Origin of the sequence: Halomonas daqiaonensis (genome assembly GCF_900109725.1) — a bacterium.
Classification (GTDB): domain Bacteria; phylum Pseudomonadota; class Gammaproteobacteria; order Pseudomonadales; family Halomonadaceae; genus Halomonas; species Halomonas daqiaonensis.
In genome coordinates, this window is record NZ_FOBC01000014.1 from 1 (window position 1) to 56,379 (window position 56,379).

The window sequence follows — 56,379 nt, forward strand, 5'->3', positions numbered from 1 at the left end:
GTAGCGGAAGGCCACGGAGTCATAGGTGGCGCGCTCGATCTTGCGGCTGGAATACACCCCGGTGGCATAGCCGTAGACCAGCAGGCTCAGCAGTACACCCGGGTGATGCGCCTTGTGCCCCCGGCCGGCGTAGCGACGCGTCAGTGCCGAGAGATCCAGTTGCTCGACCACCTCCACGACGAAGCGCGCCAGGTGGTCATCGGGCAGCCACTCATCCACGGAAGGCGGCAGAAGATAGTCGGTCTGGCGGTCAACAGGGATGAAGCGGCTCATGGCGTCGTTCCGGTGATGGCGGCATGATGCGAGTATCGCACGACGTTATCGAAAACCCGACAGCCTGCTAGGGCGTTGGTCGTGCCCCTCAGCTGCCGCGGTAGGTGGAATAGCTATAGGGCGAGAGCAGCAACGGCACGTGGTAGTGCTGTCCGGCATCGGCCACCCCGAAGCGCAGCGGGATAACGTCGAGAAAGCGTGGCTCCTCGGCCTCGACGCCCCGGCCGCGCAGGTAGTCGCCGGCATGAAAAACCAGCTCGTACTCGCCGGCCATGAAGTCGTTACCCTCCAGGAGAGGTGCATCGCAACGCCCGTCATCGTTGGTGACGGCATCCTTGAGTCGGGTGCGGGTCTCGCCCTCGAGACGGAAGACCTCAATGCGGATGCCCTGGCCGGGGCGGCCCTGGGCGGTATCCAGCACATGAGTGGTCAGGTATCCCATGGGTGCCTCCTTTGCGGGTCGGAACATGCCTGATGCTGCCACGCTGAGCGTGGCAGCATAATGAAGGCAGTTTTATCTTTTATCAGGGTACATTTCAAATATTTTTTGTATACACTTTACGGAAAAACACCGATATCCCTCGATCACCTTGCCACGACCAGCCTGCCGTTGCGTGCGCCGCCAGGCCGCAAGACCCAGCAGAGGAGCCCCCAGGATGACCGACAAGATCCTCACCCCGCGCCCCAGCCAGCTTGACCAGCAGGCCTTCGTGGCCCACTACGGCGATATCTATGAGCACTCCCCCTGGATCGCCGAGCTTGCCTGGCAGCGCGGCCTATCCCCTGCGGAGGACACCCCGCAAGGGCTCGTCGACGTGATGGGTGCCGTGCTCCGCGAGGCCAGTCCCGAACGCCAGCTCGAGGTGATCCGTGCCCACCCGGACCTCGCCGGCAAGGCGGCCGTCGCCGGCGAGCTGACCGATGACTCCACCCGCGAGCAATCCGGCGCCGGCCTCGACCAGTGCACGCCCGAGGAGCTGGCCCGCTTCGAGCGCCTCAACGCCGACTACAAGGCGAGATTCGACTTCCCCTTCGTAATGGCCGTCAAGGGCAGCGACCGCCACGCCATCCTTGCCGCTTTCGAGGCACGCCTGCCCAACGATCCGGCCAAGGAGCGCCGAACCGCCATCGAGCAGATCAACCGCATCGCCCGCTTCCGTTTGGAAGCCCGTGTCGGCTGAGTGAGGAAGTTGTCCGGCACGGACGACACCTTTGGCGGACGAGCGTTTCGACGGGAGACGTGTCGACCTACACTAGGAATGAACATTTCGCGTCAGGAGCACCATTATGTTCCGTGATCGCCTCGATGCCGCCGAGCGCATCGCCCAGCGACTCTCCCATCTGAAGGGGCATGATCCCTTGATCCTGGCCATCCCACGAGGTGCAGTGCCCATGGGTCGGCTGATCGCCGATGCCCTTGAGGGCGACCTGGACGTGGTGCTAGTGCGCAAGCTGGGGGCACCGGGCAATCCCGAATATGCCATCGGCGCGGTCAGCGAGGATGGCAACGTAGCGCTGGAAGAGATAGCGCGGCATCACTTTCGCGAGGAAGCGGTGAATCGCGAGACGGAGCGACAACGAGCTTTGCTCGAGGAGCGCCGCCGTCGCTATACCCCGGTGCGGGCCCCCATCGACCCTGAGGGACGCACCGTCGTGGTGGTGGATGACGGCAGTGCTACCGGCGCTACCATGGCAGCGGCTCTGAGCACCCTGAGATCGCGGGGTCCACAGACGCTGATTGCCGCCATGGGAGCGGCGCCACCCGATACCGTGGCACGGCTCGAGACACTGGCCGACGAAGTGGTCTGCCTGGAAGTGTCCAGCAACTTTCAGGCGGTAGGGCAGTTCTTCGCCGACTTCGCGCAGGTGGAGGATGAGGAGGTCATCAAGCTGCTGGGCAGCGAACACGGCTGAGGGCCCAAGGGGGCCCACAAAAAAGAACACGGGCGCCACCCGAGGGAGACGACCCGTGAAAGCCGGCCGAGGCCGGCGCTTGCCATGCTCGATAGCCCAGGACCTTATTTGGCTGCCGTAGTGGCGGCCTTGACGCCGTCTTCGGCCAGCTTCTGGCTCTTCTGGACATACTCCTGGCTCAGGCTCATGACCTTCTCGGCGTCGCCGCGCAGGCGCTCGCCCATGTCCTGACCGACCTTCTGCTGGGACTCCACGACCGCCTTCAGGCTGTCGGCATCACGGACATCCAGCCAGCCGCGAGCCTGGGCCATGCCCATGTCGGCCAGGGCACGGATCGCGTCGAACTGGGCGGCGACCAGCTTCTCGGTGTAATCGAGGTTGAGGGCGCCGAAGCTGCGTGCGGGTGCCACGAACATGGACTCGAACTGTTCGGTAGCCTGTTGGGTAGTTGCCTTGCTCATGAAACACCTCCGTCTGTGGTGGGACACTGAGCCTGTCGCCCTGCGTTGCATTGCAACATAGCAGGCCTTTTTGTGCAGCGCAACATCCCGAGTGAAGATATCAGGCGCCCCTATCAAGAGGTAAACCCAAGAGGTACACCCTATGAATCCTGCGCGACGCCGTCGGCCATGAACGACGACGCCCGGCCGGAGCCGGGCGTCGCAAGGAGCAGGCGAGGGCTTATCGCCTCAACGATAGGCCCCCTCGATGTCGGTGATGCGCAGGGCCTGGCGTCCCAGGCCCCCATGCTGGTCGAGCATGCGCTCGATCCAGGCGTGAACCGGGTCGGCGTTGGAAACCAGGTCCGCGCTGGAGACGCAACGTGCCCACATGAAGCTGCCGAAGACCAGGTAGTCGGCACCGGCCGGGGCCTCGCCGTCGAGGAAGTCAGCGTTCTTGAGCTGGCCGCGCAGCGGCTCAAGGGCGGCATCCAGTTGGGCCAGCCCCTTGGCCGGTGAGTGGAACTCCTCGAGTGCCCGCCCAAAGCGCTTCTCGCGAGTCTCGCGGAAGTAGGCCCGGTCGTCGGGATGGATAGCATTGAGCAGGTCCATGATGATGGTGCGCATCATCGCCGGGGCCAGCGAGCGCTCGGTATAGTGCTTGAAAAAGTGCCCACGCGTCTCGGCCAGCCCTTCGCCCAACAGCGGCGCCTCGGGATAGGTGCGGTCGAGATAGCGCAGGATCTCGTAACTCTCGACCACTACCGTATCGCCATCGACCAGCACCGGCACCTTGTCATGGTCGGCGAAGGCCAGGGCCTGCTTCTCGGTGAAGCGCCAGGGCCGCGTCTCCACCTCCAGCCCCTTGTGGGCCAGGGCATAGCGTACTCGCCAGCAGTAGGGCGAGAAGCGCAGTTCCTCATCGATGCCGCAAAGATCGTAAAGCACCCGTGTCATGCCGCCTCCTGGTATCCGGTCATGGGTCTGCCTCGATAGTGCCAGCCTTTGTCGGACACCGCCAACGCCATCGCAGGCGACGACGACGTCCTGTCTTTTAGTCTAATGTCTCGCGCGAACCCGAAAGCGCCCCACATACGGGAAAGTCACAAAAGCATTTGATTTATCGACCCTTATCGGGAAAACCCGAAGCACTTTCGTTATCTTATTATTGGTAATACCAATTTACCATAAGTGGTCAACGCCGGCGATTGCGCTTATGTTGCGCCACTCTTTCTAGGTCTCGGAACACGCTTCCCGGGTCTCGAAAGAAAAACAGTTCCGTGACCCACCGTTCCAACTCGAAAGGAACCCATTCATGAACGAAACGACACTCGCGCTGCTCGCCTTCGTACCCCTTGTGCTGGCCGGGGTCCTGCTGATCGGCTTCCGCTTACCCGCCAGAACCGCCATGCCGGTGGTCTTCGTGGTCTCGGCATTGATTGCCCTGCTCGCCTGGCAGATGAGCTTTACCCGCGTCCTTGCCTCCACCATCCAGGGCCTGATCCTGACTGTCGCCATCCTCTGGATCATCTTCGGTGCCATCCTGCTGCTCAACACCCTGAAACACTCGGGGGGCATCAAGGCGATCCGCAACGGCTTCTCGGGCATCAGTCCCGACCGCCGCGTCCAGGCCCTCATCGTGGCCTGGCTCTTCGGCTGTTTCATCGAGGGGGCATCCGGCTTCGGCACCCCCGCGGCCGTTGCGGCACCCCTGATGGTGGCGCTCGGCTTCCCTGCTCTGGCGGCCGTGGTAGTAGGCATGATGATCCAGTCCACTCCGGTTTCCTTCGGCGCCGCAGGCACCCCCATCGTGGTCGGTGTCACCGGTGGGGTCGACCGTATCGGCATCACCGAACTGCTCGAGGCCGGCGGCGCGACCTGGCAGGACTATTACCATCTGATCGGAGCCGAGGTGGCGGTGGTACACGGCATCGTCGGCGTCTTCATGCCGTTGATCATGGTGGTGATCATGGTGCGGTTCTTCGGCGCCAACAAATCCTGGAAGGAAGGCCTGGAGATCACCCCCTTTGCCCTCTTCACCGGCGTGGCCTTCGTGGTGCCCTACATGCTGGCCGGGGTGCTGCTCGGACCGGAGTTCCCGTCGCTGATCGGGGCCGGTGTCGGCCTTGCCATCGTGGTTCCAGCCGCTCGCCGGGGCTTCCTGCTGCCCAAGAAGAACTGGGATTTCCCGGAGAAATCGGCCTGGCCCGATAACTGGATCGGCTCCCTGGAGATCAAGCTGGACGACGTCGTCGGCAAGGCTCCGATCTCCACCTTCATGGGCTGGGTACCCTACGGCCTGCTGGCACTCTTCCTGGTGGCCTCCCGTGTCTTCGACCCGCTCAAGCAGGCCCTGACATCCTTCAGCTTCGGCTGGAGCAACATCCTCGGTGAAGCCGGCGTCTCCGGCAGCATCCAACCGCTCTACCTGCCCGGCGGCATCCTGCTGCTGGTGGTGCTGATCACCGCCGTCATGCATCGCATGCGTCTTGGCGAGCTCAAGGCCGCCTTCGGCGAATCCACGAGGACACTGCTGGGGGCTGGCTTCGTGCTGATCTTCACCATTCCCATGGTGCGGATCCTGATCAACTCCGGCGTCAATGCCGCCGACCTAGTCTCGATGCCGGTAGCCATGGCACGGCTGGTCGCCGACAGCGTGGGTGACATCTACCCCCTCTTTGCCCCTGCCGTGGGTGCGCTGGGCGCCTTCATCGCCGGCTCCAACACGGTGTCGAACCTGATGCTCTCGGACTTCCAGTTCAACGTGGCACAGCAACTCGGCGTCTCCACCGCCATGATGGTCGCACTGCAGGCCGTGGGGGCGGCGGCGGGCAACATGATCGCCATTCACAACGTGGTCGCGGCCTCCGCTACCGTGGGGCTACTTGGCAGGGAAGGTATCACCATCCGCAAGACGATCCTGCCGACGATCTACTACGTGACCTTCGCCGGTATCATCGGCCTGCTGGCCTTCTATGTCTTCGACATCTCGGATCCGCTGCTCGCTCTCGGCTGATCGCCGCCGGACGCACCGACACAGCCCCCATGGCCTGGCCATGGGGGCTGTGTCCTTGTCCTCGGAGGAATATCGTACTGCGGTGCGAGGGTATATTCTGGAAATCTTTTCCATTAACATGCCCACAGCTGGTCTTACCAGAAACCCAGGGTCTGGACACATCCGCCAAGAAAGCCCAGATTGGAGACCACCATCGGTCATCTTCCCGGCCCACGCGGATAATGGGCCATCCAGCGAGGAAGCCTTATGAACATCCTTTATGACGAGCGGCTCGACGGCGAGCTGCCGGCAATCGACAAGGCCGAGGTGCTAGCCGACCTGCAAGAGGCCGCGCCCGGACTGACCCTGCTGCACCGTGAGGAGGACCTGCGCCCCTTCGAATGTGACGGCCTGGCCGCCTACCGCGTGCTGCCCATGCTGGTCGCCCTGCCCCAGACCCTCGAGCAGGTCGAGACGCTGATGAAGCGCTGCCGCGCCCTGGGCGTGCCGGTGGTGACCCGCGGCGCCGGCACCGGGCTCTCCGGCGGCGCGCTGCCCCTGGAGAAGGGCGTGCTGCTGGTGATGTCGCGCTTCAATCGCATCCTCGACGTTGACCCGGATGCCCGCATCGCCCGTCTGCAGCCCGGGGTACGTAATCTGGCCATCTCCGAGGCAGCGGCGCCCTATGGTCTCTACTACGCGCCGGACCCCTCCTCGCAGATCGCCTGCTCCATCGGCGGCAACGTCGCCGAGAATGCCGGCGGCGTGCACTGCCTGAAGTACGGGCTGACCGTGCACAACGTCATGAAGGTAGAGGTGATCACCATCGAGGGCGAGCGCATGACCCTGGGCAGTGAGGCGCTGGACGCCCCGGGACTCGACCTGCTCGCCCTGTTCAACGGCTCAGAGGGCATGCTCGGCGTGGTCACCGAGATCACCGTCAAGCTGCTGCCCAAGCCCGAGACCGCCAAGGTGCTCATGGCCAGCTTCGATGACGTCGCGAAGGCAGGCGGCGCAGTGGGCGACATCATCGCCGCAGGCATCATCCCCGGCGGGCTCGAGATGATGGACAAGCTCGCCATCCGTGCCGCCGAGGACTTCGTCAAGGCCGGTTACCCGGTGGAAGCCGAGGCCATCCTGCTCTGCGAGTTGGATGGGGTGGAAGCCGACGTCGACGACGACTGCGCCACCGTGCGCGCGGTGCTCGAGAAGGCCGGAGCCACCGGCATCCAGCAGGCCCGCGACGAGGCCGAGCGCGCCACTTTCTGGGCCGGGCGCAAGAATGCCTTCCCGGCAGTGGGCCGCATGTCGCCGGACTACTACTGCATGGACGGCACCATCCCGCGACGCGAGCTGCCGCGGGTGCTGAAGGGCATCTCCGACTTCTCCGAGGAATATGGCCTGCCGGTCGCCAACGTCTTCCACGCCGGCGACGGCAACATGCACCCGCTGATCCTCTTCGATGCCAACCGCCCCGGCGAACTGGAGCAGGCCGAGGAACTCGGCGGCAAGATCCTCGAGCTATGTGTCGAGGTCGGTGGCTCGATCACCGGCGAGCACGGCGTGGGCCGCGAGAAGATCAACCAGATGTGTGCCCAGTTCAACCCGGGGGAACTGACCACCTTCCATGCGGTGAAGGCGGCCTTCGACCCCGATCGCCTGCTCAACCCGGGCAAGAACATCCCCACCCTCGTCCGCTGCGCCGAGTTCGGTGCCATGCACGTGCACAACAATGAACTCCCGCACCCCGAGCTGCCCCGATTCTGAGGATTTCCCATGGCGGAGACACGACCCCAATCGACCGACCAGGACATCAGCGAGGCGCTCGGCGAACGCGTTCGCCGAGCCACCGACGAGGGCAGCCCGCTGCGCATCGTCGGGAGCGATACCAAGGCCTTCTACGGCCGCCCTGTCGACGGCGAGCCACTCTCCACCCGCGAGCATCGCGGCATCACCACCTACGATCCGGTGGAGCTGATCGTCTCGGTGCGCAGCGGAACGCCGCTGGCCGAACTGGAAGCTGCACTGGCCGACAACGGCCAGATGCTTGCCTGCGAGCCGCCCCACTTCGGAACGGACGCCACAGTGGGCGGCATGGTCGCCACCGGCCTCTCTGGCCCACGCCGGCCCTGGGCCGGCAGCGTGCGCGACTTCGTGCTGGGCACTAGGGTCATCACCCACGAGGGACACCAGCAACGCTTCGGCGGTGAGGTGATGAAGAACGTCGCCGGGTACGACCTGTCGCGGCTGATGGTCGGCGCCCAGGGGACCCTGGGGCTGATCACCGAGGTCTCGCTCAAGGTGCTGCCCCGGCCCGGGGCCTGCCACAGCCTGCGCCTCGAGATGCCGCTTCCAGATGCCCAGGCGAAGCTTGCCGAGTGGGGGCGCCAGCCACTGCCCATTACCGCCGCCGCCTGGCACGCCGGCGCCCTGCATCTGCGCCTGGAGGGTGGGCCCAGCTCGGTCGCCGCCACCCGCGAGCGCCTGGGTGGCGAAGAGCTGGACTCGGATTTCTGGACGGCACTTCGCGAGCAGACACTGGCGTTCTTCTCCCGCGATGATGCCCGCGCCCTGTGGCGCCTGTCGCTGCCCCACAACACGCCTCCCCTGGCGCTTGCCGGCGTCGCGGAAGAAGACGTGCTCCACGACTGGGCCGGCACCCAGCGCTGGCTGCGCAGCGACCTGGCCGCCGACACCATTCGCGAGGCCTGCGCCCGTGCCGGCGGCCACGCCACCTGCCTGGGGTCCCGCGAGGGATCGGGCCAGCCCGATCCCTTCATGCCGCTGGAACCGGTGGTGGCGAAGTACCATCGAAACCTGAAGGCCCAGCTGGACCCGAAGGGCATCTTCAACCCGGGCCGACTCTACGCGGAGCTCTGAGATGCAGACGAATTTTACCGAGGAAGACCTCCAGAAACCGCATATCCGCGAGGCCGATCGGGTGCTGCGCACCTGCGTGCACTGCGGCTTCTGCAATGCCACCTGCCCCACCTACCAGCTGCTGGGCGACGAGCGTGACGGCCCGCGCGGGCGCATCTACCTGATGAAGGAGATGCTAGAGAGCCCGGAAGACGACACCCAGGTCACCGAGGAGACCCGGCTGCACCTCGATCGCTGCCTCACCTGCCGCAACTGCGAGACCACCTGCCCTTCCGGGGTGGAATACCACAAGTTGCTCGACATCGGCCGTGCCGAGATCGAGCGGCGGGTGCCTCGCAAGCCAGCCGACCGCGCCCTCCGTTACGGACTGCGCAAGGCGCTGGTGGAGCCCGGGCGCTTCAAGGCGTTGCTCAAGCTGGGCCAGACCTTCCGTCCGCTGGTGCCCGGGTCACTCCGGGACAAGATGCCCCCGGCCCCGGTGGATGCGGGCACCCGCCCCAAGGGCAAGCGCCATGCGCGACAGATGTTGATCCTCGAGGGCTGCGTACAGCCCGGGCTATCGCCCAACACCAACGCCGCCACCGCGCGGGTGCTGGATCAACTGGGGATCGGCCTGACCCCGGCCCCAGAAGCTGGCTGCTGCGGCGCCATCGACTTCCACCTCAACGCCCAGGACGATGGCCGCGCCCGCATCCGCGCCAACATCGACGCCTGGTGGCCGCATATCGAGAAAGAGGGCAAGAAAGAGGGCGAGGCCGGCATCGAAGCGATCGTCCAGACCGCCAGCGGCTGCGGCGCCTTCGTCAAGGAGTATGGCGAGATGCTCGCCGACGACCCCGACTACGCGCACAAGGCCGAGCGCATCAGCGAGCTGGCCAAGGATCTGGTGGAAGTGCTTCGGGACGAGGATCTCGACGTCCTCGCAGTGAAGGAGCGCCGCCGCCTCGCCTTTCAGTGTCCCTGCACCCTACAGCACGCCCAGAAACTGGGCGGCGCCGTGGAGAAGGTGCTCGGCCGGCTCGGCTTCGCGCTTACTCCAGTGCAGGACGCCCACCTCTGCTGCGGCTCGGCGGGCACCTATTCCATCACCCAGCCGGAGCTTGCTACCCAATTGCGCAACAACAAGCTCGACAACCTCGAGGCCGGCAATCCGGAAGTGATCGTCACCGCCAATATCGGCTGCCAGACCCACCTGGCCGGCGCCAACCGCACCCCGGTGCGACACTGGATCGAAATCGTCGATGAGGCACTGGCATGATGCTTACCTCGAACTGATAGCGAGGGGCGTCGTTGGCAAGCCGAAGGGGAGGTCCTACGCCATGGATGGCGTCGGTAGCGTACAAGGATGTATTCACAGCGCCTCCCTGCAGGCTTGCCGACGAGGCAGCCCCGAGTCTTGCTATCCGTTATAGCTTCACTCAAATAAAGGAATCCTACTGATGAACACCAAGTCCGTACTGACCCTGGATGACGTCAATGCCATCCTCGATGCCGCCCAGCAGGAAGCCCAGGCCAATAGCTGGGCCGTGACCGTGGCCGTGGCCGACGACGGCGGCCACCTGCTCGGCCTGCGCCGCCTCGATGGCGCCCCGCCCTTCAGCGCCGAGGTCGCCACAGAGAAGGCACGCAATGCCGCCATCGGGCGCAAGGAGACCCAGGTCTTCGAGGACATGATCAACAACGGCCGGACCGCCTTCGTGACGGCACCCTTGAAGGCCCTGCTGGCCGGCGGGGTACCGGTACTCGTCAACGGGCAAGTCGCCGGCAGCGTCGGCATTTCCGGTGTCAAGCCGGACCAGGATGTCCAGGTCGCCAAGGCCGGCGTCGCCGCCATCGGCTGAGGCAACTGCCTCCTAAAAGACAGGCCCCACTTGGGGGCCTGTTTCGCCACGATGACACGCGCGACGTTTATCAATCGTGCAGGCGATACAGCTCGCCATTCAGCGCCGTGACGATGGAGTAACACATCAGCAGCATCACGATGGAGAACGGAATAGCCGTCGCAGTCACCCCCGCCTGAAGCGCCGACAGACCACCACCGATCAGCAGCACGATGGCGATCAAGCCCTCCACCGATGCCCAGAACATCCGCTGGGTCCGGGGTGCATCAACCTTGCCGCCAGCGGTGATGGTATCGATCACCAGCGACCCCGAATCCGACGAGGTAACGAAGAAAATCAGCGCTAGGACGATCCCGAGGGTGGACATCAGCCCCGTCAGCGGCAACTCGTTGAGCATGCCGAACAACGACAGCTCGGGGCTGTAGTTGTCGATCACGTACTCCTTGACCAGGCTGCTGGCGGGATCGGCGTAAAGCTGATCGAGGGCGGTGGCACCGAAGACGCCCATCCAGACGAAAATGAACAGGCTGGGAATCACCAGCACGCAGGTCACGAACTCGCGGACCGTGCGGCCGCGCGAGACCCGGGCGATGAACATGCCGACGAACGGCGCCCAACTGATCCACCAGGCCCAGTAGAAGATCGTCCACGCCTGACGGTAGGCGTCGTCGTCACGCCCGAAGGGTGCCGACAGCGCGGCGAACTCCGTCACGTAGGTCGTAAGCCCCGTCCAGAAGCCGCTCAGTGCGACCAGGGTCGGGCCGGCGAACAGCACGAAGAAGAAGAACAGCACGGCCAGGAACATGTTGATCTCGGAGAGCTTCTTCACACCACCTTCGAGTCCTCGCCACACCGATACAAGGGCTACCGCCGTGACCAGGACAATGATGATGACCTGAGTGGCGGTACTCACTTCCAGGCCGAACACGAAGTTCATCCCCGCATTGGCCTGCTGTGCCCCCAGGCCCAATGAGGTTGCCAGTCCGAACAGGGTGGAAAATACCGCGAGGATGTCGATCGCATGTCCCCACCAGCCCCAGACACGATCGCCAAGGATCGGAAAGAACGCCGAACGAATGGAAAAGGGCAGGCCCTTGTTGTACGTGAAGATGCTCAGCGCCAGGGCCATCACCACATAGACGGCCCAGCCGTGGATACCCCAGTGGAGGTAGGTGCCGGCAATACCCAGGTTGGTTGCTTCGGCGATGGCCTCCGGGTTCAGCTCTCCGTCGGATCCGAAAGGTGAGGGAATCCCCAGTGGCAGGGAAACGTTGGCGTGATAGACCGGCTCCAGCACACCGAAAAACAGGAGGCCGATGCCTATCCCGGCAGCGAACAGCATAGAGAACCAGGATAGATAACCATATTCCGGTCGAGCATCGGGGCCACCCAGCCGGATCTTCCCATGAGGCAACACGACGAGTGCCAGGCAGAACAGGATGAAGAAATCCACCACGATCATGAAATACCAGTCCAGCGTACCTGTAGAGAAGGCGACGATGGACTGGAACATGTTCCCGGCTCGCTCAGGGAACAGCAGGGTGAGCACGATGAAGATGACCGAGGCAATCGCCGATACAATAAACACCCGGTTGTGAATATCGAAGCCGAAGGGACCCAACTGCCCCTCGATATTATCCTGGCCAACGACATAGTCCGTATCCATGTCGCTGTTCGCTGCGTGCGATGACTGATCACTTGGATCTTTCGGATCCTTGGGATCGTTCATGGCAGACTTCCTCTGACGATGGGGTGTGGGGGATCATGAGCTTACCATGCAGACTCTTCAAGCCTCCGACAGCACGAGGCCACCGACTCAATGCCTGCAGGACACACCATGCCATTGCTCCATTTCCTGCCCCCGCTGGGCGCCGTGCTGATCTGGTCAGGGAACATGACCATCAACCAGCTCACCGTGGGTAGCATCGCCCCCAGCAGCATCGCCTTCCTGCGCTGGGTGCTGGCGCTGGCCGTGCTAACTCCCTTCGTACTGCCCCTGGCCTGGCGCCATCGCGACGCCATCCGCCGCCAGTGGCCGAAGCTCGCCCTGCTGGGACTGCTGGGCATGGCCATGTGGCAGGGCCTGGCCTACGTGGCCGCCGAGACCACCTCGGCCACCAACATGGGCATCCTGGCCGCCATGGTTCCGCTACTGACCGTGCTGCTCAGTGCGCTGATCCTGCGCGAGGCGCCGAGCCTCGGTGGCACCCTCGGCGGCGTGCTGGCACTGGTCGGGGTGTCGGTTCTGCTGGGGCACGGCGACCCGCGGTCGCTGCTCGAGCTGCAGGTCGTCCCCGGCGATGCACTGATGGTGGTGGCCGCCACCTGCTACGCCCTCTACGGGGTGATGCTCAAGCGCTGGCCCTTGGACATGCCACCCTGGGTGGTGCTCTACCTCCAGGCGGCCTTTGCCACCCTCTTCCTGCTGCCCGGCTACCTGATAGGCCCCATGACCCCGGTGGATGGTCACAACGTCTGGCTGATCCTCTATGCGGGCATTCCCGCCTCGATCATCACCACCTTCCTGTGGATGCGAGCCATCCGCCAGATCGGTGCCAGCCAGGCCAGCATCTTCATCAACCTGATGCCACTGTTCAGCGCACTGATCGCCATGGCTTTCCTCAGTGAGCGGATCGCGCTGTTCCACCTGGTCGGTGGGGCCCTGGTGCTTGCCGGGGTGATCATGGCCCAGACCCTGACCCGGCCACTGAAAAGGCTGCCAGCAGCGCCGACGCACCTCGACAGGGGCCCACGCTGAGCATGTTAGACTGCTGCGAGATTACCTCCTGACACAAAAAAGGACGCTTCATGTCCCTCGACGACCTGCACCTCAACCTGCGTAACCTGACCCCGGACGACTATCCACAGCTTCAGACCCTGATGGACCGGGTCTACGACGACATCGGCGGCGCCTGGCCGAAACCCACCATCGACAAGCTGATCAAGGAGTTTCCCGACGGGCAGATCGTCATCGAGGATGACGAGATCATCGTCGGCGTGGCCCTGACCGCACTGGTGGACTATGACACCTTCTCCAATCCACACCGCTACGACGACCTGATCGGCAAGCGAGAGACCATCCTCAACGACGCCGATGGCGATGCCATGTACGGGCTCGACGTGCTGATCCACCCGGACTATCGCGGCTACCGGCTGGGTCGGCGCCTCTACGAGGCGCGCAAGGAACTCTGCCGCTCCATGAACCTCAGGGCGATACTCGCCGGTGGGCGCATCCCCCAGTATCACGAGCATGCCCAGGAGCTATCCCCGGCCGAGTACCTCGACAAGGTGGCCCGTAAGGAGATCCACGATCCCATTCTCTCCTTCCAACTGGCCAACGACTTCCAGGTCAAGCGCCTGCTGCGCAAGTACCTGCCGGAAGATGAGAAATCCCAGGGCTATGCCACCCTGCTGGAGTGGAACAACATCCTCTTCGAGCCGGCGGAACGGGTGCTGGAGAACCGTCCTACCCAAGTACGGGTCGGCGCCGTGCAGTGGCAGATGCGCGAATTCGACTCGGTGGAGGCGGTGCTGCAACAGGTGGAGTACTTTGTCGACGCGCTTTCCGACTACAAGAGCGACTTTGCGGTCTTCCCTGAGCTGTTCAATGCCCCGCTGATGGGCCTGCAGGACCGTGCCGCCCAGCAGGACCAGATGGCCGCCGTGCGCTTCCTGGCCGGCTTTACCGAACGGTTCAAGACCGAGCTGTCGCGCATGGCGGTCTCCTACAACATCAACATCATCGCCGGCTCGATGATCGAGGTGGGCGAGGACGACCGCCTCTACAACATCGCCTACCTCTGCCATCGTGACGGCAGCATCGAGCGCCAGGCCAAGCTGCACATCACGCCCCAGGAGCGCCGCGACTGGGTGATCGAGGGTGGCGACGAACTGCTGGTGTTCGAGACCGATGCCGGCCGAGTGGGCATCCAGATCTGCTATGACGTGGAATTTCCCGAACTCTCGCGCCTGCTCGCCGACCAGGACATGGACATCCTCTTCGTGCCCTTCTGGACCGACACCAAGAATGGCTACCTGCGGGTGCGCCACTGTGCCCAGGCGCGGGCCATCGAGAACGAGTGCTACGTGGTGCTGTGCGGCAGTGTGGGCAACGTGCCCTCCATCGAGAACCTGGACATCCAGTACGCCCAGTCGTCGGTCTTCTCGCCCTCGGACTTCGCCTTCCCCCACGATGCCGTGCTCTCGGAGACCACGCCCAATACCGAGATGATCATGTTCTCGGACCTCGACCTGACCCGCTTGACCGTGGTGAGGGCCGAAGGCTCGGTGACCAACCTCAAGGACCGCCGCAAGGACCTCTTCGACCTACGCTGGCGCGACTGGTCGTGGAAGTCCGGAGCCGACCTTGAGGAGAGCTGAGGCGATGCTGGACCGCCTGCGCCGCTGGCGAGCGGCGCGCTTCGAGGCCCGCCACCCGCTGCCCGAAGCCGAGTGGCGCGAAGCCCGCGCCCGCCTGCCACTCCTGGCGGCGCTTTCCGATGACGAGGCAGCACGTCTCGGCTGGCGGGCCTGGCGCCTGCTGCATGCCAAACACGTCAGCCTGCATCCGGAACTCGCCGAGAGAACATCCTTCGACCTGCCGGCCCAACTCGCCCTGGCCGCCCAGGCCTGCCTGCTGACTCTGGGCTGGGATGAAGAGGAGCACCAGGAGGCGTTCGCCAATGTCCACGAGATCCTCATCCTTCCGGAGGCCTTCCGACGCAAGGTGGAGGAGATGGACGAGGCCGGTGTGGTCCACGAGTACGTCGACGAGCGGGCCGGCGAGACCTCACACCAGGGGCCGGTGGTGGTCTCCTTTCCCGACCTCATGGAGAGCGGCGACTTCACCGGCTTCAACGTGCTGATCCACGAGCTGGCCCACAAGCTCGACCTGGGCAACTCCCTGGATGTGGACGGCTTCCCGCCCCTGCCGCAGGAGATCGATCCCAGAGAATGGCACCGAGTCTTCATGGCCGTCTGGGAGGACCTCCAGGCGCGCCTGGCGCAAGGCGAACCGACGCCCATCGACGACTACGCGGCCACCCACCCCGGCGAGTGCTTTGCGGTCTGCTGCGAGCATTTCTTCACGGCCCCAGACGTGCTGCAGCAAGCCTATCCCGCGCTCCATGACCTGCTGGTGCGCTATTTCCGTCAGGATCCCCTGTCACGCTGCTCGCCCGTCGCGATGCCTCAACCCGAGTCAGCGTCCACCTCGCGGCACAGCCACGACCACAGCAGCGACGCCTCATCCTGACGCTGGCCACGTTCCGGACGTACCAGCCAGAAGCTCTCGTCGGTGGGCACAGCCAGGTCAAACGGCGCCACGAGGTCATCACGACGCTCGAACAGGCGGCAGTGTATCAATGCCACACCCCCGCCCTGGCTGGCCAGCGCCAGGGTCATGGCCTGGTTGTCGCAGGTCAGCGCCGGGCACTGCTGGTCGAGACCGACCACTCCGGCATGCTCTAGCCAGTTCGGCCAGCCCACGGCAAAGCCTGCCGCATGCAGCAGGGTCAATCCCGCCAGATCGGCGGGTGAGCCCAGGCAGCGTGCCAGCGCCGGAGCACACACCGGCAACAGGCTCTCGTCCCCCAGCGACAGTGCCTCCATGCCCAACCAGCCAGCGTGTCCGTAGCGGATCTCGATATCCGCCCCCTCGGGACCGAACTCACCGGACCAGATGGCGCTGACCAGTCGCACGGCGATCGCCGGGTGGGCACGATGGAAGGCCAGCAGCCGTGGCGCCAGCCAGTGCTGCTGGATGACCGGTGTGGTGCGAAGCGTCACCGAGCGTGCCGGTAGGCTACCGAAGACCTCGCGGGTGCCTTCACCGATGCGTGCGAACCCGTCGAGGATACTGGGCAACCATGCCTGGCCCGCCGGTGTGAGCGTGAGACTTCGCGGATGACGAACGAAGAGCTTCTGCCCCAGGCGGTCCTCGAGCAGCCGGATACGCTGACTGATCGCCGCCTGGGTCACCCCCAGCTCACGACCGGCGGCGGTGAAGCTCAGTGTACGGGCGGCCGCCTCGAAGGCCTGCAGCCAGATCAAGGGAGGCAGGGAACTCAAGGCGATGTACTCAAGAAAAGACACTCAAGGAAAGGTGCTCATGAAAAAGCTCGCTATAAGCTGTGCTTGGGCATAGGGGTCAGATTAATCGTTTGTCAGTCGCCGGGGCAATCATCATCCTTGGGGCACTCGATCACGATAAACTACGACCCGACACACGAGGAGGTCCCGCATGAACGTTGCCACCCCCCACGCCGTCAGCGCCGAATCCGTGGATATGCGCGAACTCGTTTCCTATGCCGAGGCGCCCGCGCTGCAGGACGGCCGCACCGACAACGCCGGCATGACACTGACCTGGGAAAACGGCGATTCAGGGCGTTTTCCCTGGATGTGGCTACGCGACCACTGCGCTTGCAGCGCCTGTCGCCATGCGCTGACCCGCGAGCGCCTCTTCCTGCCGCTGGAGGACGTGACCCGCCCCCGCGAGGCCCGCGTCGAGAACGGCAACCTGAATGTCACCTGGGAGGATGGCCACGAGAGCCTCTTCGACGGCGGCTGGCTGCAACAGCGCCGCCCCGGAGTCGAGCCTGCGCCAACACTGCCCCATCCGCGGCCCTGGCCCGCTGACTTCACCCCCAGGCGGGTCGATCACACTGCCTTCGTCGGCACGGTGGAGGGCGAACGGTCCTGGCTGGAAGCCCTGCTACGCGACGGCCTGGTGCTGCTCGAGAAAGGTCCGCTAGCCGACGAGGAGGTCAGCCGCCTGGCCACGCGCATCGGTCCGCTGCGTGCCACCAACTTCGGCGCTCGCTTCGATGTCCAGTCCAAGCCCAACCCCAACAACGCCGCCTATACCGCCATCGGCCTGGCCCTGCATAGCGACCTGCCCAACTGGCGCCAGCCGCCGGACATCCAGCTCCTCTACTGCCTGGAGAACGACGCCGAAGGTGGCGAGTCGCAGTTTGCCGATGGCTACCAGGTCGCCGAGGTGCTGCGCCAGGAAGACCCCGAGGCCTTTCGCCTGCTCAGCGAGACGCCCATCGATTTCCGATTCCAGGACGAGGAGCAGGATATCGCCGTGCGCGCGCCGATCCTCACCTGCAACGCCGAAGGCCGGGTCGTGGACGTACGCTTCAATAACTGGATACGCGACACCCTGCGCCTGCCCGCGGAGACCATCGATGCGTGGTACCGCGCCTACCGCCGTTTCTGGCACTTGCTGCACGACCCGCGCCACCAGATCGCGTTCTCCCTGGCCCCGGGCGAGATGGTCGCCTTCGACAATCGCCGCGTGCTGCACGGCCGTGGCGCCTTTGACCCCAATTCCGGGCGGCGCCATCTGCAGGGCACCTATCTCGACCGCGACATGCTCGAGTCGCGCCTGCGGGTACTGGCCCGCCAGCCCTGAGTCACGAGAGGAGTCTTGCTGGCGGGGATTTCGCTGAAAGAGATCGTTGCCTCAAAGGGCCTCGCGGGAACGGCCCCGCTGCACGCGGACGATATCGGCCATCACCGCCAGGGCGATCTCGGCGGGGGTCTTGCTGCCCAGTGCCAGGCCGATCGGCATGTGTATCCGCGCCATCTCTTCCTCGTCCAGGCCACCCGAGCGACGCAAGCGTTCGGCGCGCGCCGCCGAGGTCTTGCGCGACCCCATCACACCGATATAGAAGGCCGGGGTACGTACCGCCTCGATCATCGCCAGGTCGTCGATGCGTGGATCATGGGTCAGCGCCACCACCGCGGTGGCGGCATGGCAGGCGCCCGAGGCGATGAAGGTCGAGGGCAATACCGAATGAATCTCGACGCCCTCCACGCAGAATCCCGCCCGCGCTTCCTCGCGAGGGTCGCAGACGATCACCTCGAAGCCCAGGGTCTGGGCAAACTCGGCACAGGCATCCGCCACCGGCGAGATGCCGGCGAGGATCAGCCGAGCCGCGGGACCGACGCGCAGCTTTACCCTCCCTGCCCCGGGCTCCTGCTCGACCCGAGGCCCCAGGCCGCCATCCTCGGCAAACTGCACGCGGCCGCTGGCCAGGTCGACCAGGCGGACCAGCGGCCGTTGTCCCAGCAATGTCGCCTGAATCACCTCCAGGTGGCTAAGAGAGGCGGCATCGGGTTCCAGGGGCTCGATCAGCACATCCAGGATACCGCCACAGGGCAGGCGAATACGCGGCCCGCTCGGGCCCTCGGGATCGCCATAGCGCAGGGTCTGAGGGCCGGCGTCGAACTCGCCATCACGCAGGCGGGCGAGGAAGTCCTCCTCGACACAGCCCCCGGAGAGCGATCCGACATGCCGGCCGTCGCCCCTGGCCACCAGCAGGGAACCCGGCTCCCGCGGCGAGGAGCCAAAGGTGGCAAGCACCGTGCAGAGCCAGACTCGTCGACCCTCGCGCAACCAGGCCAGTGCCTGGTCGACCACCTGCAGGTCGAGATGACGCATGCTCAGCCTGCCAGTTGATTGCCGACCGGCAGGCGTCGGATGCGCTTGCCGGTGGCGGCGAAGATGGCGTTGCACAGGGCCGGCGCGACCGGTGGCAGACCCGGCTCACCCACCCCGCCCATGGCATCGTTGGGGTTGTCGATCAGATGGACACGGACGACCTTGGGCGCGTTCGGCATACGTGGAAGCAGATAGGTGTCGAAGTTATCCTGCTGGGCAACGCCATCCTCGAAAGTCACCTCACTCTGCAGGGCGATACCGATGCCCATCACGCAGGCGCCCTCCATCTGTGACCGGATTCGCTCCGGGTTGGCCTGGGGCCCGCAGTCGAAGGCAATGTCCGCCCGGTGGATAGTCAGTTCGCCCGCCTCACTCACTTCCACGTCGAAGACGATGGCGGTGTAGGAGACAAAGCTGTGGTGGAAGGCCAGGCCCAGGCCACGTCCCTCCCCGGTCTCGCGTCCCCAGCCGGCTTCCTCGGTGGCGCGATCGATGACCCGGCGCATGCGGGCCACATCGATCGGGTATTGATCGGGGTCCTCACCGTAGTTCCAGCCATCGCCGACGGTCAGGTTATGGACTTCCCGGTCGGGACCGAGCAGGTCCAGCACATAATCCCGGTGGTCCTTGCCGGCCGCCACGGCCATCTCGTGGGCGAAACTCTGGATCGCCCAGGCGTGGGGCAAGTTGTAGACCGAGCGGAACCAGCCGATGCGGACATGGGCCGGCGCCGGCGGGTTTTCCAGGCGGATGGCGGGAATACTGAATGGCATGGTATTGAAGCCCATGCCCAGCTCGAATTCCCCCTTGTGCTTGGGGTCCGGGGCAAACAGCGAGGCAATGCTGGGAGACAGGGTCCGGTGGCGCCAGCTGGTCGCCTTGCCATCGGCGTCGAGGCCGGCCTCGAGATGGTCGACCGAGACGGCATGGAAGTAGGCATGCTGGATATCGTCTTCCCGGGACCACTGCAGCTTGACGGGCTGTCCCTCGAATTCCTTGGCCACTGCCGCCGCCTCGATCACGAAATCGGGTTTCGACTTGCGACCGAAGCCGCCGCCAAGCAGGGTCTGATGAACGATGACGTTTTCCAGATCCATCTCCAGCAGTCCCGCGATACCCTCGCGGGTCGCCCTGGGGTTCTGGATCGGCGCCCAGGCCTCTGCCCTGCCGTCCTTGATCACCACCACCGCCACCGGCGGCTCCATCGGAGCCTGTGCCATATGGGGCATGTAATAGGTCGCCGACACCCGCTGGTCGGCGTCTTCCAGGGCGGCCTCGACATTGCCGGTCTGGCGGATGACCTTACCGGGGGATTGCGCCGCTTGCTCCAGGGCTTCCCGGTAAGCGTCCGAGGTGTAATCGGCATTGTTTCCCGCCGGCGCGGTGTCCCACTCGATCTTCAGGGCCCTGCGGCCTTGCATGGCGGCCCAGGTATTGGTGGCCACCACGGCGACGCCACCTAAGGGGTTGAATGCCGCAGGCTGGCCGGTGCCCTCGATGCGCACCACCTTCCTGACCCCGGTGACGTCGAGCGCCTCGCTGTCATCGACGCTCTTTACCTTGGCGCCGTAGACGGGGGGACGGGCGACGACCGCGTAGAGGGTGCCCTCCAGGTCCACATCCGCGCCGAATACCGCCTTGCCGGTGACAATGTCTTCACCGTCGATGGCCTTGGGATAGGCGGATGTCAGCTCGCCATTGATCAGTCCGGATTCCTTGCCGATGAAACGCAGTTCGCTGTCGGATTTGAGAACCAGATCATTGCGGCCAGGAACATCCAGCTCCCGCGCCACCTTGGCGAGCTCACCAAAGCCGAGCTCCCGACCGGTGGCGGTATGCACCACCTTGTGGATGTCGGCCCGCACCTCATGCACGGGGACATCCCATTGGTCGGCCGCGGCCTGCTCGAGCATCAGCCTGGCAGCGGCGGCGGCACGGCGCATGGGGTCATACCAGTGGCGCATGCTGCGGGAGCCATCGGTATTCTGGTTACCGTACTTGTCCTGGTCGGCTTCCGCCTGCTGTACGCGAACCCGGTCCCAGTCCGCACCCAGTTCGTCGGCCGCCACCATCACCAGGCTGGTACGGATACCCTGGCCCATCTCGGCACGGTTGTTGACAATAGTGACCACGCCATCGGAATCGATGTGAATGAACACATTCGGGTTATCCACCCAGCCACCGGGCATGGCACCGGCGCCGAACTGGGCCTGTTCATTGGCCAGCCCCAGATCCCAGCGGGCGGCCAGCAATAACGCCGAGCCGCCAGCAAGGCCTTTCAGGAGACCCCGGCGGCTGACGTTGGCGAGCAAGAGTCTATCGTCCAAGCGGCTCATGAGTTGGCCTCCTTGTCCGCGGCCCGTTCAATGGCTGCCAGGATGCGATTGTAGGTACCACACCGACACAGGTTGCCGGCCATGGCATCGACGATTTCCTGGGTATCGGGTTTCGGCGTGTTCTTGAGCAGTGCCGTGGCGTTCATGATCTGGCCACCCTGGCAGTATCCGCACTGGGCCACGCCGAGGTCGAGCCAGGCCTCCTGCACTCGCTGGCCCACGGCATCCTCGGCCATGGCCTCGATCGTGGTCACCTGGCGGCCCTGAACGGCGGAGACCGGCGTCACGCAGGAGCGCGTCGCCTCGCCATCCAGGTGGACGGTACAGGCACCGCACTCGGCGATGCCACAGCCGAACTTGGTGCCCTTCAGGCCCGCCACGTCACGCAGTGCCCAGAGCAGCGGCATGTTGTCCGGCACATCGAGCTCAAGCTCGCTGCCGTTGATCGTCAGGGTGACCATGGTGTCTCTCCTCGATGATGGGGACCGGCGCAGACGAACGCCATGGATTGACCTTAACCGCTCCGGGGCATTTAGCAATCAACGCATCCGCGCGCGGGTAAGGAGACTGGTTCAGGAAGTGCCCCTGAGGCCCTCGAGCTCTGACCCCTACGAGCGTGCGCCATTGGCCGGCCTGCACCGTGCCCGTATGCTGTAGCCTTCCCCAGCCGCCAAGGCGCCCGTCTGCATGCCCCGTCCGCTCCTGCTCCCGCTGATCGCTCTCATCCCGCTAGCCGGCCTGGCCGCCGGCTGGCAGTGGCTGGCCAGCGAAAACCTGCTCACCCTCGCCACGCTGCAGCACCTGGTCCAGGGGTCCCTGGCCTGGCGCGACGCACCCTGGGCGGTACTGGTGGTGATGGCCGTCTATGCCGGGGCATCGCTGGTGATGTTTCCACTCAGCCTGCTGGTGGCGCTGACCGGGCTGCTGTTCGGTCCCTGGTGGGGCTTTGCCCATGCCCTGGCGGGCACACTCACGGCCTCGATGCTGACCTGGTGGGTAGGCCGCCGGCTGGGCCGCGAGGCGCTGATACGCCACGGTGGCAAGCACCTGCGAGGCCTGTCGCGCTACCTCGCCGGCCGGGGCATTCGTACCATGACCTTGATCAACCTGTTGCCGCTGGCGCCCTTCACCCTGACCAACATGATGGCCGGGGCTTTCCACCTGCGCTTTCGCGACTACATGATCGGCTCCCTGCTGGGCATCGCGCCGGGGCTGGCCGGGGTCACCCTGCTGGGCAGCCAACTGGGCCAGCTGGCCACCGCCGAGAGCCGCGGCGAACTGCTCTGGGCCGCCGGGGGCCTGCTGGCGGGAATCAGCCTGCTGGCCGGCCTCAAGCACTGGGCGGATCGGCGTCGCCGCGCCAGCTGACAGCGGCTACTTCCGCGGCACCTCGCTCTCGTCCTCTGCATGGTGGCCGGGCCACCAGGCGGGTCGCTCCTGCTCCCATTCCTCCTGCACCAGGTGGCGCAAAAGGCGGCCACGATAGCATAGCATCTGCCACTCGGCCCCCAGCCGGTAGCGCACCCGCTCCCAGCCCCCCTCGTCGGCATGGGTGAAGGGGCCACCCCGAGCAATCGCGCGGCGATAAACCGCCAGACAACGCTCGGAACAGCGTGCCTCGTCATAGTCCGCGGCAGTCTCGAGGGCGGCCTCTGCCAGCGGCAAGCGGACGTCGTAATCCGCCAGGGCGACCAGTGCTTCGGCCATGGCATCGACGTCATCCTCGGCAAGCAGCCGACCGTTGCGGCCATCGACCACCACCTCGCGTACCCCGGGGGCATCGATGGCTACCACGGGCAGGCCTGCCGCCATGGCCTCGGCCACCACCATCCCCTGGGTCTCGCTGTGGGAGGCGAAGGCGAAGACATCCATGGCGTGGTAGGCATCGATCAGCGCCTGGTCCTGAAGGCGACCGGTGAAGTGCAGGCGACCCGCTACGCCCCGGGCCTCGGCCAGGGCCTGGATATCGCTGCGGGCCTCGCCCTCGCCTACCACCAGGAAATGCGCCCCGAGTTCGCGCACCAGCGCTTCGGCCACCGCCTCGGCCAGGAATGCCAGGTTCTTCTCCAGCGCCAGACGCCCCAGGTGACCGATCACCAGGGCGGCTTCCGGGATGCCGAGTCGATCTCGCCAGTTATCCCCGTCGCCACTGGCAAACCTCACGGTATCCACGCCACTCGGCACCACGCTGATACGCGGATTGGCCTCGCGCCCAAGCAGCAGGTCACGAATGCTCTCGCTTGGCGCGATCACTTCGTCGCACAGCCAGGTGTACTGGGTGGCGAGAGCCATCGCGAATCGCTGCATGCGCGGCGAGTCGCCGGGTACGTAGTGGGTATATTGCTCGTAGAGGGTGTGATGGGTGAAGACTAGGGGCAGGCCGTAGGTCTCCGCCGCGCGGGCGGCCGTATCGCCCAGCAGGAAGGGGTGGTGGGCATGGACGATATCGGGATCGAAGGACTCTATCGCCTCCTGGAGCTGGCCGGGAATCGGCACCGGCAGCGAGAAGTCGCTGCCGTTGAAGTGCTGCACCGCCATGACCCGCATCACGTCGTGTTCCTCCCGCGGCTGCCCCTCCAGGCGCGGTGCCACCACCAGTACCCGGTGACCGGCGGCCAGCAGCTGACGCTTGAGCCGCTGCACCGATTCGCTGACCCCGCCGACGATGGGCAGGTAGGTATTGGTGAACATCAGCACATTCACGGGAACAAGGCTCCTCGACTGTCGGTGGCGACATTCCGCCGGCCAGACACACGGCTGGCCATTGTCTGTTCAGGATAGGCAGCGAAGGCGCGGATACGCGCCCAGGGCGACATGATCGGAGCGCGTTCAGCTCCAGACACGGCGTGGTGCGTAATGAGTTGAATGATACCCGGATTTTCTTTCCTCTGCGCAGGGCTAGACTGGCAGGCACGACCCATGCACCCAAGGAGGAATTCCATGTCCCATCGCATCGCCGTCATCCCGGGTGATGGCATCGGCAAGGAGGTGATGCCCGAGGGCCTTCGCGCCCTCGAGGCCGCCGCCGCACGCTTCGGCATCGACCTGAGCCTCGAGCATTTCGGCTTCGCCAGCTGCGACTACTACGTCGAGCACGGCAAGATGCTTCCCGACGACTGGTTCGTGCAGCTCAAGGACGCCGATGCCATCTTCTACGGCGCCGTGGGCTGGCCGGAGACGGTACCCGACCATGTCTCCCTGTGGGGCTCTTTGCTGCAGTTCCGCCGCCGCTTCGACCAGTACGTCAACCTGCGCCCCTGCAAGCTGTTGCCCGGCATCAAGAGCCCGCTGGCCGACCGCAGGCCCGGCGACATCGACTTCTACGTGGTACGCGAGAACACCGAGGGCGAGTATTCCAGCGTCGGCGGCAAGATGTTCGAGGGCACCGACCGCGAGGTGGTAATCCAGGAGACGGTGATGACTCGCACCGGGGTCGACCGGGTGCTGAAATATGCCTATGAACTGGCCAGGAGTCGGCCGCGGAAGAAGCTCACCTCGGCCACCAAGTCCAACGGCATCGCCATCACCATGCCCTGGTGGGACGAGCGGGTGGCGGCGATGTCGGAGAGCTACCCCGAGGTGAGCGTCGACAAGTTCCATATCGACATCCTCACCGCCAACTTCGTGATGCACCCCGACTGGTTCGACGTGGTGGTGGCCAGCAACCTGTTCGGCGACATCCTCTCCGACCTGGGGCCGGCCTGCACCGGCACCATCGGCGTGGCTCCCTCGGCCAACATCAATCCCGAGGGCACCTTCCCCAGCCTATTCGAACCCGTTCACGGCAGTGCCCCGGACATCTACGGCAAGGGCATTGCCAACCCCATCGGGCAGATCTGGTCCGCCGCCATGATGCTCGAGCACCTTGGCCACCCGGAAGCCGGGCAGGCGATCGTCGACGCCTTCGAGGCGGTACTCGCCGAGGGTGACAAGGCAGTGCTGACGCCGGATGTCGGCGGTCATGGCACCACCGAAACACTGGGCTGCGCCATTGCCGAACGCATCGCCGGCTGACGATGCCCGGGCGCGGCCATGGCACGATCGAAGGGCCGGAAGAGGATCCGACGTGAGCGAAAACGAGAAGACCCTGGCCCCTTACCGGAGCAAGCGCGATTTTCGCAGGTCACCCGAGCCAAGGGGCAAGGGTTCCCATGGCTGGCGGGAGGACGGCAATCCCCTCTTCGTCATCCAGCATCATGACGCCTCCTCGGAGCACTTCGATTTCCGTCTCGAGATCGACGGCACCCTCGCGTCCTGGGCGGTACCCAAGGGCCCTTCCACCGATCCTGCCGAGAAGCGCCTGGCTGTACGGGTGGAGGATCACCCCCTCGACTATGCGGATTTCGAGGGGGTGATCCCACCGGGCCAGTACGGGGCAGGCACGGTGCTGGTCTGGGATGCGGGGCCCTATCGCAACCTGAGAAGCGACGAGGATGAAGATGACCTCTCCATGAAGGAGTCACTGGAGCAGGGTCAGATCGAGGTCTGGCTGGAGGGGAGGAAGCTGCGTGGCGGCTATGCGTTGATCCACAGCAGGATGGGAGGGGACGAGAAGAACTGGCTGCTGGTCAAGATGGACGACGAGGGCGCCGATGCGCGCAGAAAGCCGACAAGCACCGAACCCGAAAGCGTGATCAGCGGCCGTACCCTCGACCAGGTCGCCGATCAGGCGCGAACTGGGCGGGGAGACGGCACCGATGAGTGATTTCATCGGCGACAATCAACGACTCGAAGAGGCTGCCTCGAAATGCCCCTCAGAAAGTACGGCCGCTACACCATCGAGACCTCTCGCGAGGAGAAGGTCCTCTTTCCCGATGATGACATCACCAAGGGGGAGCTGATCAATTACCATGAACAGTTGTTCGACACCATGGCTCCCCATCTGCGTGACAGGGCCATCGTCATGCAGCGCTTTCCCGACGGGATCGATGAGGAGGGCTTCTACCACAAGCAGGTACCCGAGCATTTCCCCGACTGGATCTCCACCACCAACGTCACCAAGCGGGAGACCGGTGATAAGCAGGCGCTCGTCGTGTGCGACAAGAAGGCCACCTTCGCCTACCTGGCCGACCAGGCCTGCATCACCCTGCATTCCTGGGCCAGCCGGATCGACAGGCCCGACTACCCCGATCGCCTGATCTTCGATCTCGATCCTCCCGGCGACACATTCGAACCGGTACGGGATGCCGCGAGAAGGCTTCGTCACCTGATGGAGGCGCTTGAGCTGCGGAGTTTCGTCCAGACGACGGGTTCCCGCGGGCTGCACCTGGTGGTTCCACTGGATGCGTCCGAGGAGTTCGACAGCGTGCGCAACTTCGCCAGGGCCTGTGCCGATCACCTGGCCGAGCGGCATCCCGACGAGTTGACCGTTGAGCAGTCCAGGCAGAAGCGTGGCAATCGACTCTACCTGGACGTCGCCCGCAATGCCTATGCCCAGACCGCCGTCACACCCTACAGCGTGCGCGCCATCGCCGGCGCTCCCGTGGCCACCCCGCTGGACTGGAAGGAACTCGAGCGCCGGGATCTCGATGCTCGCTCCTACACCCTGCACAACATCCGCCAGCGTCTCGCCCAGCGCACCGATCCCTGGGAGGGCATGTATCGCTATCGCCAAGGCCTGTCTCGCGCCCGCCAGAGGCTCGACAGGATCGCCGAAGGCGATGAACCCTGATCCTGGCGAACGCCAGTGATCACATCACTCCTGCCTTGCAGGATGCTCCCAGCGGGCTCAGAGCCCACTGGGGTAGGTTTCGGGCGGCTCGTTTTTCGTCGCCGGTGCCTGCGCCAGGGGCTCGAGGGCATGGGTCTCGTCGAGGTGCAGCATCAGGTCGTACTGTCGCGGTAGCCTGCTGTAGAAATAGTGGCTCTGACGTTCGGTCTCCGGGCGATAGATCACCCCGATGGCCCGATGCAGACGCGAGGTATCGAGAAGTTCGGTGGCCAGGTTGCGCTGGCGCAGGTCGAGAAGAAAGCGCTCGTGCTCGATCGTCTGGAACAGCTTCTCGTAGCTGCCGTCGAGAGGCGGGCGAACGCGCTTGCGCTTGCCCGGCTCGTCCCAGTCCGAGGCAGCCGTGACTTCTCCCGTGGCAGTGGAGAAGCCGACCAGGAGGCTGCCCTCGGGATATTTCTCCCGGGAAAGCTGGCCGATGTTGAACTCTCCCCGGCGTCCCATGTCGGTGGCCGCGGCATTTCCGATGTGGGAGTTGTGGGCCCAGACCACGATCCCCGCCGGCTTACCTGACCGGCGGCGAAGGTGTGACTGGAGGGCCTCGAGGGTCTCGAACATGTGGCCGTCGCGCAGGTTCCAGGAGCTGACCCGGCCGCTGAACATCAGGCGGTAGTACTCCTCGGCGTTGAGCACCACCTTGGCGTTCTGCTCGACGAAGAACTGCTGCTCCTCCGAGAGGGTATCCGGCGCGCTCAGCCGCGGCAGGATCTCGTGCTGCAGGTCGAGAAGCTGCTCGATGATCGCCTGCTCGCAGGAGGGGGTCAGGCCGAACTCCACCGACTGGCCATAGCGATGGGGTTGTTCGAGAAAGTTGTCGAGGCAGGCATAGCGCTGGCGCGCCCGCCGGGCGGCCGGGGGATCGTGCCGCTGGAGGTAGTCGATCACCGCATGGGCCGAATTGGCGAGGCTGTATAGGTCGATCCCGTAGAATCCCACCGGCCGACTGCCCTGCGGCGAGCCCCTGGACTCTCGGTTGTAGTCGGCGAGCCAGCGAATGAAGTCACGCACCTCGGTATTGGCCCACATCCAGAGGGGAAAGCGCTGGAATGCCGTCAGGGCATCCTCGGCCGTTTCCTCGGGAGAGAGGTTCCAGACATAGCGGTTGACGGCGAAAGCATCGGGCCAGTCGGCCTCCACCGCCACCGCGGCGAAACCCGCCTCCTCTATCAGGCGACGGGTGATCTCGGCGCGGATCCGGTAGAACTCCCGGGTACCATGGGAGGCTTCTCCGATCATGACGAAGGCCTTGCCGCGTGCCGCCTCGATGATGGTGTCGTAGTCACCGGCGGTGGCCTTCAGGGGCTGGGCAGCCTCCTCGATCGCCTTCACGGTCCGCTTGTCGACATCGCTGTTCATGCTCGACCCTCCTGCGTTGGTTCATCCTCGCAATCGCTGTGGTTAGTCGATGGTGGCGTAACGGGTCCACTCTCCCGCCCAGATACTGTCCAGCGTCGCGTTCTCGTCGAAGGTCGCGGAGGCGACATATATATGGCAATCGATGCCTGGCTTGCCATCAGGACGCTGACTGATCCACTCCAGAATGGCGATCTCGAGTTCTTCACATAGCGCCCTTACCTCTCCCAGGGTGGCCTCCATCAAGAGGACCACGACATCATTGCCATAGCGCCCCACCAGTTCGGCCGGTGTGGCGGCTGTGGTGATGACCGACCCCAGTTGCTGAATCAACTCATCAACTGCTGCATCGCCATGCCGCTCCTGAATGCTGGGGATATTGGTCACGCTTACTTTGGCCAGGACCGTATTGAACCCGAATTGTCGGCACAGCGAGAGGGCCGAGTTGGCCCGGATCAGAAACATCGATTCGTCGAGTAGCCCAGAGGTATTGTCCCGGGTAACCGGGAACCTCGCCGCGAGTTCCTCCTCGACATGCTCCGCCAGATAGGACAACAGCTCTTTTTCATGTTCCTCGAGCCTGCGCGGCTGAGTCTCGATGATGCACAGGCTGCCGAGCTTCTCTCCGGTGGCCAGGCAGAGAGGCTGCCCCGCATAGAAGCGGATATAGGGAGGTCCCGTGACCAGCGGATTCTCGCTGAAGCGCTCGTCCCGGCGGGCATCCGGCACCTCCATGAGCTCATCACGCTGGATGGTCGAGTGGCAGAAGGCGATATCCCGCGGCGTTTCCTGCACCTCCAGTCCTTGGCGTGACTTGAACCATTGCCGATCACGATCGACCATCGTGATGAGAGTGACGGGAACCTCCAGCAGGTGCTGCGCCAGGCGTGTCAGGCGGTCGAAGCGTTCTTCGGGGGAAGTGTCCAGCAGGCCGGTGGCCCTGAGGGCCTCGAGACGCTGAGCTTCACGCTGGCGTTCGCGAACACGAAACCATTCGAGGACCTCCGACCCCGGAAGTGGCGGGGATACCAGGTCGCCCTGAACCACGGGACCACCGAGTTCGCGCAGACAATCCATCGTCGCCTGGTCCTCGACTCCGGCAACCGTCAGGATCAACCCTTGGCGATGACCGAGATCGATGATCGAGCGCAGCCTGTCACGGGTCTCGTTGGATAGCGTCGTGACCAGGCCTCTGTCTGCCTTGATCTCCGTGAAGAGGGATGAATCACCTTCCAGCCGGGCCACCATCGAGACCCCATCGAGACAGAGTCGAAACCCACGGGCTATCGGGTCCTCCAGGGACTCGAGGGCCGCGGCATTACCCAGAATGCCAGTTGCAGCAATCTCGAGAGTGATCGTGTGGGTAGAGATGCAATGGTCACGGCAGTGCTGCTCGAGACTCTCGAACAGTCTCGGCCAGCTCGGCGAATGCGTCGGGAGGGGCAGCGACAGACGGAGAGCTTCCAGCACGCGACTCCCGAAGAGCTCGTGAGAGGCCGTGTCACGCCAATGATTCAGCCAGGTCAGGGATGGCCTCGCCTTCTCTGCTACCAGCTCATCGATAATCCCCCGAGCCTCTGCCATTTCCAGGAGATCCCGGGCCTCTACGCTTCCCACCTCGGGCCGAGACCAGCGCGGAAACGCCTCGAAACCTTCCAGGGTCCCGGTGCGACAGTAGACCCTGGGGGAAAGAACACCTCCAGCTGCCGGGCGGCGAGTGCCGCTCCCAGGTCGTCATTCATGACACGTTGATGAGCTGAAGACGGCTCGGAAGAGCTCTCTGAGGGGATATTCATCCAGGCACTCCCTGACATCCAAGCCGGTAACGAGCCTAACCCAGAGATTCCTGGACCTCCTCGAGAACCCGGCAGGCATTGTCCTTCTGTATGACGAACTGTCTGAGAATGACACAAAGTTGATGGGTACTGCAGGAATCCAGCATCAGGCGATAGAACTGCCATGAGTTACAGGCAGCAACCAGCACCTGGGCCAGGGTAAGCTTGGCGATGTCGTCGTCCAGCACGAAGAAATGCTGACGACGCAGTTCCGCCTGCAATTCGGGACTGATGCTGCGGTTCCCGAGTTTCTCACCCATGCCCAGGGCCTCAGCCGTCTCCACCAGGCTATCCAGCCTCTCTTCACACTCGAGGCCGAGGGCGACCATCAGCCGACTGATGGAAGGGTGGGTGGGCAGGAAGCATAGGGCGAATCCGCGGTAACGGTGCATCTCCTCGATCTCGTGGTCCCGGACCAGGAGAAACTCCTCTTCGGGTAGGCAGCAACGGATCGGGCTTTCAAGCATCCTCTTCGACATTATCCTGTTCCCCCTGTCATCGAGCCTCATGCGCTCTACCTCAGAAGTAACCATGAGATGCTCTGGCAGGGAATTGATTCAGGTTAAGCCGATATCAAAAATCGCGAAATACGAGGTATCTGGTGATCGAGATCAATTTCGGCTCACCGTCTCTTCAGGCTTCCACTTCAGGTCGCCGGCTTGCGATACCAGTGGGTCCTTTTCAGGAGGATCAGCAGTGTCTTCTCCTGCAGGCTCGAGGCGCAGGTGTAATTGAAGGGGGCATGATGAAGTACGCCCCGCACGGCTGACCGGGCGAGGCGTAACAAGTGACGATAGAAATTGTCAGGAAGCGAGCTTGGCGGCAATGCCTGCCACATGCTCACCCTGGAAGCGAGCGATCGTGAGTTCGCGCTCGTCGGGTTGGCGAGAGCCGTCGCCACCGGCGATGGTCGAGGCACCATAGGGATTGCCGCCGCCGGCCTGGTCGAAGATATACTGCTCGTCGATGCCATAGCCCAACGGCACGATCACCATGCCGTGGTGAGCCAGGGTGTGCCAGAAGGAAGTAATGGTGGTCTCCTGTCCGCCGCCGGTACCGGTGGAGGTAAAGACACTGGCCACCTTGCCACGCAGCTTGCCGTTCGCCCAGAGGCCCCCAGTCTGGTCGAGGAAGGTGCGCATCTGGGCAGACATGTTACCGAAGCGGGTCGGGCTGCCGAAGATCACACCGTCGTATTCAGCCAGCTCCTCGGGGCTCGCTTCGGGGGTATCGAAGGACTGGCCGCCGGCCTTGGCAAAGGCATCGGCCGGCATGGTTTCGGGGACACGCTTGAGGGTGACCTCGACGCCTTCGACGCTGCCCGCTCCTTCGGCCACGGTGCGGGCCAGGGTATCGATATGGCCGTACATGGAATGGTAGAGCACCAGAATCCGGGTCATTGCATTGCCTCCTTTCGCTTTCAATCGTGTGCAAGAAACCAGTGTAGAATCGACAGAAACGAAAGGAAGCGAAGAAATTCGACGCTATCAGTCGATATGGTCGAAATATCACACCCTGCGCCACGCTCCCTCGAGGATCCGCACCCGGTCCGCGGCCAGCTTGTCGCGCATGTTGCTTTTCTGATAGCACGGAATGCCGCCAGTCTAGTCGCAGAAGATCGAGTGGCCCATCGTGCAAAGGTCACGGCGGGTGAGAAATCCGGGCAAGCTGGTGTTGATCGAGATTTATACGCCGGGCCCCGCCACTTTCATCTGACCGACCCTCGTCCTTGAGTCCCCCGACGACGGGCAGGATGGTGTCGCCAGCCACCACAACATCGACAACAGGTATCCACATGCCTCACGACATGACCCTCGAGCAGTTCTTCTCACGCCTCTGGGACGACTACACCGCCATGACGCCCCAGGCGAGCCGTATCCATGATGCCCTGGTCGCCGATGGCGAGACCATCGTCAACGACCATGTCGCCTTCCGCACCTTCGACCGCGGCCCCATCTGCCTCGCCGACCTGGAGCCCCACCTGCTGGCGCTGGGCTACACCCCGCTGGAGCCCTACGACTTCGACGCCAAGAAGCTGCGTGCCTGGGGCTACCTGCCGCCGCGTGAGGACCAGCCCCGGGTGTTCCTGTCAGAGCTCAAGTGCAGCGAGCTCTCGGCCCCTGCCCGGGAGATCATCGACGAGCTGGTCGCGCAGATCGATCCTGCCCGGATCGCCTCGCCCGAGGTGATGTGGGCCGGCCGTCTCTGGGAAGCGCCGACCTGGGAGGCATACCGCACCCTGGCGGAGGAGAGCGAGTACGCTGCCTGGCTGTCGATCATCGGCCTGCGGGCCAACCACTTCACGATCAGCGTCAACCACCTGCGTCGCCACGACACCCTCGAGAAGCTGCTGGCCAAGGTCGAATCGCTGGGACTCTCCATCAATGCCTCCGGCGGACGCATCAAGGGCTCCCCCGAGGTACTGCTGGAGCAGGCTTCGACGCTCGCCGACCGCATGCCCTTCACCTTCTCCGGCGGCCGAGTCGAGGAGATCCCTACCTGCTACTACGAGTTCGCCCGTCGTTACCCGGATGCCGACGGCCGGCTCTACCAGGGCTTCGTCGCCGCCAGCGCCGACCGCATCTTCGAGTCCACCGACGCCCGTCCCGGCCATGCTGACTGAGTGGCTCGACCACAGCCTGGAAGGCCGCACCCCCTCCCCTGCCGAGGGTAAGGCCCCCGGGGGGCGGTTCCGGCTGGTCGCCCCGGGGGTGCTCGAGCTCGTGCCGGACGTCCCCGCGACGCAGGCGAGCGCCTGCGTGATCTCGGTCGGCATCCATGGCAACGAGACCGCCCCCATGGAACTGCTGGGCGAGAGCCTCGCCCGGCTGGAAGCCGGGATGCTTCGCCTCGGGGCCCCGCTGTTGGTGATCCTGGGTAACCCCGAGGCGATCCGGCGCGGCGAGCGCTATGTCGACACCAACCTCAATCGGCTGTTTTGCCGCGACCTCGAGGAGGCGGGTGACGAACCCGACCGTGCCCGGGCGCTGATGGCCGCGTTGGACGCCTTCTATGCCCGCCATCCCGACCGGCCCCGCCTGCACTACGACCTGCACACGGCGATCCGCGGCAGCCGCTACCCTCGCTTTGTGGTCGAGCCCTTCGCCGAATCGCCGACACCCCCCGAACAATGGCGCTGGCTGGCCGCCGCCGGCATCCAGGCGGTGCTTCACCAGCACCGTCACAGCTGGACCTTCTCGCACTACTCGAAGCACTACCATGGTGCGGCGGCCTTCACCCTCGAACTGGGCCGTGCCCTGCCGTTCGGCCACAACGACCTGGCGCCCCTGGCGCCCATGGGCCGGCTGCTCGAGGCACTGATCGAGGGCCGCGAGCCGGCTGCCGGCGACCCCGGCGCAATGACCTTCTTCCGCGCCGAGCATGAGCTGGTGCGCCACAGCGAGGCGTTCCGGCTCTGCTTTCCCGACGATACACCCAACTTCAGCGAGTTCCCGCCGGGCACGCCGCTGGCGGAAGACGCCGTCGCCGGCGAGACCCGTGTCGGCGAGACCCCCCTCTCGGTGGTCTTTCCCAACGCCAAGGTCGAGCTCGGCGCCCGGGCAGCGCTGCTGGTAGTGCCGAGCCCGCCACCGGGCTGACGTCACAGCCCCGGCACCCCACAACAACAATCACCAGGAGATTCCCCATGCACCCTGCCACCCCCGTTCCGGACCAAGGTAGAATACCCGGCGCGTCGCGGTCCCCTTCCGGATATCCTCCGGCCTGTTAAAATCGCCACCTTTTTTGATCCCCGGTTTTTGATTCCCGGCCCGCGCTGGCCGACCCTCGATGCGGCGGACCGCCCACGATCTGGAGCCCGTTCCATGGCCGATACCCCGATTCCGCTGGAAGTGCGCAACATCACCAAGCGCTTCGGCGACACCGAGGTCCTCAAGGGCCTCTCCCTGAAGGCCCACAAGGGCGATGTGATCACCCTGATCGGCGCCTCCGGTTCCGGCAAGAGCACCTTCCTGCGTTGCATGAACCTGCTCGAGCAACCCGACGAGGGTGAGGTGTTCGTCCACGGCGAAGAGATCCGCTTCAAGCAGACGAAGCACGGACGCGAGCCGGCCGACTGGAAGCAGGTCGTGCGCATGCGCGCCAAGCTCTCCATGGTCTTCCAGAGCTTCAACCTCTGGGCCCACATGACGCTGCTCGAGAACGTCATCGAGGCACCGGTCCATGTACTCGGCAAGCCCAGGAAGGAGGCCATCGCCCATGCCCGACAATTGCTCGAACGGGTGGGCCTGGGGGAACACGCCGACTACTACCCGGCCCAGATGTCCGGCGGCCAGCAGCAGCGTGGCGCCATCGCCCGGGCCCTGGCCATGGACCCGGAGGTGATGCTCTTCGACGAGCCCACCTCGGCGCTGGACCCGGAACTGGTCGGCGACGTGCTGAAGGTCATGCGCGACCTCGCCAAGGAGGGCCGCACCATGATCGTGGTCACCCACGAGATGGCCTTCGCCCGCGACGTCTCCTCCGAGGTGATCTATCTCCACCAGGGCCGGGTCGAGGAAGCCGGCCCGCCGCAGGATGTGCTGGGCAACCCGCGTTCCGAGCGGCTCAAGCAGTTCCTCGCGCCCAAGCACTGAGGCAGCCCGGATGAGGAGACACCCATGATCGACCTGCATGGCTACGGCCCGCGTCTCGCGGAAGGTGCCCTGATCACCATCGAGCTTGCGCTACTTTCGCTGGTCCTTGCCATCGTGCTGGGCCTGCTCACCGCCAGCGCCAAGATGTCGCGCAGCCGGGTGGCCCATGGCATCGGCACCCTCTACACCACCGTCATCCGCGGCGTGCCTGACCTGGTGCTGATGATGCTGATGTTCTTCGGTGGCCAGATCGGCATCAACATGGTCACCGACCAGCTCTACGAGCGTTTCGGGTGGGACATCTTCGTCAACGTCAACGCGTTCGTCGCCGGCGTCATCACCATCGGGCTGATCTTTGGCGCCTACATGGGCGAGACCTTCCGCGGCGCCTTCCTGGCGGTAGACAGCGGCCAGATCGAGGCCGGGCGTGCCTACGGCATGAACCACTGGCTGGTGTTCCGGCGTATCCGCTTCCCGCAGATGATGCGCCACGCCATCCCGGGCCTCTCCAACAACTGGATGGTGCTGCTCAAGACCACCGCCCTGGTCTCGGTGATCGGCCTCACCGACATGGTCCGCGTGGCCGCCGAGGCCTCCAAGGCAACTCGCGAGCCCTTCACCTTCATGATCATCGTCGCCGCCGTCTACCTGCTGATCGCCACGGTCTCGGAATGGGGCTTCGCACGGCTGCAGAAACGCTATGACGTCGGCTACCGGGAGGCGGACTGATGGAAGCCCTGATGACCTGGCTGGAAGCCCAGCTCGCCGACAACAGCATCTTCACCCTGCAGACCCTCGGCTACTACGGCGAGGGCCTGGTCACCACCGTGCAGCTGGTGTTCCTGTCGCTGATCATTGGCCTGGTGATGGCGGTACCGCTGGCCATCGGCCGCGGCTCGAAGCACCGCTGGGTGAGCCTGCCGATCTTTCTCTACTGCTATGTGTTCCGCGGAACGCCGCTGCTGGTGCAGCTCTACCTGATCTATTACGGCGTGGTCTTCGTTGACGGGATCCAGGAGACCTGGCTGTGGGTGATCCTCGAGAAGCCCTTCGTGCCGGCGCTGATCGCCTTCACCCTCAACACCGCGGCCTACACCACCGAGATATTCCGCGGCGCCATCAAGTCCACGGCCCGGGGCGAGATCGAGGCGGCGCGGGCCTACGGCATGTCCCGCGGGCTGATGCTGCGGCGCATCGTGCTGCCCAGCGCCTTCCGGCGCGCCCTGCCTGCCTATGGCAACGAGGTCATCTTCATGCTCCACGCCAGCGCAATCGCCAGCGTGGTCACCATCATGGACCTGACCGGGGCGGCCCGCTTCGTCTATGCGCGCTACTACGCGCCCTTCGATGCCTTCCTGTTCGTGGCGGCCATCTATCTCTGCCTGACGTTCGCCATCCTCTACCTGTTCCGCTACCTGGAACGGCGCCTGCTGGCGCACCTCAAGCCGGCCAGCGGCTGACAGGCGACGACACGCAGCGTAATACAAGCGTTGGGAACCGGCGTTTGAAAGCGGCCGGCTCCCCCTTCCGACGACCCCCGGCATCCGCTATGGTGGTCGCGTCGTCACCCACAAGGTGACCCCACCAACAACACGGGAAAACACCCCATGAAGCTACACAAGATCCTGAGTCTCGGCGTGTTCGGCGCCGCCCTGGTCGCCGGCAGCTCCCATGCCGAGGTCCGCGACATCCGCATCGGCGTCGACGTGCCCTACGAGCCCATGGAATACCGCACCCCCGAGGGTGAGCTGACCGGGTTCGACATCGATCTGGGCAACGCCCTGTGCGCCGAGATCGGTATCCAGTGCGAGTGGGTCGTGCAGGGCTGGGACGGCATCATCCCCGGCCTGCAGGCGCGCAAGTACGACGCCATCATGTCCTCGATGACCATCAACGAGCAGCGTCGCGAGCAGGTGCTGTTCTCCGATCCCTACATCACCCCGCCCTCGGCCTGGTTCGCCCCCGAGGACGTCGAGATCGGCACTCCCTCCGAGGAGAACCTCGAGGGCATGACCCTCGGCGTGCAGCGCGGCACCCTGCAGGACAACTACGTGACCGACATGTACGGCGACGTGGCCGACGTCAACCGCTACGCCACCGCTGACGACATGGTGCTGGACATGGATTCGGGCCGCCTGGACGCGGTGTTCCTCGACTTCCCGATCGGCAAGTCTACCCTGCTCGAGAGCGAGGCCGGTGACTACAAGCTGGTCGGCGAGAAGATCACCGAGCCCAAGGAGTACTTCGGCGAGGGCTTCGGCATCGCCTTCCGCCAGCGCGACCAGAAACTGGCCGAGGCCTTCAACGAGGCCCTGGCGACGCTGCAGGACAATGGCACCTACGACGAGATCTTCGAGAAATATTTCGGCAGCGATCAATAAAGGCCGTCGAAGTACCGCCCGCAAACGCCCCGGCCAGCCGGGGCGTTTGCTCTTGACGGATCAGTGTCCGCGACGCTGAGCGCATCGACTCCCGTCAACCGTATGGGCGCTGCAGTCGAGGCGAGAGCTATGCCCACCATAGCCCGATGACCAGCAGTCCAAGCGTCGTCAGCAGGGTGGCCACATTGATACCCAGGACCCTGAGCAACGTCTCTCGCTCCTCCAGGGCGTCGGGCAGGTCCCGAATCACCCAGAAGGCAGCAGGTATCGCCAGCCAAGCGAGCCAGACTTCCGACGGCAAGGCTCCGCCCAGTTGACCCAGAGCGATCAAGGCATAGGCGCCCAGCAACAGCGCCATCACCAGCCGTGACGCCGGTTTCAGACCCAGCACGATGGGCAGGTGGCGGCGACCGTTGCGGCGATCGGCCTCGAGGTCTGGAAACTGGTTAAGCAACAGCAGTTCACTGACCAGCAACAATGAGACTCCCGCTATAATCACTGCGGTCACATCGACCTGCCCTCCCAGGGCCACCAGGGTACCCAGCACCATCACCGGACCGAAGCCCAACCCGGGCGCCAGCAGGCACAGCCAGGGCAAGCGGGTAATCCACCGCGTATAGGCCCCCACCAGGCCCACCCCACTCAGGCCGATAACCAGCATCGGCCAGCCCCGTAGCCACAGGAAATAGGCACCGATCGCCACCACGCCCGCCAGCGCCCCCACCCCGGCCGCCAGCACGCCAGGGGCCGCGTGGGGCGTCTCTGGCAGGGCCCCGCTTCCCCCGGAGAAGGGCGTTCGATACGTCATCAGATCGAGGCCCGAGCGGAAGTCCTCGTATTCATTGAGCAGATTGACGGCCGCATGCGCCAGCACCCCGCCAATCAGTACCAACACGACGTCAAGGACAGAGAGGGAGACCGGCTGGCGAGCCGCCAGCAGGATGCCCAGCAATACACAGAGCGGCGCCAACACCAGAAAGTTGGGACGAGCGGCTCTTGCTACGGTAACGGTCGACATGGCCTCTCCCCATGGGCACGGATGCAAGCCGGATAGGATATCGATATCTACTCTCCGAATGTTTCAGAAAGCAGTCAATCAATCCCGCTTTATTGACATACATCAAGCTGGTTCGAGTTCGAGCTGGCAGGCCACCTCCATCACTGCCTAGATAAGGATTATCACCCTGTCGCCATCAACGACATGACCTACCCATACCCTGCCCGAAGAAGCATCGCGTGAGGGCTCAGCGCGGCCGAGGAGGCCAGACATGAAGCGTACTCTCCACCGTGGCAGACATGTTTGACATCAGCAGTTGGGAACTGGTGGTGGTTGGCCTTGTCGCCCTGGTGGTCACCGGCCCCGAACGCTTGCCACGGGTCGTCCGCACCCTGGGTCTGTGGACCGGCAAGATAAAGGCCGCTTGTGTTTCCTTGCACAAGGAGTTCGAACGCGAAGCTCTCGCCGGAAACATACAGGAAATGCGACAGGAGCTGGAGCAGGTCAGCCATGACGTAGAGCGCAGCGTGCTCGACGTGGTCGATATCGATCGTGACTATCGACGCATCGACCCTGTCGGCAGAACCACCCCGACAGCCCACAAGCCAACACCCGATGCCCCTCGCCAGGACGGAGTCGCCATGAGACAGGCCCCCTTGAGCCACACGATCCTGACCCGAGTCGCTCCAGGCCAGGGAGCGGTAGACAAGGTCGTCTACCAGTCCGATGGCGTCGTAGCCCTCATCGGTGATCGGGGGCCGTCGTTACTGGCCATGGCGGAAACCTTTTCCCAGGGCACGATCATCGCCATTGCCCCCGGTCTCGATGACGAGCAGACACCCGTCGGATGGACGGCTTTCGATGCAAGGGTGACCGGCATCGAAGGATGGCTGGGCGACTTCCGACTCGAATCGGTCATGACGGATTCGAACACACCCCGGCAGGTGACCGCCGACATCGTCATCGACCTCTCGAAGACGCCGACGCTCGGGCAGCAGGTCAGTCCGCCGGGCTACCTGCAAGGCCGCAGCTCGCCCTCGCCATCGACCCTCGCTGCCGAGGCCCGGGAGCTGGTGGGGTCCTTCGAGAAACCCCGATACTTCCGGTATACCCCTGAAATCTGCGCGCACGAGATCGCCGGCCAGACGGGCTGCACGCGATGTCTCGACGTCTGTGCCGCCGATGCCATCCGCTCCGAAGGTACCCTGATTCACGTCGAACCCCACCTCTGCCAGGGATGCAGTGCCTGCACGCTGGCTTGCCCGACCGGTGCCCTGAGCGTCGCCCAGCCTCGCCGTCTCGACCTGCTGGAGCGCATGCACACCCTCATCGATGCACTCGACACGCCTCCGTCGACACTCCACGTGATAGCCGAAGGCGCCCCCATCGACCCCGACGTCGGCACGTCCGTCGAGGTGTCTGCCACGCTTGAGGTTCCCGTGATCGCCAACTTCGGCGAGGAACTCTGGTTCGCGGCCCTGGCCCACGGCGTCCATCGCGTGGTGCTGTGGCCCGAGGCCGGAATGCCCGCCGACACCCGCCAACTACTCGACAGGCGCCTGGCCGATGTCGCCTGCATTACCGAGGCCATGGGCCTGGGACGAGGTGCCGTCACCTTCGGCGGCGACCGCCGGGACGACACGCCTGACACCGCCACTTTACGGCCCGGCTCCCGCGAGCCGCTTACCGTCTCCCGGGACTCACGCAAGCGTGAGCTGCTCAATGCCGCCCTACGGCGCTGGCAGGAAAGCCAGTTGCCCGGGAGTCACGAGACCTTCGAATTACCGGCCGGATCGCCGATCGGAGGCATCTCGGTGGATCCCGAGACCTGTGTGATGTGCTCGGTATGTGCCCGTTCCTGCCCGACGGCCTCGATTCGCTACGGCGAGAACACGCAGACCGCCAGGCTGGAACTTGCCGAGGCCAACTGCATCCAGTGTGGCCTCTGCGAGCGGCTCTGCCCGGAAGATGCCATCACCCTGCAACCTCGGCTGGTGTCCGCGGAACGACGCTATCGATGGCAGCCCCTCAATGAGGCGCCACTCGCCACCTGCGACGCCTGCGGCAGCCCGCACATGCCCGAGCCCCTGCTCGAATCGATGATCGGCAAGCTGGCGACGACCGGCGCCGCCGATATCGAACGACAATTTCGACGCTGCCCCGCCTGCCGTCATGGCCAGTGACGACAGTCAGCGGGCAGCACCCTGACGACGACGAACACCGCGGGTCGTGTCGGATCGCTGGTTTAACAGCGCGATAGACAACATTTACAACAACGTCACAAAGGGGTCGAACATGGAAACGACACTGCTCTACCAGACACAGCCTGGCATCATCTGGGATTGGCGGGTCGCCTGGGACCTGTCCCTGGGGGGGCTAGGCGTCGGCGCCTTCCTGCTCGCCTTCTCCCTCTGGTGCCTGGCGGATCGTCGCTATCGACCCCTTGCCCAGACGGCGGCGGTGATCGCCCCGATCGCCGTCGCCATCGGCCTGACCCTGCTGTTCTCGAAGCTTGGCTACAAGTTCCATGTCTACCAGATGGGGCTCAATCTCGCCCCGACCTCCATCATGTGGTGGGGCGCCTTGATCCAGGGTGCCTTCGTTGCCCTGAGCGCCATCTTCGCCTTTCGCCTGCTGTTCCCCGACGTCTCGCTGCTCGCTTGGCTGAGTGCTCGTCTAGTGGGTTGGGTGGCGGTTCCCCTGGCGGTGCTCACCGGGCTCTATCACGGAGTACTGCTGGCCGTCATTTCCTCGCATCCGCTGTGGGCCACTGGCCAGATGGTCATGGCCTCCGTGCTGCTCTTCATGGTTACCGGGGTCGCTGGCACCCTGCTGGTCCACATGATTCGCACCGCCATCTTCGGCGCCCGCCTGGACGAGGGCCCCTTCAGGGACTACCGGCAAGGCCTGCGGCCTCTGTCCCTTATCATGCTGGTGTCGACGGCACTGCTGCTGGTGTCACTGCTGGCCTGGTGGATGGAACTTCGCTTCGGCCCGGCCAGCGATCAGCAGGCCCTTGCCGACGCCCTGACGTCCTACGGCACCCTGATCGCCCTGGCCATCGTGTCACTGATCGTGGCACTGGCCCTGTGTGTCGCCAGCCTGCTGGCAGACCTGCGTGGCCGTTACTTCCCCGCTTTCGCCACCGCCCTCCTCTGTGTGCTGATGCTGGGAGGAGGCTTCGCTATCCGCTTCGCGGCGGTGCTGGGCGGACAGATGGGCTCATCGATCTCCACCCTGGCCACACTCTCTTGACCCCTATCCTGACACCCTGTCCTGAGGAGATTTGCACCATGACGGACCAGATCCCGACCTCCAAGAACGACGACGGCTGGCAGATCTCCCGCCGAGGCTTCCTTCAGGGCAGCGCCGGCACCGTTGCCGCCGCCACCGCAGGCCCTGCGCTAAACTTCTTCACTGCGGCCAGTGCACAGGCACAGCAGCCCGCGGAGGCCGCGGGGAAATGGATGGCTTCCACCTGCCAGGGCTGCACGAGCTGGTGCCCGGTGCAGGTCAAGGTGGTCGACGGCCGCGCCGTTCATCTTCGCGGCAACCCCCTTGCCAAGGCCAATCACGGCAAGATCTGCCCACGTCCGCACCTGGCCCTGCAACAGGTCTATGATCCCGACCGGGTGCGTCAGCCGATGAAGCGCACCAATCCCGAAAAGGGGCGCGGCAAGGACCCGGGCTTCGTGCCGATCTCCTGGGACGAGGCGATGGACATGCTCGCCGACAGGATCATGGAACTGCGCAATGACGGGGAGCCCGAGAAGTTCGCGCTCTTCCGCGGGCGCTATACCTACCTGCGCGACATCCTCTATTCCGCCGTGCCCAAGATCATCGGCAGTCCGAACAATATCAGCCACTCGGCCATCTGCGCCGAGGCCGAGAAGTTCGGGCCCTACTATGTGGAAGGCCTGTGGGACTATCGGGACTACGACCTGGAACACACCCGCTATGTTCTCTGCTGGGGGGCCGATCCGGTGAGTTCCAACCGGCAGGTACCGCACGCCATCAATTTCTGGGGCAACATGCGCGACAACGCCACCGTGGCCGTCGTCGACCCGAGGCTATCCGCTACCGCCGCGAAGGCCGACGAATGGTTGCCGGTGATCCCCGGGGAGGACGGCGCCCTGGCGGTGGCCATGGCCCACGTCATTCTTGCCGAAGGGGCCTGGAACAAGACCTTCGTCGGGGATTTCGTCGATGGCGAAAATCGCTTCGTACCGGGGCAGACAGTCGACGAGCCCCAACCTTCGGTTGCCGCTGAGGGAGCAGAGAGAACAGAGGGAATAGTAGCGGGAGACGCACCGACCTCCCGCACCTCGGCCTCTGTGTTCAACGAGATTCATACCCATGGCGTGGTCCAGTGGTGGAATCTCGAGCTGAAGGACCGGACCCCGGAGTGGGCAGCAGAACGTACCGGCATCCCCGCGGAACAGATCCGGCGTGTCGCACTGGGGTTCGCCGCGGCGGGGTCGCGAGCCATCAGCTGGCTATCCCCGGGCGCCTCCATGCAGGCCCGTGGCGGCTATTCGGCAATGGCCACCCATGCCCTCAACGGCCTGGTGGGTTCCATCGATGCCAAGGGCGGCGTAGTAGCCAAGGTCAAGGATCCCACCGGCAGCGTACCGGACATGGCCCCCTACCAGGACGAGCTGGCGGCGAGCCACAGCAAGTACGACAAGATCGACCAGCGCGGCACCCTGGCCTTCCCCTCGCTCAACGGCGGCAAGAGCGGGGGTGGCGTGGTGACCAATGCCGCCGCCGACGGCATGCTCGCCAAGAGCCCCAACGAGATCAAGGTAGCCATCGCCTACTGGTCGAACTTCGGTTTCTCGACGTCGGGGTCCTATCGCTGGGAACAGGCGTTATCCGAGCTTCCCTTCTTCGTGCACCTCACGACTAACGCCTCGGAAATGTCGATGTTCGCGGACCTGGTCCTGCCGGCCGCCCATCAGCTGTTCGAGAAGTGGGGCTACATCAAGGGCAAGCAGAACCTGCACAGCTATGTCTCGTTGAACCAGCGGGTGATCGACCCGCTCTGGGACGTGAAGCAGGACGAGACGGAAGTACCCTTCATGCTGGCGGAGAAACTGGCCGAACGCGGCTTCGATAATCTCTACCGCTACTACACGGAAGGCTTTGCGGACCCGGAAACCGGTGCAGCGCCTACCAACGGCGAGGAATTTACCGAATACGCCCTGAAGATGCTGACGCGGGGTTGCTGGGACAGCACCCATGAGGACTACGGCAAGTATGGTGACCGACTCGAGGGCTGGGAAGACTTCAAGGAGAAGGGGGTTTGGAATTCCCATCGCTACGAGTACGGCAAGCGTGTCGACAATTTCGCCACCCAGACAGGCAAGGTCGAGTTCTACAGCGAAACGCTCAAGACCGCCCTACGGGGACACGCCGAACGTCATGACACCACCGTGGACGGAGTTCTCGAGGCAACCAACTACGTCGGTCGCGGCGAGCTCGCTTTCGTCCCCCACTTCGAACCCGCCCTTCGCCATGGTGACGAGGTCGAGTATCCCTTCGTCTTCTTCGAACACCGCTCTCGCCTGAACCGCGAAGGGCGCTCGGCCAACTGTACCTGGTACCAGGCCCACAAGAACGTCGACCCGGGTGACGAGAACTGGAGCGACGTGCTCAAGATGAACCCCATTGATGCCGATGCCCTGGGCCTTGATGACGGCGACATGGTCAGGATCACCTCGACGACGGGGACCATAACGGCACAGCTGAAGCGCTGGGAAGGCCTCAGGCCGGGCACGGTGGCAAAGTGCTATGGCCAGGGCCACTGGGCCTACGGCCGCGTCGCCGCCGCCAATTTTGCCGAACATGTGCCGCTCGGCGGCAACAACAACGAAATCCTGTACCCGGAGTTCGAGCGCCTCAGCGGTTCGACCGCCCGCCACGGCGGCCCATCACGCGTCAAGGTCGAGCGGGTCTAATCCCTGGCAATGGAGACTAGGACATGAGCGACAAGCGTTATGCCATGGTGATCGACCTGCACCGCTGCGTTGGCTGTGCGGCCTGCGACATCGCCTGCAAGAGCGAGAACAATGTGCCGGTGGAGTTCCACTGGTCGAACCATATCATCGAGACCTCGGGCACCTTCCCGGATACCCGCTACAACTACATCCCGACACTCTGCAACCATTGCGAAAACGCCCCCTGTGTCACCAACTGCCCGACCACGGCGATGTACAAGAACGCGGACGGGCTGACCCTGCATGACACCGACAAGTGCATCGGCTGCCGGCTCTGCCAGCTGTCCTGTCCCTACGGCGTCATCTGGTTCAACAAGGAGGATCCCCACCAGAATTTCATGCGGGACAGCGAGCCGGCCATTCCGGGAGGAACCTCGACCGGCAGGGAAGTCGCCCAGGCGACCGATGCACCGATCCCCTACTACAACCCGGCGCGAGCCACTACTTACCAGGGGATTCGTGATCGCGGCATGGTCGAGAAATGCACCTTCTGTGACCATCGTCTCGCGGTGGGTGAAGATCCCGCCTGCGTCGTCGCCTGCCCGGCGGATGCCCGCATCTTCGGTGATCTGAACGACATGGAGAGCCCGCCCAGCAAGGCACTCGCCGAACATGCCCCAAGGGTGCTCCAGCGGGACCAGGGCACCAAGCCACACGTCTTCTATGTCCGTAACTTCAATGAATGACGTCGCTGGCCATGGTGTCTCGGGCACGAGGGGAAAAACACGGATGCCCGTCAATGCCGAAGATCGGTCGAACGCCTTCCTGGCGCTCGCTCGTGCCTATGATCTTCCCGGCACCTGGCCCGAGGACATCGGTCAACTGCTGAGAAAAGGCTTCGCCTCCTGGAACGATGAGTTGGCGGGGGCTGCCGAGGCGGTTGCCGCGCTGGGCGAGTGCCCCGATAGTCGAACCCGGATCGCCCAGGCACATTCGAAGCTGTTCATCGATCCGTTCAGGATCCTGAGCCCACCCTGGGCGGCCTACTACCTGGATCCGGAGAAGCGACTGCTCGGGCCCGTCAGCCAGTATGCCGCCGAAGCCTATGTCGAGGCGGGCCTGGCACCGGGCAGCCGGCAGACCGAACCCCCCGACCATATCGCCCATGAACTCGAGTTCATGTACTACCTGGCGTTTCGCGAGGCCGAAAGCGATGACCCGGTCTGGCTGGAACGCAGTGCCCGGTTCTGGCATGAGCACCTGGGTCGTTGGCTTCCCCGGCTGGCGGCGTCGGTTGCCGAGAACACCGAAGAAGACTATTACGCTCGGCTGGCCGAGTTGACCCTTGCCTTCAGCCAGGCTGTCGACGCGGCGCTGGATGGCCAGACCCGCCAGGCGGACCTGGCCGATGGCTGATGGCCCGGCGCAAGAATTCGAGGATCCAGCGCACCATCAGGGTGTCGTCCGCAGGCGCCGATAAAGACGCCTCGCCCTGGCGTACCCGATGCTCCCCGACCAGGTCGGCGCGAAGTGCCATCAGGTCCCTCGAGTAGGCCTTGGTGAACTCCGGGTGGCCCTGAATCCCCAGGAAGTGCTCGCCGAGCTGCATCAGGTAACTGGGGCAGAAGTCACTACCGCCCAGCACCCGCGCCTGCGGCGGCAGCCGCTCCACCTGGTCCTGATGGCTCACCACCAGGTCGAGTCCCGGCTGCCAGGGCGCCATCCAGTCAGCCCGCTCGGTGACCCGGTTGAACGACAGCCCCACGCCCCAGCCCTTGGCACTCTTCGCCACTTCGCCCCCCAGGGCCTTCGCCATCAGCTGGTGACCGAAACAGATGCCCACCAGCGGCTTTCCGGCGACCCAGAGCTCGCGGACGAAGGCCTCGAGCTCGGCGATCCAGGGTAGGCCGTCGTTAACACCGAACTTCGCCCCCGTGGTCAGCCAGGCATCCACCGCCTCGACATCATCGGGGATCTCGCCGTCCAGGCAGCGCCAGACCCGGAACTCGAGGCTCGGGTCGACGCGGTGGAACAACGCCTCGAACATCTCCGGATAGTTACCGTGAGCTTCACGCAGTTCGGGCGCCACGTCGTCACACTGCAGCAGTCCGATCACCATATCCTGCCCTCTCCCTGTCTTCTCAGTTCTCTCTTGATGCCCACTGCCATGTCATGTCTACCGCCGCGTAGCAGACCAGCAGCGTCCATCAGCGCAGCACCCGCCTGACCAGCAACGGCCCGAGGATCTCGAAGACCACGGTCGAGGCCACCACCGCCGACAACAACACGGGCCCGTGCGCGGGAAAGCGTTCGGCGGCGAGCAGCGCCATGCCCATTGCGACCCCGGCCTGGGGGGTCAGTGCCAGGCCGATATTTCCCGGCAGGTCGGCCTGGCGCTTGCGCGCGAGACGGACCCCGAGCATGCCGCCCAGAAAACGCCCCGCCAGGCGCAGCAGGATGTAGGCCAGGGTCAGGCCGAGCGCTTCATCCAGTTGGTAGAGGTCGACGCTGGCGCCCGACAGCACGAAGAAGAACACCAGGAAGGGCCACTCGATGTGCTCGATCTCGTTGAACGAGCGAGTATGGTGAGTGGAGAGATTGGCCACCAGGGCCCCGGCGAGCATCGCGGCCAGCAGTGCCGAGACCCCCAGCCAGGAGGAGATTCCGGCAAGCAGCAGGATCAGCGCAATCGCCTCGACCTGGGTCGGCTCCCCCTCGTGCAACCGGCCGGTCAACCAGGCGGCAGGCAACCCGATCGCGGTGCCTAGTACTACCGCCCCGCCCAGTTCCCAGGCCGCGTGCAGCAGCGCCACGCTGCCATCCCCCGAGAGCCACCAGCCGAGCAGCGCCATGGCCAGTCCGAAGGCCAGGATACCCCAAGCGTCGTCGATGGCGACGATCCCCAGCAGCAACCGGGCACGCAGCCGGTCGTCACCGCTCTCGTTGACCGCCTCGCTCACTGCCGCCGGGTCGGTGGCCACGGAGATCGCCGCCAGGGATACGGCCACCGCCAGCGGGAAGCCCAGCGCCAGCAGGCCGAGACCGACGGAGAGCACCCCGGCCAGGATGACGGACAGCGAGACGATCAGGATCAGCGGCCCGGTACTGCGCAGGCGATCCAGGGTCAGTTCGCCACCGAGCAGGAAGGCCACCATCACCAGGGCCACCTGGATCAGCGGCTCGGCCAGGCCGTCCAGCGGCCGGGCGTCAGGTTGATCCAGGCCCCATTGCTGGACGACCGCCACCCCGACGCCCACCAGCACCAGCAGCGAGATACGCGGCAGGCGGGTTCGGCTGGCCACCACGTCGGCGAGGATGCTGGTGGAGAGGATCACGCCCAGCAATATCAGGCTGACCGAGGAAAAGGTCGGGTCGACGGGCAGCCAGGAGAGGGGGTCAGGGAGTGTCACCTGGATGTGTCCTTATTGGTCGGGGCCTTCGTGATGGAGACGGGGGACCCCACCTACTCGAAGCTGAAGCGCGGCGCCGGGGCGTCCGGCAGCAGGGCCGCGCAGGCGCGCACTCGTTCGAGCAACTCGCCATGGGTGGGCGCCAGCAGGTTGACGTGGGCCAGCTTGCGGCCGGCCCGCTCGCTCTTGTCGTAGCGGTGCAGGTGGGCATCCGGCAGCGCGAGGAGCTCAGCCGGCTCGCCTTCTCGGCCGATCACGTTGACCATGCAGGTCGGCATGCGCGCCGAGGTATCGCCCAGTGGCAACCCCTGGATGGCGCGCAGATGGTTCTCGAACTGGCTGGTCACCGCGCCGTCGATCGACCAGTGGCCGGAATTGTGCACCCGGGGCGCCATCTCGTTGGCCAGCAGGCTGCCATCGGCACACTGGAAAAGCTCCAGGGTCAGCACGCCCACGTAGTCGAGCTCGTCGAGCAGCGCGCGGATGTAGCCGTCGGCGACCTGCTGCACGCTGTCGTCCAGGTCCGGCAGGGGCGCGATGGAGTAGCGCAGGATGCCGTCCACGTGCTGGTTTTCGGCCATGGGATAGAAGGCCACCCCGCCGTCGCGTCCGCGCACGGCGATGATCGACACCTCGCGCACGAAATCGACGAAGGCCTCCACGATCAACCGCGGATGGTTGATCGCACGCCAAGCTTCATGGGCCTCGGCCGGGTCGCGGATCACCGCCTGGCCCTTGCCGTCATAGCCCTCGGTGACCGACTTGGCCACTACCGGGGCCCCCAGTTCGCGAGCTGCGGCCTCGAGCTCGTCGGCGTGCTCCACCAGACGATAGGCGGGAGTAGGGATACCCAGGCGGTCGAACAGCGCCTTCTCCTCGGCGCGGTTCTGGCAGATGCGAATCGCCTCGCTGGACGGGAAGACCGGCCTGACCTCCTCGATCGCCTGGACCAGCGAGACCGGCAGGTGCTCGAACTCGTAGGTGACCAGGTCCACCTTCTCGAGGAAGGCCTCGAGGTGCCGCCGATCGGTGTCAATCATCACCTCCCCGATGCCGGCGCTGGGGTGGCCGGTGGTGTCGAGGAAGGTGAAGCGGTTGGCCAGCGGATAGCCGGCAAGCGCCAGCATGCGGCCCAACTGACCAGCCCCCAGAACGCCGATATTCATGATGTCTCTCCTCTCACTCGCTTTCGGGACGCGGGTCAGGATGGTCGAGCACAGTGCGGGTCTGCTCGGCGCGGAAGGCCTCCACGGCGGCCCGCACCGTCGCGTCCTGCAGGCCGACGATCTGTGCGGCCATCAGCCCCGCATTGGTAGCACCGGCCTTGCCGATGGCAAGCGTCCCCACGGCGATGCCGCCGGGCATCTGCACGATGGAGAGCAGCGAATCCAGGCCCTTGAGCGCCTTGGACTCCACCGGCACGCCAAGCACCGGCAGCACCGTCTGGGAGGCCACCATGCCCGGCAGGTGGGCCGCACCGCCGGCACCGGCGATGATCACCGATAGCCCCCGCTCGGCCGCGCCCTTGGCGTAGTCGAAGAGCAGGTCCGGGGTGCGGTGAGCGGAGACCACCCGGGTCTCGCAGGGCACACCCAGGCGTTCGAGCATCGCCACCGCATGCTCCATCACCGGCCAGTCGGACTTCGACCCCATGATCACGCCGACCTTCGGCGCCTGTGTATCGGACTGCATGGCCCGCTCCTCGGCGACTGCCTATTCACGAAAAAAGAGCGCACGGTAAAGAGTGCGGAAAGGGAAGCCGCACATTCTAGCGATGCGGGCCTCCTCAGTCACCTTGACCATCCGGACAGCAGCTGCTGCTCCCCCTCCTCATGCCGCAAGAAGACACCCGTTTACATGCTAGATGCGGCATTGCTTGCTAGAGTCGTGGTGAGTGGGCAGCACGGACAAGCCCTCCAGGAACCCATCAAGGAGAATCACCATGAAGCGTTCCCTGATTTTCACCACGGCACTGGCCGGCTCGCTGCTTCTCGTCGGCTGCGACTCCGACAGCGAAACGAGCGACCAGGCAACCCAGCAGGAAGAGCCGGCCACCGAGTCAGCAGAGCAGACTGCCGACGCCTCGGGCGAGGATGCAGAAACCGCTGAAGCGGAAGCCGAAGAGGCCGCGGACGAGACGGGTGAGGCTCTCGAGGCCACAGGAGAGGAAGCTGCAGAAGAGGCCAGCGAGGCCGCCGCGACAGCCGAAGCCATGGGCGAAGAGGCCGCCAGCGAAACCGCAAGTGCCCTGGACGCCGCCCGCGATGCCACCGCCGATGCCGTCGAATCGGCCAGCGAGGTCACTGCCGACGCGGTGGACGCCGCCCGCGACCAGACCAATGATCTGATGAACCGTGCCCAGGAGATGACGTCCGGCTTGTTCGATGACACCGAGGAAACGGCCGACGCCACCGCCGACTCGACTCAGGAATCCACGGATACCACGGTGGACCCCCAGGCAGAGGCAGAATCCGAGGCCGAGGCAGAGGCGGAAGCCGAGACTGAGACAGAGGCAGAGGCACAAGCCGAGGCAGAAACTTCCAGCCAATAAACACCAGCCATTTACGACCTTAGGCCCGCCCGGCACAGACCGGGCGGGCCTTTCGCGTTTCGGGGCACCCGCTCCCGGACACTCAAGATCGGCGGCTGGCCAGCCAGTTGCCGGCCAGCGCCAGCACCATCACCGTCACCCCTGCCACTTCCACCATCAGGCCAGGGTAGAAGGCCGCGGCGATCGCCGGCAGCAGCACCAGGCGTATCGGCCATGACATCCAGGTGAACAGGTACCCTTCCAGGGCCGCGGCGAAGGCGCCCAGGGCCAGGAAGCCGATGAAGGCGGTCCAGACCAGCACCGGCAGCGACCCACCCATGATGATCTCCGGGTTGTAGACCATGAACAGCGGGATCAGATAGAGGCCCTTGGCGAATTTCCAGGCCTGGAAGCCGGTGTCCATCGGCTTGCTTCCGGCGATCGCCGCTCCGGCGAAGGCGGCCAGCGCGATGGGCGGCGTGACGTTGGAATCCTGGGAGTACCAGAACACCACCAGGTGGGCGATCAGCAGCGGGACGCCGAACTCGGCCGTCAGTGCCGGCCCCACCAGCACGATCAGCACGATGTAGCTGGCGGTGACCGGCAGGCCCATCCCCAGCACCAGGCTGGCCAGCAGCACCATCACCAGCGCCAGCAGAAGGTTGCCGCCGGAGAAGGCCATCATCATCGAGGAGAACTTGAGCCCCAGTCCGGTCAGGCCCACGACGCCGACGATGATCCCGGCCACGGCACAGGCCATGGAGACGGCCACGGCATTGCGCGCGCCCAGTTCCAGACCACCGACCAGCTTGATCAGCCCGGCCTTCACCGCCTCGAGCAGGGTCTCCCCGCTCACCTTCTGACCCTCGCGTGGCGCGATGAACAGGAACCACACCGCGAACCGCAGCACCGCCACCGCCAGCATGGTGAGGATGGCGTAATAGCCCACCCGCATCGGCGACATGTTCATCACCAGCAGCCACACCAGCACCAGCAGCGGCAACAGGAAGTGCCAGCCGGCGCCCATCACGTCGCGCATCTGCGGCAGCTCCGAGCGCGCCAGGCCCTGCATGCCCTGCTTGAGGGCAATGATGTGCACGAGGAGGTAGACGGTAGCGAAGTACATGATCGCCGGCAGGATGCTCACCTTGACCACCTCGAGATACGGCATCCGGGTGTACTCGGCGATCAGGAAGGCTCCGGCGCCCATCAGTGGCGGCATGATCTGCCCGCCGGTGGAGGCCGCCGCCTCGATGCCACCCGCCTGGTGGGGCTTGTAGCCCAGGCGTTTCATCAGCGGGATGGTGAAGGCCCCGGTGGTCACCACGTTGGCGATGGCACTGCCGGAGATCGAGCCCATGCCCGCAGAGGCGATCACCGCCGCCTTGGCCGGACCACCACGCTGGCGGCCGGTGGCGGCATAGGCCAGGTCGATGAAGAACTTGCCGGCGCCGGTGATCTCCAGGAAGGCACCGAACAGCACGAAGATGAAGATGTAGGTGGCCGCCACGCCCATGGGCAGGCCGAAGATGCCCTCCTGGCCCAGGTAGAGCTGGCCCACCAGGCGGTCCAGGTTATAGCCGCGGTGCTCGAGGATGCCGGGCAGGAGCTGGCCGAGCCACGGCAGGTCGCCCCGCGGGCCGCCGAGAGCGTAGAGGATAGCGACCACACCGATGATGGTCATGCCCAGGCCCACCGCCCGGCGTGCCGCCTCGAGCACGGTGACGGTGGCGATGCAGCCGACCACGATGTCGGTCTGGCTCCAGAAGCCGGCGCGGTTGATGATCTCGTCGAGGAAGAGCACCAGATAGCCGCCAGTGACCAGCGCCCCGAGGAGAAAGACCGTATCGACCAGCCCGGTGACGAGTCCCCGATCATGCTTCGGCCCCGGCAACGGGAACATCAGGAAGGCCAGCATCATGATCAGCATCAGGTGGATGCTGCGCTGGTAGAAGAGTCCCAGCGGCTGGATGCCGGCGGAGTAGAGCTGGAACAGTGACAGTCCCACCGCCACCAGGGTAATCAGCCACAGCACCGGACGGGAATGATTCGCCTGACTGCCGGGAATGACAGGGGAGGTGCCCGAATCGCTCATCGTGGTTCTCTCGCAGGTTTTTTGTTCACTCGGGTAAGCCGGCGGGCCGGGTCAGACGGATCGTCACCCGCCGGTTCTCGGCGAGGCTGCTCAGGCTGACCCGGATGTTCTCGATCACCAGGCGGTGATCGACGCTCATCGATCCAACCCGCAGTCGGTAGGCGTTGCCCGGCACCGGCTCGTCGATCGCCTCGATCCAGTAGCCGCCCTCGCCGTCGGAGACCTGGCGGCCGCGGCCGGGGATATGGTCCAGTCCCGCGGCGAAGTCCGGCAGATGGCTGCGAACCAGGACCATGCGACCCTGCCGATGGCGGTAGCAATCCTGCACCGCGAAACCCTCGACCGAGTGGTTCCACTCCAGGCACCAGCCCTCCCCCTCGGGCATCGGCAGGCTCACCAGGCGCTCGCCGTCGGCGTGCAGCACCTCCAGACGGGCCTCGTCGGCCGCCACCGCTTGGCCACTGCCCACCGAACCGCCGGCCGCCAGGCCTACACAAAGCAGCAGGGCGGGCAGCCAGGCCCGCCCTGCAGTCAGGCGCGAATCATCCATTGCCTCAGGGGCGCTGGTGGTCGGCGATCTCGGCACCCACTTCCTCGTAGTAGCGCAGCGCGCCAGGATGGAAGGCGATCGGCGTGGACTCGATGCTGAACTCCACGGTGGTGTCGTTGGCCGCCGGATGGATATCGATCAGCTCGTCGGTCCGCTCGAAGAGCATCTTGGTGATCTGATAGGCCAGCTCCTCGTCCATTTCGCTGCTCACCGCCAGCACGTTGGGAATACCAAGGGTCTGAACGGCTTCGTCCATACCCTCGTAGAGGCCCTCGCGCAGGCTGTAGCGGGCGAACACCGGCGACTCCTCGCGCGCGTTGGCAACTTCCTCGTCGGTCAGGCCGACCAGGCGGATGTCACGGGTGGTCGCCAGGTTCATGATCGAACTGGTGGGCGGCCCCACGCTCCAGAAGCCGGCAGCGATGTCGCCATCGCGGATGGCATCGGCCGTCTCGTTGAAGTTCAGGCGGCGCGGATCGATGTCGTCGTAGGTGATGCCATTGGCCTCGAGCACCGCACGGGCGTTCAGCTCGGTGCCGCTGCCTGGCGCGCCCACGGAAATCGTCTTGCCCTCAAGGTCGGCGAGCGACTCGATGCCGGAATCGGCCAGGGTGACGATCTGCACCGCGTTGGGATAGACGGACGCCAGGGCGCGGATGTTCTCCAGCTGACGACCCTCGAAGTCGCCGGTGCCGTTGTAGGCCTGGTGGACGGTATCGGCCAGGGCCAGCGCCATGTCGGAGTCACCGCGCCACACCAGGCCCATGTTCTCCACCGAGGCGCCGGTGACCTCTGCCACGGCCTCGTAGCCTTCGATATGCTTGCCGATCATCTCGGCCAGGCCACCCCCCAAGGGATAGTAGGTGCCGCCGGTACCGCCGGTGGCGATGGAGAGCTGCTGAGCAGCAGCCAGGGGAGCCGTGGCCATCAGCGTGGCGGCAGCGGCGTACTTGAGAAATCGCATGGCAATCCTCCGGTCCTGGAACCAGGTTCGTTGTGAGTTGTCTCGGCGCCGGCATGTCATGGCACCCCACCTCAAGCTAGCACGGCCGCTGCGTGAGAGCCCAATGCCCTTGTTTCTACGCTTACCCTCCACCTTCAGCGCCTGCTGGACAGGTCAGGGATGCGTGCATATGGTTTCTTGAACACCGGAATCTCGAGCTCGCTTCCAGGCTCTTCCGGCAAGGAACGCCGAGTCAGGTCACCGGCCACCGTCATGGAAGAGGAGGGGCTTCATGAACGCCATCATCGATTTCTTGAACACCATCATCGATTTCTTGAACACCATCTTCTGGGGCTACGTGCTGGTTTACGGGCTGCTGGGGGTGGGTGTCTTCTTCACGCTTCGCCTGGGATTCGTGCAGTTCCGCCACTTCGGCGAGATGTTCCGCGTCATCCGCAGCTCCCCCAGCACCGATACCTCTGGCATCACCCCCTTCCAGGCCCTTGCCGTCAGCCTCGCCTCCCGGGTCGGCACAGGGAATATCGCCGGCGTGGCCGTCGCCCTCTACCTGGGAGGCGCCGGGGCGATCTTCTGGATGTGGCTGGTCGCCTTGGTGGGCATGGCCACGGCCTATGCCGAGAGTACCCTGGCCCAGCTCTACAAGGTCAGGAACCCCGAGGGCCAGTACCGTGGGGGTCCCGCCTTCTACATCGCCAAGGGGCTGAAGGCCAACTGGGCCGCAGCGCTCTTCTCCATCGCGCTGATCCTCTCCTTCGGCCTGGTGTTCAATGCGGTCCAGGCCAACTCTATCGCCGCGGCGGTCGACGGCGCCTTCGGCGTGCCCAAGGTATTCACGGGTATTGCCCTCGCAGTGCTGGCCGGGGTGGTCATCTTCGGCGGCATCCCGCAGATCGCCCGTTTCGCCTCCCTTGTCGTGCCGATCATGGCCCTGGCCTACCTGCTGCTGGCACTCCTCGTGCTGGTGATGAACATCACCGAAGTGCCGGCGATGCTCTACCGCATCGTCGCCACCGCCTTCGGCTTCCAGGAGGCGGCAGGGGGCGTCACCGGCGGGCTCATGGCGGCCATGCTCAACGGCGTCAAGCGCGGCATGTTCTCCAACGAGGCGGGGATGGGCTCGGCACCCAACATCGCCGCCTGCGCCACGCCGCAGCCACACCATCCATCCTCCCAGGGCTTTGTCCAGGCCCTCGGGGTGTTCATCGACACCATCGTGATCTGCACCGCTACCGCCCTGCTGATCCTGCTGTCGGGGATCTTCGAGCCGGGTGTCGGCGTCACGGGTACCGAGCTGACCCAGGCCGCCCTGGCGGATCACATCGGCGTCGCCGGCAACTACTTCGTCGCCATCGCGATCCTCTTCTTCGCCTTCACCTCCATCGTCGGCAACTACTCCTATGCCGAGAACGCCCTCACCTACCTCGGCCTTGCCGGCAGGAAGGGGATAACCGTCCTGCGGGTCGCGGTGCTGCTGATGGTCGTCTGGGGCTCCGTGCAGACCGTCGCCACCGTGTTCAACACCGCCGATGCCTCCATGGGCCTGATGGCAACGATCAACCTGATCGCGATCGTGCTGCTCTCTGGCACGGTGGTGAAGCTGACCCGGGACTACTTCGAGCAGCGCAAGGCGGGTAACGAGCCGACCTTCCATGGAGACGACTATCCGGAACTCGCCGACGAGATCGATACCGATATCTGGCAGCGCTGAGAGGGGCCAGACGGGCCTCGGGCCGCCTCCTCCAGGGCGGTCCAGGACTGAGAAAAAATCATCGAACCGATACTGGAAAAGGCCAGAAAAACCCCCCATGATGTCACTGTCGCAATCGTTCACTGGAGCCACATGAACACGGCACGCTTTACCGTCGACGCGGAAACCTTCGACCCTCCGCGACGCAGCCCTGACCTCGATGTCAGGGACCTGGAAAAACGTACACGCCTCATGCGTATCATCACTCGCCTGATCGCCGTATCGGACCTCGGTAGCCGAGATATCGCACGCCGCGCCGGCCTGCCGATGCAGAAGATCAGCGACCTCCTCTCGGGGAAGCTGGAGCATCTCTCCGTCGATGAACTGCGCCTCGTCTACCGCACCATCGACCCGAGCGGCCCACCGTCCTGATCGCGCCCTCCCCAAGGAGGACTACACGTGAGGCCCACACGGTGACGAACAGCGAACGCCCCGCCTTTATAGCGGGGCGTTTCTTGTTGATGAGCCAGGGTTGGTGAGCACGGCATGGCACAGCGCCGTTCGGCCAGTCCCTCGAACAGCTAGTCGCTCGAGAGGTAGTGGACGCTGAACAGCGCCCGGTCATCGCACCAGACGGCGAGTGGCCGGTAGCCGGCACGCCCTGCCAGGGCCTGGAAGCCCGCCACGCTGTACTTGCAGGAATTCTCGGTATGCAGCGTCTCGCCCTCCTCGAAGGCGAAACACTGTCCGTCGAGGGTGATGGCCTGGCGCCGCCGACTGACCAGGTGCATCTCGATGCGCGATGCCGACGCATTGAAGAAGGCACGATGCCGGAAGGCATCCACGTCCAGTTCGGCCCCCAGTTCGCGGCGCATGCGCGCCAGCAGGTTCAGGTTGAAGGCCGCCGTCACGCCTGCGGCGTCGTTGTAGGCCGCTTCGAGAATGTCGAGATCCTTGACCAGGTCGACGCCGATCAGCACCCCGCTGCCCGGCGGCAGCGCCTGGCGCAGGCGGGCGAGGAAGGCCTCGGCCTCGTGGGGCGTGAAGTTGCCGATGCTCGAGCCGGGAAAGAACGCCACCACCCGCCTGCCTTCGACGCCCGACGGCAGCGCCAGCCGACGCGAGAAGTCCCCCCAGGCGGCATGCACCTCCAGCCACGGATAGTCGGCCGCCAGGCGGCGGGTGCT

52 protein-coding genes and 1 pseudogene (1 of these 53 only partly in view) are annotated in these 56,379 nt (G+C 64.9%); 29 read left to right on the forward strand and 24 right to left on the reverse strand.

Features of this window, described 5'->3' with window-relative positions; all coding sequences use genetic code 11:
- Both BMY30_RS11790 and uraH read right to left on the reverse strand, forming a co-directional pair.
- Positions 1 to 273 (reverse strand): transposase (locus BMY30_RS11790; RefSeq protein WP_139195519.1); only part of this gene is annotated, 273 nt, incomplete at its 3' end.
- An 88-nt stretch (positions 274 to 361) separates the two neighbouring features.
- Positions 362 to 715: a hydroxyisourate hydrolase gene (gene uraH, locus BMY30_RS11795; RefSeq protein WP_089713914.1), complete on the reverse strand. Its 354-nt coding sequence runs from the start codon at positions 713 to 715 to the stop codon at positions 362 to 364.
- A gap of 214 nt (positions 716 to 929) precedes the next feature.
- Between uraH and uraD the strand changes: the two genes are divergently transcribed.
- Positions 930 to 1,454 (forward strand): 2-oxo-4-hydroxy-4-carboxy-5-ureidoimidazoline decarboxylase, encoded by a 525-nt coding sequence (uraD, locus tag BMY30_RS11800; protein ID WP_089713916.1) that lies wholly within the window; start codon positions 930 to 932, stop codon positions 1,452 to 1,454.
- Positions 1,455 to 1,560: 106 nt separating this feature from the next.
- A complete protein-coding gene (locus tag BMY30_RS11805) occupies positions 1,561 to 2,187 on the forward strand; it encodes a phosphoribosyltransferase (protein WP_089713918.1) in 627 nt (208 codons plus the stop codon).
- A 104-nt stretch (positions 2,188 to 2,291) separates the two neighbouring features.
- Here BMY30_RS11805 and BMY30_RS11810 read toward each other — a convergent pair whose 3' ends face one another.
- Complete coding sequence (locus BMY30_RS11810; RefSeq protein WP_089713920.1) at positions 2,292 to 2,648, reverse strand: phasin family protein; 357 nt, start codon at positions 2,646 to 2,648, stop codon at positions 2,292 to 2,294.
- Positions 2,649 to 2,876: 228 nt separating this feature from the next.
- Positions 2,877 to 3,584, reverse strand: a complete 708-nt coding sequence (locus tag BMY30_RS11815) for a glutathione S-transferase N-terminal domain-containing protein (protein ID WP_089713922.1) — start codon at positions 3,582 to 3,584, stop codon at positions 2,877 to 2,879.
- 358 nt (positions 3,585 to 3,942) lie between these two features.
- On the opposite strand from BMY30_RS11815, the gene BMY30_RS11820 reads away from it, so the two are divergent.
- The 5 genes from BMY30_RS11820 to BMY30_RS11840 all read left to right on the forward strand — a co-directional run bounded on the left by BMY30_RS11820 (position 3,943) and on the right by BMY30_RS11840 (position 10,343).
- Positions 3,943 to 5,643, forward strand: a complete 1,701-nt coding sequence (locus tag BMY30_RS11820) for an L-lactate permease (protein ID WP_089713924.1) — start codon at positions 3,943 to 3,945, stop codon at positions 5,641 to 5,643.
- 246 nt (positions 5,644 to 5,889) lie between these two features.
- Positions 5,890 to 7,389, forward strand: a complete 1,500-nt coding sequence (glcD, locus tag BMY30_RS11825; protein ID WP_089713926.1) for a glycolate oxidase subunit GlcD — start codon at positions 5,890 to 5,892, stop codon at positions 7,387 to 7,389.
- A 9-nt stretch (positions 7,390 to 7,398) separates the two neighbouring features.
- Positions 7,399 to 8,502 (forward strand): glycolate oxidase subunit GlcE, encoded by a 1,104-nt coding sequence (glcE, locus tag BMY30_RS11830; protein WP_089713929.1) that lies wholly within the window; start codon positions 7,399 to 7,401, stop codon positions 8,500 to 8,502.
- Between the two features lies 1 nt (position 8,503).
- Complete coding sequence (gene glcF / locus BMY30_RS11835) at positions 8,504 to 9,760, forward strand: glycolate oxidase subunit GlcF (RefSeq protein WP_089713931.1); 1,257 nt, start codon at positions 8,504 to 8,506, stop codon at positions 9,758 to 9,760.
- 181 nt (positions 9,761 to 9,941) lie between these two features.
- A complete protein-coding gene (locus BMY30_RS11840) occupies positions 9,942 to 10,343 on the forward strand; it encodes a GlcG/HbpS family heme-binding protein (protein WP_089713933.1) in 402 nt (133 codons plus the stop codon).
- Between the two features lie 70 nt (positions 10,344 to 10,413).
- Here the strand turns inward: BMY30_RS11840 and BMY30_RS11845 are convergent, their stop codons facing one another.
- The gene (locus BMY30_RS11845) at positions 10,414 to 12,072 is read right to left on the reverse strand and encodes a BCCT family transporter (RefSeq protein ID WP_089713935.1); all 1,659 of its coding nucleotides are present in this window, start codon (positions 12,070 to 12,072) and stop codon (positions 10,414 to 10,416) included.
- A 108-nt stretch (positions 12,073 to 12,180) separates the two neighbouring features.
- On the opposite strand from BMY30_RS11845, the gene BMY30_RS11850 reads away from it, so the two are divergent.
- The 3 genes from BMY30_RS11850 to BMY30_RS11860 are packed head-to-tail and all read left to right on the forward strand — an operon-like array spanning position 12,181 to position 15,597.
- On the forward strand, positions 12,181 to 13,101 hold the full coding sequence (locus tag BMY30_RS11850) for a DMT family transporter (RefSeq protein WP_089713937.1): 921 nt from the start codon (positions 12,181 to 12,183) through the stop codon (positions 13,099 to 13,101).
- 50 nt (positions 13,102 to 13,151) lie between these two features.
- Positions 13,152 to 14,723: a bifunctional GNAT family N-acetyltransferase/carbon-nitrogen hydrolase family protein gene (locus tag BMY30_RS11855; RefSeq protein WP_089713939.1), complete on the forward strand. Its 1,572-nt coding sequence runs from the start codon at positions 13,152 to 13,154 to the stop codon at positions 14,721 to 14,723.
- 4 nt (positions 14,724 to 14,727) lie between these two features.
- Positions 14,728 to 15,597, forward strand: a complete 870-nt coding sequence (locus BMY30_RS11860; protein ID WP_089713941.1) for a M90 family metallopeptidase — start codon at positions 14,728 to 14,730, stop codon at positions 15,595 to 15,597.
- Here BMY30_RS11860 and BMY30_RS11865 read toward each other — a convergent pair.
- On the reverse strand, positions 15,534 to 16,412 hold the full coding sequence (locus tag BMY30_RS11865) for a LysR family transcriptional regulator (protein WP_089713944.1): 879 nt from the start codon (positions 16,410 to 16,412) through the stop codon (positions 15,534 to 15,536). The genes BMY30_RS11860 and BMY30_RS11865 overlap by 64 nt on opposite strands.
- A gap of 172 nt (positions 16,413 to 16,584) precedes the next feature.
- On the opposite strand from BMY30_RS11865, the gene BMY30_RS11870 reads away from it, so the two are divergent.
- Positions 16,585 to 17,760: a TauD/TfdA family dioxygenase gene (locus BMY30_RS11870; protein ID WP_089713946.1), complete on the forward strand. Its 1,176-nt coding sequence runs from the start codon at positions 16,585 to 16,587 to the stop codon at positions 17,758 to 17,760.
- 51 nt (positions 17,761 to 17,811) lie between these two features.
- Here the strand turns inward: BMY30_RS11870 and BMY30_RS11875 are convergent, their stop codons facing one another.
- The 3 genes from BMY30_RS11875 to BMY30_RS11885 are packed head-to-tail and all read right to left on the reverse strand — an operon-like array spanning position 17,812 to position 21,589.
- Positions 17,812 to 18,792: an XdhC family protein gene (locus BMY30_RS11875; RefSeq protein ID WP_089713948.1), complete on the reverse strand. Its 981-nt coding sequence runs from the start codon at positions 18,790 to 18,792 to the stop codon at positions 17,812 to 17,814.
- 2 nt (positions 18,793 to 18,794) lie between these two features.
- Positions 18,795 to 21,128 carry a xanthine dehydrogenase family protein molybdopterin-binding subunit gene (locus tag BMY30_RS11880; protein ID WP_089713950.1) on the reverse strand — a complete coding sequence of 778 codons (2,334 nt, stop codon included), beginning with the start codon at positions 21,126 to 21,128 and terminating at the stop codon, positions 18,795 to 18,797.
- Positions 21,125 to 21,589, reverse strand: coding sequence for a (2Fe-2S)-binding protein (locus BMY30_RS11885; RefSeq protein WP_089713951.1), 465 nt, complete (start codon positions 21,587 to 21,589; stop codon positions 21,125 to 21,127). The genes BMY30_RS11880 and BMY30_RS11885 overlap by 4 nt, the downstream gene beginning before the upstream one ends.
- A gap of 226 nt (positions 21,590 to 21,815) precedes the next feature.
- Between BMY30_RS11885 and BMY30_RS11890 the strand changes: the two genes are divergently transcribed.
- Positions 21,816 to 22,496 carry a TVP38/TMEM64 family protein gene (locus tag BMY30_RS11890; RefSeq protein WP_089713954.1) on the forward strand — a complete coding sequence of 227 codons (681 nt, stop codon included), beginning with the start codon at positions 21,816 to 21,818 and terminating at the stop codon, positions 22,494 to 22,496.
- A 6-nt stretch (positions 22,497 to 22,502) separates the two neighbouring features.
- On the opposite strand, the gene BMY30_RS11895 is transcribed toward BMY30_RS11890, so the two are convergent.
- Complete coding sequence (locus BMY30_RS11895) at positions 22,503 to 23,831, reverse strand: glycosyltransferase (protein WP_089713955.1); 1,329 nt, start codon at positions 23,829 to 23,831, stop codon at positions 22,503 to 22,505.
- Between the two features lie 237 nt (positions 23,832 to 24,068).
- Here BMY30_RS11895 and BMY30_RS11900 point away from each other — a divergent pair, with 237 nt between their 5' ends.
- Genes BMY30_RS11900 through ligD form a run of 3 tightly spaced genes read left to right on the forward strand, consistent with a single transcriptional unit; the run spans position 24,069 to position 26,799 of the window.
- Positions 24,069 to 25,142, forward strand: coding sequence for a tartrate dehydrogenase (locus tag BMY30_RS11900; RefSeq protein ID WP_089713957.1), 1,074 nt, complete (start codon positions 24,069 to 24,071; stop codon positions 25,140 to 25,142).
- A 52-nt stretch (positions 25,143 to 25,194) separates the two neighbouring features.
- Complete coding sequence (locus BMY30_RS11905) at positions 25,195 to 25,833, forward strand: DNA polymerase ligase N-terminal domain-containing protein (protein ID WP_244516194.1); 639 nt, start codon at positions 25,195 to 25,197, stop codon at positions 25,831 to 25,833.
- Between the two features lie 42 nt (positions 25,834 to 25,875).
- Entirely contained in the window at positions 25,876 to 26,799 is a 924-nt protein-coding gene (gene ligD / locus BMY30_RS11910) for a non-homologous end-joining DNA ligase (protein WP_089713961.1), read from the forward strand.
- Between the two features lie 57 nt (positions 26,800 to 26,856).
- Here ligD and BMY30_RS11915 read toward each other — a convergent pair whose 3' ends face one another.
- The 5 genes and pseudogenes from BMY30_RS11915 to wrbA all read right to left on the reverse strand — a co-directional run bounded on the left by BMY30_RS11915 (position 26,857) and on the right by wrbA (position 31,444).
- A complete protein-coding gene (locus tag BMY30_RS11915; RefSeq protein ID WP_089713963.1) occupies positions 26,857 to 28,212 on the reverse strand; it encodes an erythromycin esterase family protein in 1,356 nt (451 codons plus the stop codon).
- 42 nt (positions 28,213 to 28,254) lie between these two features.
- Positions 28,255 to 29,256 (reverse strand): sensor domain-containing diguanylate cyclase, encoded by a 1,002-nt coding sequence (locus BMY30_RS18300; protein ID WP_280140894.1) that lies wholly within the window; start codon positions 29,254 to 29,256, stop codon positions 28,255 to 28,257.
- Positions 29,239 to 29,883, reverse strand: a pseudogene (locus BMY30_RS18305) (EAL domain-containing protein); the annotation flags it as partial. The gene BMY30_RS18300 and the pseudogene BMY30_RS18305, both read right to left, overlap by 18 nt.
- A 157-nt stretch (positions 29,884 to 30,040) precedes the next feature.
- Positions 30,041 to 30,523 carry a hypothetical protein gene (locus BMY30_RS11925; RefSeq protein WP_139195521.1) on the reverse strand — a complete coding sequence of 161 codons (483 nt, stop codon included), beginning with the start codon at positions 30,521 to 30,523 and terminating at the stop codon, positions 30,041 to 30,043.
- 324 nt (positions 30,524 to 30,847) lie between these two features.
- A complete protein-coding gene (gene wrbA, locus BMY30_RS11930) occupies positions 30,848 to 31,444 on the reverse strand; it encodes an NAD(P)H:quinone oxidoreductase (RefSeq protein ID WP_089713969.1) in 597 nt (198 codons plus the stop codon).
- A gap of 395 nt (positions 31,445 to 31,839) precedes the next feature.
- Here wrbA and BMY30_RS11935 point away from each other — a divergent pair, with 395 nt between their 5' ends.
- From BMY30_RS11935 to BMY30_RS11960, 6 genes are all read left to right on the forward strand, one after another.
- Positions 31,840 to 32,667 (forward strand): DUF1338 domain-containing protein, encoded by an 828-nt coding sequence (locus tag BMY30_RS11935; RefSeq protein ID WP_244516195.1) that lies wholly within the window; start codon positions 31,840 to 31,842, stop codon positions 32,665 to 32,667.
- Complete coding sequence (locus BMY30_RS11940; protein ID WP_089714085.1) at positions 32,657 to 33,643, forward strand: succinylglutamate desuccinylase; 987 nt, start codon at positions 32,657 to 32,659, stop codon at positions 33,641 to 33,643. The genes BMY30_RS11935 and BMY30_RS11940 overlap by 11 nt, the downstream gene beginning before the upstream one ends.
- A 225-nt stretch (positions 33,644 to 33,868) precedes the next feature.
- Positions 33,869 to 34,639, forward strand: a complete 771-nt coding sequence (locus tag BMY30_RS11945) for an ABC transporter ATP-binding protein (RefSeq protein WP_089713971.1) — start codon at positions 33,869 to 33,871, stop codon at positions 34,637 to 34,639.
- A gap of 24 nt (positions 34,640 to 34,663) precedes the next feature.
- Positions 34,664 to 35,368 carry an ABC transporter permease gene (locus BMY30_RS11950; protein WP_089713973.1) on the forward strand — a complete coding sequence of 235 codons (705 nt, stop codon included), beginning with the start codon at positions 34,664 to 34,666 and terminating at the stop codon, positions 35,366 to 35,368.
- Positions 35,368 to 36,099 (forward strand): ABC transporter permease, encoded by a 732-nt coding sequence (locus tag BMY30_RS11955; RefSeq protein ID WP_089713975.1) that lies wholly within the window; start codon positions 35,368 to 35,370, stop codon positions 36,097 to 36,099. Before BMY30_RS11950 ends, BMY30_RS11955 begins: the two co-directional genes overlap by 1 nt.
- A 147-nt stretch (positions 36,100 to 36,246) precedes the next feature.
- Positions 36,247 to 37,020: a transporter substrate-binding domain-containing protein gene (locus BMY30_RS11960; protein ID WP_089713977.1), complete on the forward strand. Its 774-nt coding sequence runs from the start codon at positions 36,247 to 36,249 to the stop codon at positions 37,018 to 37,020.
- 127 nt (positions 37,021 to 37,147) lie between these two features.
- Here the strand turns inward: BMY30_RS11960 and BMY30_RS11965 are convergent, their stop codons facing one another.
- Positions 37,148 to 38,038 carry a prenyltransferase gene (locus tag BMY30_RS11965; RefSeq protein ID WP_089713979.1) on the reverse strand — a complete coding sequence of 297 codons (891 nt, stop codon included), beginning with the start codon at positions 38,036 to 38,038 and terminating at the stop codon, positions 37,148 to 37,150.
- 278 nt (positions 38,039 to 38,316) lie between these two features.
- Between BMY30_RS11965 and tatB the strand changes: the two genes are divergently transcribed.
- The 5 genes from tatB (at position 38,317) to BMY30_RS11990 (ending at position 45,372) form a co-directional block, all read left to right on the forward strand.
- Positions 38,317 to 40,200, forward strand: coding sequence for a Sec-independent protein translocase protein TatB (tatB, locus tag BMY30_RS11970; RefSeq protein WP_089714088.1), 1,884 nt, complete (start codon positions 38,317 to 38,319; stop codon positions 40,198 to 40,200).
- Positions 40,201 to 40,312: 112 nt separating this feature from the next.
- Complete coding sequence (gene nrfD, locus BMY30_RS11975) at positions 40,313 to 41,272, forward strand: NrfD/PsrC family molybdoenzyme membrane anchor subunit (protein ID WP_089713981.1); 960 nt, start codon at positions 40,313 to 40,315, stop codon at positions 41,270 to 41,272.
- A gap of 38 nt (positions 41,273 to 41,310) precedes the next feature.
- The gene (locus BMY30_RS11980) at positions 41,311 to 43,977 is read left to right on the forward strand and encodes a molybdopterin-dependent oxidoreductase (protein ID WP_089713984.1); all 2,667 of its coding nucleotides are present in this window, start codon (positions 41,311 to 41,313) and stop codon (positions 43,975 to 43,977) included.
- A 23-nt stretch (positions 43,978 to 44,000) separates the two neighbouring features.
- Positions 44,001 to 44,702 carry a 4Fe-4S dicluster domain-containing protein gene (locus tag BMY30_RS11985; RefSeq protein WP_089713986.1) on the forward strand — a complete coding sequence of 234 codons (702 nt, stop codon included), beginning with the start codon at positions 44,001 to 44,003 and terminating at the stop codon, positions 44,700 to 44,702.
- A gap of 43 nt (positions 44,703 to 44,745) precedes the next feature.
- Entirely contained in the window at positions 44,746 to 45,372 is a 627-nt protein-coding gene (locus BMY30_RS11990) for a TorD/DmsD family molecular chaperone (protein ID WP_170840131.1), read from the forward strand.
- Here BMY30_RS11990 and BMY30_RS11995 read toward each other — a convergent pair.
- The 4 genes from BMY30_RS11995 to purE all read right to left on the reverse strand — a co-directional run bounded on the left by BMY30_RS11995 (position 45,308) and on the right by purE (position 49,058).
- Positions 45,308 to 46,075, reverse strand: a complete 768-nt coding sequence (locus tag BMY30_RS11995; RefSeq protein WP_089713991.1) for a glutamine amidotransferase-related protein — start codon at positions 46,073 to 46,075, stop codon at positions 45,308 to 45,310. The genes BMY30_RS11990 and BMY30_RS11995 overlap by 65 nt on opposite strands.
- Positions 46,076 to 46,163: 88 nt before the next feature.
- Positions 46,164 to 47,366: a cation:proton antiporter gene (locus tag BMY30_RS12000; RefSeq protein WP_211607318.1), complete on the reverse strand. Its 1,203-nt coding sequence runs from the start codon at positions 47,364 to 47,366 to the stop codon at positions 46,164 to 46,166.
- A gap of 53 nt (positions 47,367 to 47,419) precedes the next feature.
- Complete coding sequence (locus BMY30_RS12005) at positions 47,420 to 48,532, reverse strand: 5-(carboxyamino)imidazole ribonucleotide synthase (RefSeq protein ID WP_089713993.1); 1,113 nt, start codon at positions 48,530 to 48,532, stop codon at positions 47,420 to 47,422.
- Between the two features lie 13 nt (positions 48,533 to 48,545).
- Complete coding sequence (purE, locus tag BMY30_RS12010) at positions 48,546 to 49,058, reverse strand: 5-(carboxyamino)imidazole ribonucleotide mutase (RefSeq protein ID WP_089713995.1); 513 nt, start codon at positions 49,056 to 49,058, stop codon at positions 48,546 to 48,548.
- A 250-nt stretch (positions 49,059 to 49,308) separates the two neighbouring features.
- Between purE and BMY30_RS12015 the strand changes: the two genes are divergently transcribed.
- On the forward strand, positions 49,309 to 49,917 hold the full coding sequence (locus tag BMY30_RS12015) for a hypothetical protein (RefSeq protein WP_089713997.1): 609 nt from the start codon (positions 49,309 to 49,311) through the stop codon (positions 49,915 to 49,917).
- A gap of 82 nt (positions 49,918 to 49,999) precedes the next feature.
- Here the strand turns inward: BMY30_RS12015 and BMY30_RS12020 are convergent, their stop codons facing one another.
- From BMY30_RS12020 to BMY30_RS12030, 3 genes are read right to left on the reverse strand one after another with little or no spacing between them, the layout of a single operon-like run.
- Positions 50,000 to 51,991 carry a TRAP transporter permease gene (locus tag BMY30_RS12020; protein ID WP_089713998.1) on the reverse strand — a complete coding sequence of 664 codons (1,992 nt, stop codon included), beginning with the start codon at positions 51,989 to 51,991 and terminating at the stop codon, positions 50,000 to 50,002.
- A gap of 25 nt (positions 51,992 to 52,016) precedes the next feature.
- A complete protein-coding gene (locus BMY30_RS12025) occupies positions 52,017 to 52,577 on the reverse strand; it encodes a DUF1850 domain-containing protein (RefSeq protein ID WP_244516196.1) in 561 nt (186 codons plus the stop codon).
- Entirely contained in the window at positions 52,546 to 53,505 is a 960-nt protein-coding gene (locus BMY30_RS12030) for a TAXI family TRAP transporter solute-binding subunit (RefSeq protein WP_089714002.1), read from the reverse strand. The genes BMY30_RS12025 and BMY30_RS12030 overlap by 32 nt, the downstream gene beginning before the upstream one ends.
- A gap of 271 nt (positions 53,506 to 53,776) precedes the next feature.
- Between BMY30_RS12030 and BMY30_RS12035 the strand changes: the two genes are divergently transcribed.
- Together BMY30_RS12035 and BMY30_RS12040 are read left to right on the forward strand one after the other, a co-directional pair.
- The gene (locus BMY30_RS12035) at positions 53,777 to 55,213 is read left to right on the forward strand and encodes an alanine/glycine:cation symporter family protein (protein ID WP_244516197.1); all 1,437 of its coding nucleotides are present in this window, start codon (positions 53,777 to 53,779) and stop codon (positions 55,211 to 55,213) included.
- Positions 55,214 to 55,345: 132 nt separating this feature from the next.
- Positions 55,346 to 55,624 (forward strand): XRE family transcriptional regulator, encoded by a 279-nt coding sequence (locus tag BMY30_RS12040; protein ID WP_089714003.1) that lies wholly within the window; start codon positions 55,346 to 55,348, stop codon positions 55,622 to 55,624.
- 149 nt (positions 55,625 to 55,773) lie between these two features.
- On the opposite strand, the gene egtD is transcribed toward BMY30_RS12040, so the two are convergent.
- Positions 55,774 to 56,379: the 3' portion of an L-histidine N(alpha)-methyltransferase gene (gene egtD, locus BMY30_RS12045; RefSeq protein WP_089714005.1), read on the reverse strand. The gene runs 357 nt beyond the window's last position; only the last 606 of its 963 coding nucleotides appear in the window; its start codon lies off the right edge, out of view; its stop codon occupies positions 55,774 to 55,776.

Excerpts from the sequence above, each read along its gene's own strand:
- glcF (WP_089713931.1), top strand. The coding sequence starts at position 8,504 with ATGCAGACGAATTTTACCGAGGAAGACCTCCAGAAACCGCATATCCGC.
- BMY30_RS11850 (WP_089713937.1), top strand. The coding sequence starts at position 12,181 with ATGCCATTGCTCCATTTCCTGCCCCCGCTGGGCGCCGTGCTGATCTGG.
- tatB (WP_089714088.1), top strand. The coding sequence starts at position 38,317 with ATGTTTGACATCAGCAGTTGGGAACTGGTGGTGGTTGGCCTTGTCGCC.
- BMY30_RS11925 (WP_139195521.1), bottom strand. The coding sequence starts at position 30,523 with ATGTCGAAGAGGATGCTTGAAAGCCCGATCCGTTGCTGCCTACCCGAA.
- BMY30_RS11845 (WP_089713935.1), bottom strand. The coding sequence starts at position 12,072 with ATGAACGATCCCAAGGATCCGAAAGATCCAAGTGATCAGTCATCGCAC.
- BMY30_RS11990 (WP_170840131.1), top strand. The coding sequence starts at position 44,746 with ATGCCCGTCAATGCCGAAGATCGGTCGAACGCCTTCCTGGCGCTCGCT.
- BMY30_RS11940 (WP_089714085.1), top strand. The coding sequence starts at position 32,657 with ATGCTGACTGAGTGGCTCGACCACAGCCTGGAAGGCCGCACCCCCTCC.
- BMY30_RS11885 (WP_089713951.1), bottom strand. The coding sequence starts at position 21,589 with ATGGTCACCCTGACGATCAACGGCAGCGAGCTTGAGCTCGATGTGCCG.
- BMY30_RS11945 (WP_089713971.1), top strand. The coding sequence starts at position 33,869 with ATGGCCGATACCCCGATTCCGCTGGAAGTGCGCAACATCACCAAGCGC.
- uraH (WP_089713914.1), bottom strand. The coding sequence starts at position 715 with ATGGGATACCTGACCACTCATGTGCTGGATACCGCCCAGGGCCGCCCC.
- BMY30_RS12035 (WP_244516197.1), top strand. The coding sequence starts at position 53,777 with ATGAACGCCATCATCGATTTCTTGAACACCATCATCGATTTCTTGAAC.
- BMY30_RS11810 (WP_089713920.1), bottom strand. The coding sequence starts at position 2,648 with ATGAGCAAGGCAACTACCCAACAGGCTACCGAACAGTTCGAGTCCATG.
- glcE (WP_089713929.1), top strand. The coding sequence starts at position 7,399 with ATGGCGGAGACACGACCCCAATCGACCGACCAGGACATCAGCGAGGCG.
- uraD (WP_089713916.1), top strand. The coding sequence starts at position 930 with ATGACCGACAAGATCCTCACCCCGCGCCCCAGCCAGCTTGACCAGCAG.
- BMY30_RS11935 (WP_244516195.1), top strand. The coding sequence starts at position 31,840 with ATGCCTCACGACATGACCCTCGAGCAGTTCTTCTCACGCCTCTGGGAC.
- BMY30_RS11815 (WP_089713922.1), bottom strand. The coding sequence starts at position 3,584 with ATGACACGGGTGCTTTACGATCTTTGCGGCATCGATGAGGAACTGCGC.
- BMY30_RS11995 (WP_089713991.1), bottom strand. The coding sequence starts at position 46,075 with ATGGTGATCGGACTGCTGCAGTGTGACGACGTGGCGCCCGAACTGCGT.
- BMY30_RS11855 (WP_089713939.1), top strand. The coding sequence starts at position 13,152 with ATGTCCCTCGACGACCTGCACCTCAACCTGCGTAACCTGACCCCGGAC.
- BMY30_RS11870 (WP_089713946.1), top strand. The coding sequence starts at position 16,585 with ATGAACGTTGCCACCCCCCACGCCGTCAGCGCCGAATCCGTGGATATG.
- BMY30_RS11805 (WP_089713918.1), top strand. The coding sequence starts at position 1,561 with ATGTTCCGTGATCGCCTCGATGCCGCCGAGCGCATCGCCCAGCGACTC.
- BMY30_RS11980 (WP_089713984.1), top strand. The coding sequence starts at position 41,311 with ATGACGGACCAGATCCCGACCTCCAAGAACGACGACGGCTGGCAGATC.
- wrbA (WP_089713969.1), bottom strand. The coding sequence starts at position 31,444 with ATGACCCGGATTCTGGTGCTCTACCATTCCATGTACGGCCATATCGAT.
- BMY30_RS11875 (WP_089713948.1), bottom strand. The coding sequence starts at position 18,792 with ATGCGTCATCTCGACCTGCAGGTGGTCGACCAGGCACTGGCCTGGTTG.
- BMY30_RS12020 (WP_089713998.1), bottom strand. The coding sequence starts at position 51,991 with ATGAGCGATTCGGGCACCTCCCCTGTCATTCCCGGCAGTCAGGCGAAT.
- BMY30_RS11900 (WP_089713957.1), top strand. The coding sequence starts at position 24,069 with ATGTCCCATCGCATCGCCGTCATCCCGGGTGATGGCATCGGCAAGGAG.
- ligD (WP_089713961.1), top strand. The coding sequence starts at position 25,876 with ATGCCCCTCAGAAAGTACGGCCGCTACACCATCGAGACCTCTCGCGAG.
- nrfD (WP_089713981.1), top strand. The coding sequence starts at position 40,313 with ATGGAAACGACACTGCTCTACCAGACACAGCCTGGCATCATCTGGGAT.
- BMY30_RS11915 (WP_089713963.1), bottom strand. The coding sequence starts at position 28,212 with ATGAACAGCGATGTCGACAAGCGGACCGTGAAGGCGATCGAGGAGGCT.
- BMY30_RS11820 (WP_089713924.1), top strand. The coding sequence starts at position 3,943 with ATGAACGAAACGACACTCGCGCTGCTCGCCTTCGTACCCCTTGTGCTG.
- BMY30_RS11960 (WP_089713977.1), top strand. The coding sequence starts at position 36,247 with ATGAAGCTACACAAGATCCTGAGTCTCGGCGTGTTCGGCGCCGCCCTG.
- BMY30_RS12005 (WP_089713993.1), bottom strand. The coding sequence starts at position 48,532 with ATGAATATCGGCGTTCTGGGGGCTGGTCAGTTGGGCCGCATGCTGGCG.
- BMY30_RS11890 (WP_089713954.1), top strand. The coding sequence starts at position 21,816 with ATGCCCCGTCCGCTCCTGCTCCCGCTGATCGCTCTCATCCCGCTAGCC.
- BMY30_RS12030 (WP_089714002.1), bottom strand. The coding sequence starts at position 53,505 with ATGCGATTTCTCAAGTACGCCGCTGCCGCCACGCTGATGGCCACGGCT.
- purE (WP_089713995.1), bottom strand. The coding sequence starts at position 49,058 with ATGCAGTCCGATACACAGGCGCCGAAGGTCGGCGTGATCATGGGGTCG.
- BMY30_RS11880 (WP_089713950.1), bottom strand. The coding sequence starts at position 21,128 with ATGAGCCGCTTGGACGATAGACTCTTGCTCGCCAACGTCAGCCGCCGG.
- glcD (WP_089713926.1), top strand. The coding sequence starts at position 5,890 with ATGAACATCCTTTATGACGAGCGGCTCGACGGCGAGCTGCCGGCAATC.
- BMY30_RS12015 (WP_089713997.1), top strand. The coding sequence starts at position 49,309 with ATGAAGCGTTCCCTGATTTTCACCACGGCACTGGCCGGCTCGCTGCTT.
- BMY30_RS11950 (WP_089713973.1), top strand. The coding sequence starts at position 34,664 with ATGATCGACCTGCATGGCTACGGCCCGCGTCTCGCGGAAGGTGCCCTG.
- BMY30_RS12040 (WP_089714003.1), top strand. The coding sequence starts at position 55,346 with ATGAACACGGCACGCTTTACCGTCGACGCGGAAACCTTCGACCCTCCG.
- BMY30_RS11840 (WP_089713933.1), top strand. The coding sequence starts at position 9,942 with ATGAACACCAAGTCCGTACTGACCCTGGATGACGTCAATGCCATCCTC.
- BMY30_RS11955 (WP_089713975.1), top strand. The coding sequence starts at position 35,368 with ATGGAAGCCCTGATGACCTGGCTGGAAGCCCAGCTCGCCGACAACAGC.
- BMY30_RS11965 (WP_089713979.1), bottom strand. The coding sequence starts at position 38,038 with ATGTCGACCGTTACCGTAGCAAGAGCCGCTCGTCCCAACTTTCTGGTG.
- BMY30_RS11985 (WP_089713986.1), top strand. The coding sequence starts at position 44,001 with ATGAGCGACAAGCGTTATGCCATGGTGATCGACCTGCACCGCTGCGTT.
- BMY30_RS11860 (WP_089713941.1), top strand. The coding sequence starts at position 14,728 with ATGCTGGACCGCCTGCGCCGCTGGCGAGCGGCGCGCTTCGAGGCCCGC.